Annotated in this window: 40 protein-coding genes and 2 pseudogenes; 23 read left to right on the forward strand and 19 right to left on the reverse strand. The window is 42.9% G+C overall.

What is annotated here, in order from left to right; genetic code table 11:
* Positions 1-307: 307 nt before the first annotated feature.
* The 13 genes from ACW6QF_RS16455 to ACW6QF_RS16515 form a co-directional block, all read right to left on the reverse strand.
* Positions 308-1,570: a type II toxin-antitoxin system HipA family toxin gene (locus ACW6QF_RS16455; RefSeq protein WP_456088603.1), complete on the reverse strand. Its 1,263-nt coding sequence runs from the start codon at positions 1,568-1,570 to the stop codon at positions 308-310.
* A gap of 3 nt (positions 1,571-1,573) precedes the next feature.
* Positions 1,574-1,894: a helix-turn-helix domain-containing protein gene (locus ACW6QF_RS16460; protein WP_456088604.1), complete on the reverse strand. Its 321-nt coding sequence runs from the start codon at positions 1,892-1,894 to the stop codon at positions 1,574-1,576.
* Positions 1,895-2,104: 210 nt separating this feature from the next.
* Positions 2,105-3,418 carry a hypothetical protein gene (locus tag ACW6QF_RS16465; RefSeq protein ID WP_456088634.1) on the reverse strand — a complete coding sequence of 438 codons (1,314 nt, stop codon included), beginning with the start codon at positions 3,416-3,418 and terminating at the stop codon, positions 2,105-2,107.
* Between the two features lie 13 nt (positions 3,419-3,431).
* Positions 3,432-4,199: a metallophosphoesterase gene (locus ACW6QF_RS16470; RefSeq protein WP_456088605.1), complete on the reverse strand. Its 768-nt coding sequence runs from the start codon at positions 4,197-4,199 to the stop codon at positions 3,432-3,434.
* Positions 4,199-4,783: a metallophosphoesterase gene (locus ACW6QF_RS16475; RefSeq protein ID WP_456088606.1), complete on the reverse strand. Its 585-nt coding sequence runs from the start codon at positions 4,781-4,783 to the stop codon at positions 4,199-4,201. Before ACW6QF_RS16475 ends, ACW6QF_RS16470 begins: the two co-directional genes overlap by 1 nt.
* Before the next feature lie 493 nt (positions 4,784-5,276).
* The gene (locus ACW6QF_RS16480; protein WP_373100743.1) at positions 5,277-5,552 is read right to left on the reverse strand and encodes a hypothetical protein; all 276 of its coding nucleotides are present in this window, start codon (positions 5,550-5,552) and stop codon (positions 5,277-5,279) included.
* 235 nt (positions 5,553-5,787) lie between these two features.
* A complete protein-coding gene (locus ACW6QF_RS16485; RefSeq protein WP_456088607.1) occupies positions 5,788-7,620 on the reverse strand; it encodes a DUF262 domain-containing protein in 1,833 nt (610 codons plus the stop codon).
* Between the two features lie 76 nt (positions 7,621-7,696).
* Positions 7,697-8,308 carry a hypothetical protein gene (locus ACW6QF_RS16490; RefSeq protein ID WP_456088608.1) on the reverse strand — a complete coding sequence of 204 codons (612 nt, stop codon included), beginning with the start codon at positions 8,306-8,308 and terminating at the stop codon, positions 7,697-7,699.
* A gap of 11 nt (positions 8,309-8,319) precedes the next feature.
* A complete protein-coding gene (locus tag ACW6QF_RS16495) occupies positions 8,320-9,603 on the reverse strand; it encodes an ATP-binding protein (protein WP_456088635.1) in 1,284 nt (427 codons plus the stop codon).
* Positions 9,604-10,553: 950 nt separating this feature from the next.
* On the reverse strand, positions 10,554-11,558 hold the full coding sequence (locus tag ACW6QF_RS16500; RefSeq protein ID WP_456088609.1) for a type II toxin-antitoxin system HipA family toxin: 1,005 nt from the start codon (positions 11,556-11,558) through the stop codon (positions 10,554-10,556).
* Positions 11,555-11,881, reverse strand: a complete 327-nt coding sequence (locus ACW6QF_RS16505) for a HipA N-terminal domain-containing protein (protein WP_225665740.1) — start codon at positions 11,879-11,881, stop codon at positions 11,555-11,557. The genes ACW6QF_RS16500 and ACW6QF_RS16505 overlap by 4 nt, the downstream gene beginning before the upstream one ends.
* A gap of 3 nt (positions 11,882-11,884) precedes the next feature.
* Positions 11,885-12,115 carry a helix-turn-helix domain-containing protein gene (locus tag ACW6QF_RS16510; RefSeq protein ID WP_456088610.1) on the reverse strand — a complete coding sequence of 77 codons (231 nt, stop codon included), beginning with the start codon at positions 12,113-12,115 and terminating at the stop codon, positions 11,885-11,887.
* 499 nt (positions 12,116-12,614) lie between these two features.
* Positions 12,615-12,923, reverse strand: a complete 309-nt coding sequence (locus ACW6QF_RS16515) for a hypothetical protein (RefSeq protein ID WP_456088611.1) — start codon at positions 12,921-12,923, stop codon at positions 12,615-12,617.
* A 286-nt stretch (positions 12,924-13,209) separates the two neighbouring features.
* Here ACW6QF_RS16515 and ACW6QF_RS16520 point away from each other — a divergent pair, with 286 nt between their 5' ends.
* Positions 13,210-14,880, forward strand: coding sequence for a putative transporter (locus tag ACW6QF_RS16520; RefSeq protein WP_456088612.1), 1,671 nt, complete (start codon positions 13,210-13,212; stop codon positions 14,878-14,880).
* On the opposite strand, the gene ACW6QF_RS16525 is transcribed toward ACW6QF_RS16520, so the two are convergent.
* Both ACW6QF_RS16525 and ACW6QF_RS16530 read right to left on the reverse strand, forming a co-directional pair.
* Positions 14,881-16,065: a class I SAM-dependent methyltransferase gene (locus ACW6QF_RS16525; RefSeq protein WP_456088613.1), complete on the reverse strand. Its 1,185-nt coding sequence runs from the start codon at positions 16,063-16,065 to the stop codon at positions 14,881-14,883. It lies immediately after the preceding gene.
* Positions 16,066-16,190: 125 nt separating this feature from the next.
* On the reverse strand, positions 16,191-18,353 hold the full coding sequence (locus ACW6QF_RS16530) for a hypothetical protein (RefSeq protein WP_456088614.1): 2,163 nt from the start codon (positions 18,351-18,353) through the stop codon (positions 16,191-16,193).
* A gap of 189 nt (positions 18,354-18,542) precedes the next feature.
* Here ACW6QF_RS16530 and ACW6QF_RS16535 point away from each other — a divergent pair, with 189 nt between their 5' ends.
* The 14 genes and pseudogenes from ACW6QF_RS16535 (at position 18,543) to ACW6QF_RS16600 (ending at position 31,510) form a co-directional block, all read left to right on the forward strand.
* Positions 18,543-19,937, forward strand: a complete 1,395-nt coding sequence (locus ACW6QF_RS16535) for an Mfa1 family fimbria major subunit (RefSeq protein WP_456088615.1) — start codon at positions 18,543-18,545, stop codon at positions 19,935-19,937.
* Between the two features lie 36 nt (positions 19,938-19,973).
* The gene (locus ACW6QF_RS16540; RefSeq protein WP_456088616.1) at positions 19,974-20,873 is read left to right on the forward strand and encodes a FimB/Mfa2 family fimbrial subunit; all 900 of its coding nucleotides are present in this window, start codon (positions 19,974-19,976) and stop codon (positions 20,871-20,873) included.
* Between the two features lie 311 nt (positions 20,874-21,184).
* On the forward strand, positions 21,185-22,027 hold the full coding sequence (locus ACW6QF_RS16545) for an AraC family transcriptional regulator (protein ID WP_456088636.1): 843 nt from the start codon (positions 21,185-21,187) through the stop codon (positions 22,025-22,027).
* 133 nt (positions 22,028-22,160) lie between these two features.
* A complete protein-coding gene (locus ACW6QF_RS16550; protein WP_456088617.1) occupies positions 22,161-22,922 on the forward strand; it encodes an SDR family NAD(P)-dependent oxidoreductase in 762 nt (253 codons plus the stop codon).
* 8 nt (positions 22,923-22,930) lie between these two features.
* On the forward strand, positions 22,931-23,497 hold the full coding sequence (locus tag ACW6QF_RS16555) for a DapH/DapD/GlmU-related protein (RefSeq protein ID WP_456088618.1): 567 nt from the start codon (positions 22,931-22,933) through the stop codon (positions 23,495-23,497).
* Positions 23,498-23,535: 38 nt separating this feature from the next.
* Positions 23,536-23,919 (forward strand): annotated as a pseudogene (locus tag ACW6QF_RS16560) (alpha/beta hydrolase); the annotation flags it as partial.
* Between the two features lie 532 nt (positions 23,920-24,451).
* The gene (locus ACW6QF_RS16565) at positions 24,452-25,273 is read left to right on the forward strand and encodes a DUF6597 domain-containing transcriptional factor (RefSeq protein WP_456088619.1); all 822 of its coding nucleotides are present in this window, start codon (positions 24,452-24,454) and stop codon (positions 25,271-25,273) included.
* An 80-nt stretch (positions 25,274-25,353) separates the two neighbouring features.
* Positions 25,354-25,974, forward strand: a complete 621-nt coding sequence (locus ACW6QF_RS16570) for a CatA-like O-acetyltransferase, family 2 (protein WP_456088620.1) — start codon at positions 25,354-25,356, stop codon at positions 25,972-25,974.
* A gap of 252 nt (positions 25,975-26,226) precedes the next feature.
* A complete protein-coding gene (locus ACW6QF_RS16575) occupies positions 26,227-26,862 on the forward strand; it encodes a CatB-related O-acetyltransferase (protein ID WP_456088621.1) in 636 nt (211 codons plus the stop codon).
* Between the two features lie 8 nt (positions 26,863-26,870).
* Complete coding sequence (locus tag ACW6QF_RS16580) at positions 26,871-27,716, forward strand: RteC domain-containing protein (protein WP_413643050.1); 846 nt, start codon at positions 26,871-26,873, stop codon at positions 27,714-27,716.
* A 216-nt stretch (positions 27,717-27,932) separates the two neighbouring features.
* Positions 27,933-28,292, forward strand: coding sequence for a helix-turn-helix domain-containing protein (locus tag ACW6QF_RS16585; protein WP_004325475.1), 360 nt, complete (start codon positions 27,933-27,935; stop codon positions 28,290-28,292).
* Positions 28,255-30,300: an AAA family ATPase gene (locus ACW6QF_RS16590; protein ID WP_456088622.1), complete on the forward strand. Its 2,046-nt coding sequence runs from the start codon at positions 28,255-28,257 to the stop codon at positions 30,298-30,300. Before ACW6QF_RS16585 ends, ACW6QF_RS16590 begins: the two co-directional genes overlap by 38 nt.
* Positions 30,301-30,312: 12 nt before the next feature.
* Entirely contained in the window at positions 30,313-30,591 is a 279-nt protein-coding gene (locus tag ACW6QF_RS16595) for a helix-turn-helix domain-containing protein (protein ID WP_135952764.1), read from the forward strand.
* Positions 30,592-30,991: 400 nt separating this feature from the next.
* Positions 30,992-31,510 (forward strand): dihydrofolate reductase family protein, encoded by a 519-nt coding sequence (locus ACW6QF_RS16600; protein ID WP_456088623.1) that lies wholly within the window; start codon positions 30,992-30,994, stop codon positions 31,508-31,510.
* A gap of 96 nt (positions 31,511-31,606) precedes the next feature.
* On the opposite strand, the gene ACW6QF_RS16605 is transcribed toward ACW6QF_RS16600, so the two are convergent.
* Genes ACW6QF_RS16605 through ACW6QF_RS16615 form a run of 3 tightly spaced genes read right to left on the reverse strand, consistent with a single transcriptional unit; the run spans position 31,607 to position 35,213 of the window.
* Positions 31,607-33,694: a DNA topoisomerase 3 gene (locus ACW6QF_RS16605; RefSeq protein ID WP_456088624.1), complete on the reverse strand. Its 2,088-nt coding sequence runs from the start codon at positions 33,692-33,694 to the stop codon at positions 31,607-31,609.
* Positions 33,691-33,885 carry a hypothetical protein gene (locus ACW6QF_RS16610; protein ID WP_456088625.1) on the reverse strand — a complete coding sequence of 65 codons (195 nt, stop codon included), beginning with the start codon at positions 33,883-33,885 and terminating at the stop codon, positions 33,691-33,693. The genes ACW6QF_RS16605 and ACW6QF_RS16610 overlap by 4 nt, the downstream gene beginning before the upstream one ends.
* 5 nt (positions 33,886-33,890) lie before the next feature.
* Positions 33,891-35,213: a DUF4099 domain-containing protein gene (locus ACW6QF_RS16615; RefSeq protein WP_456088626.1), complete on the reverse strand. Its 1,323-nt coding sequence runs from the start codon at positions 35,211-35,213 to the stop codon at positions 33,891-33,893.
* A 262-nt stretch (positions 35,214-35,475) separates the two neighbouring features.
* Here ACW6QF_RS16615 and ACW6QF_RS16620 point away from each other — a divergent pair, with 262 nt between their 5' ends.
* The 3 genes from ACW6QF_RS16620 to ACW6QF_RS16630 are packed head-to-tail and all read left to right on the forward strand — an operon-like array spanning position 35,476 to position 37,398.
* Entirely contained in the window at positions 35,476-36,186 is a 711-nt protein-coding gene (locus tag ACW6QF_RS16620; RefSeq protein ID WP_456088627.1) for a hypothetical protein, read from the forward strand.
* The gene (locus ACW6QF_RS16625; RefSeq protein ID WP_456088628.1) at positions 36,179-36,892 is read left to right on the forward strand and encodes a hypothetical protein; all 714 of its coding nucleotides are present in this window, start codon (positions 36,179-36,181) and stop codon (positions 36,890-36,892) included. Before ACW6QF_RS16620 ends, ACW6QF_RS16625 begins: the two co-directional genes overlap by 8 nt.
* Positions 36,871-37,398, forward strand: coding sequence for a hypothetical protein (locus ACW6QF_RS16630; RefSeq protein ID WP_456088629.1), 528 nt, complete (start codon positions 36,871-36,873; stop codon positions 37,396-37,398). The genes ACW6QF_RS16625 and ACW6QF_RS16630 overlap by 22 nt, the downstream gene beginning before the upstream one ends.
* A 94-nt stretch (positions 37,399-37,492) precedes the next feature.
* On the opposite strand, the pseudogene ACW6QF_RS16635 reads toward ACW6QF_RS16630, so the two are convergent.
* Positions 37,493-37,786: pseudogene (locus tag ACW6QF_RS16635) on the reverse strand (conjugal transfer protein TraG); the annotation flags it as partial.
* 484 nt (positions 37,787-38,270) lie between these two features.
* Between ACW6QF_RS16635 and ACW6QF_RS16640 the strand changes: the two are divergent.
* From ACW6QF_RS16640 to ACW6QF_RS16660, 5 genes are all read left to right on the forward strand, one after another.
* Positions 38,271-38,864: a TetR/AcrR family transcriptional regulator gene (locus ACW6QF_RS16640; protein WP_456088630.1), complete on the forward strand. Its 594-nt coding sequence runs from the start codon at positions 38,271-38,273 to the stop codon at positions 38,862-38,864.
* An 85-nt stretch (positions 38,865-38,949) separates the two neighbouring features.
* Positions 38,950-39,660, forward strand: a complete 711-nt coding sequence (locus tag ACW6QF_RS16645; RefSeq protein WP_456088637.1) for a hypothetical protein — start codon at positions 38,950-38,952, stop codon at positions 39,658-39,660.
* A gap of 41 nt (positions 39,661-39,701) precedes the next feature.
* Positions 39,702-40,184 (forward strand): hypothetical protein, encoded by a 483-nt coding sequence (locus ACW6QF_RS16650; RefSeq protein WP_456088631.1) that lies wholly within the window; start codon positions 39,702-39,704, stop codon positions 40,182-40,184.
* Positions 40,185-40,296: 112 nt separating this feature from the next.
* The gene (locus ACW6QF_RS16655) at positions 40,297-41,556 is read left to right on the forward strand and encodes a sigma-54-dependent transcriptional regulator (RefSeq protein ID WP_456088632.1); all 1,260 of its coding nucleotides are present in this window, start codon (positions 40,297-40,299) and stop codon (positions 41,554-41,556) included.
* Positions 41,557-42,035: 479 nt separating this feature from the next.
* Positions 42,036-42,590, forward strand: coding sequence for an RteC domain-containing protein (locus tag ACW6QF_RS16660; RefSeq protein WP_456088633.1), 555 nt, complete (start codon positions 42,036-42,038; stop codon positions 42,588-42,590).
* Positions 42,591-42,710 lie beyond the last annotated feature (120 nt).

The raw sequence follows: 42,710 nt of genomic DNA on the forward strand, positions 1-42,710 counted from the left end.
CGTGAAAGAAACACAAAAAATGTTGAAATCCAATGAAAAATAACTATATTTGAACCGTCTAATCAGACGCACTTAGTGGTATACTTTTCAATTACTAAGTGGAGTACTTTTCAGTTATTATCTACAGTTATGGAATGAGCTAAAGCTATCTTTCTCATAAATTACCCAATAATCCATATGCTCCTTCTCTGGCTTTGGCTGTAAAGCTCTCGCAATATCACGCTCCATAGTATCTGTAATTTCACGCATTGCATATGTGCTCCTATCGAAATATCCTCCACTCATAGTTATTTTCCTCCTTATCAAATTAAATACTATCATATCGTTTATCCAACACTCCAGCAAACATATCCATCTCTCGCTTGGAAATTCCTAATCGTGTTGCCAATTCTCGCCATCCTTTTACAGTTTCAATCACTTCCGAAATAATCTTTTCTGCCGTTTTTCGGTTAAGCATATAATCTTCGCAAGCATCCAGCAAAATACTCAGCTCTGCTTTATTAGAGGTTGACGAAACAAGCAGACTTTGATACTCATTCAGAGTGGGGTTCATGTCGTATGCAGGAGATAGTGTCCAACCTTTTGCTGTCAAAAGAAAATCGTGATTACGGAAATGGTCATCGCTATTGCCAATGCAGATATTGAAAGCCACACGGCGATAAAGTTCCTCCAGATTGTTTTCCACATTCGTACAATTCTGGATTATGAAATCGACTATATCCAAATAACCGTGTCCTGTAGTTGCGTTGTCACCGTCATTGAGCCCCAATAAGGTCATGGCAGAAGCAAAATGAATCCGTTTCCCCTCTTGGGTTCTATCGAAGCGTTGCGAAAGTAAGGTGTGATATTTTTCTCCGGTAGCCAGCACTTTGGTTTTCGCAGCATTTATACCTGCTTTTGCAGCAAGAAGGTGACTGAAATGCTCCCAAAGTCCGGCATCATAATCATCCTTGCGAGAAGGGAACTTGGCTATATAAAGCGTTTTATCCGTGTCTATCACACTGGCTTTAGGTCTTGCACCTCCCAATGAAGAACCCGGCTGCACAAGTTGAGCAACCCATTTCTTGTCAGGAAGAACATTCCCCTCTTCGCTTTTCTCAATTTCCGCACTGGCTGCAATCAGCTCCCTTATATCAGTCAGAGGTGGAATTTTCAACGACTCACTTACATTTATAAATCCTCCGTCTTTTGACTCCTTGAAACGGAAAGCACCCATTCGAGAAAAGTCATCGATACCAGTCAAAAAGTCGAAAGAAGACCGTCTCCGCACCGGTCGCTTCTCTTCCATCGCAGCAATCTGCTCACGTCGCAACAACAGCGTTCGACCCCAACGATCCGGCAGGGCATCCGAGAAACATCCGAATATATCTTTCTCCGGTTGCGTATATTGCTGTCCCGGATAATTATTCAGGTCATCACTTAGGAACAAATCGCCGTGTTTCTTCAGCCATTCATCGTTGAATGTAAAACAATAGCTGTCCGAACCACGAAGAGATTCATAGCCTAACTCGCCAACGAATTCTGTTTCCTTTAGCCAATCAAAATCGGCATAAACATATAGCGTCTTCATCGTTTACTCCTTTTTTGAGGCACGTTCCCTTGTCTTCAAACTCAAATCCTGCAAGGCTTTTCCCAATTTGTCTTCTTTGGCTATCCACAGAATATCATCGTCAAGCTGTAAAGCATACAGCACACGTAAATAGATTCCGATTGCTACTGTCGGTGCGCCTTTCTCTATTCGGGACACAGTCAATGGAGAGCAGGTGGCACGTTCAGCCACTTGAGCCACACTAAAATTCCTGCGCAAGCGAGCCAGTTTAATCTGTTCTCCTACAACCAACATCTTCTGCTCCAATTTTCGGGGCAACTTGGTTCCCATTGTATTTTTAGTCATAATCAACCTATCATATAATATGCAAAGATAATGTTTTTTGTTTATTTAATGATGTATTATAGGTAAAAATCGCAAGATTAAAAGACATGGCTATATTAATACTGACCTTCTTACCTCCAAAATTATTGTAAAGATCGTTTTAAAGAAGCCGACTTCTACCTTTGTCTATGATTATTTGCAAGATAAAAGCCAGCCTCCTCAATTTAAGTATCAAGCGATGGGCTTCACCAATTCTTCATCCTGCCATTCCGCAATAGAAACAATCGCATTGTATTGTTCCAAAGTCAAATCCGATTCACCATCGTCTGAACATTCATATTCCCACGGCAATTCGTAAACAGAACCTTCTTCCTGATACCCCATATAGTTATGGTACGAATTATGAATCAACCGCACATAATCTTCTTCACGCAGAATCCTCAGGAGTTTTTCGGCATCCCGAATCAGCAGTGATACTCCAGCCTCATATAAAGCAGTAGCAACCTCAATGGCCAGCTCGACATTTGCCGAATAGCTATTAGAAATAACTATCACCCATCCTTGCTGCGACACCTTCGATGCAATGACATTCAGGCGTGAAAGTCCCAACTCGCCATAGTGGTCTGTTGTAAACTGGATAAAATCCTTTGGACTATCAATATCGTACAGCTTATCTACATCTACGAACTTCACTCGTTTGTAGTAGGTTACATCTCGCAGTTCTTCCGGAATATTCGGCTGTTCTTCGTATATACGGTTTCCAACACCTCGTTTCCGGTAGTATGCCTCATAAGCCTCGTTAGCGATGCGATAATACGTGCAATATTGCCGAATGGTCATAGTCTTCAGATGAGATGCGTAATGTTCCTTCACTGAATCCTCCAAAGCCTTTATCGCTGTTTCCCGATCTTCCACCTCAATCTTGAACTTCGGTGCTATCCGGTTGAGTTCCTTTCGTACAATCCGCCCAGTTCGTTGCTGGTACGGCAGATTGTGCGCCACATAGTCGTTGAATCCATCAGGATTTGCAACAATAACATCAACCAGCCTCTGCAAATAGTCGAAAAGTCGGGCAAGGGAATCCTGATACCATGCGTTATCTGATTCTCCGTCGGCACAAGAGGAGCGATTCGTTATGACGAAATGCGTATGTTTTCGGTTTGTAATGCGAATCGACCGGAACTCTGCATATCTATAAGAGGCAATATGAAACCACTGCGTTTCCGTTGGATTGAATGCGAGCCAGTCCGCAAGGAACGCTTCCTTGCTTTGATACTCTCCCGAAGCAATCAGTTCCTCGACATCACCCCATTCCTCTGGAGTAAGTCGCGGCATCTCAATGTAAGAGCCACGGTATTCATCATCCCCCATTATGGCAAGTCGCTCGAACTGAGGCTGAATTTCAGCCAAACGTTCCAACATATCGCCACTAACGGTGATTTCACAATGGCGCATTTCACCCATTGTTTCTATATGTGAAGCGTTCAAGCCAACCTCCTTCGCCAAATCGACAAAGAGTTTTCTATCTATTATTCTTTCATTCATTGCTTTATGCTCATTAAGGTTCAACATATTTTTCCGGATCAAATCCATTCACAAGGTGCTCATTCGCAAAAATATATCCCATCTGGTTACAGATTACTTTGGTGCTACCAATCTCTGTGTCAATATTGGTATGCGAATGTCCATAAATCCAAGCACCTATCCGACTGTTGGCAATCCAATCACTATATTCGTTGGCAAATGCACTGTTCAGTACGGAGTTCTTGTGTTGCGGTGCAACCACTTCAAGAGTCGGCAAATGATGAGTAACCGCCACAATATGATTCGCCGTGCTCTCTTCGACACTTTTCCGGATAAAATCTATGCAGGTATCATGCATCCGATTGAACTCCTCCACCTGTAGCAATTTTCCGTCAAACTTAATTTGACGGAAGTCGTTCATGCCTTTCCACACGAAATACTCGTCATTCGGGTTAATCCGTGACCATAGCGTACTCAGGACAAAATCGGTATCATCAATGCGGACTACCTGATTCTGATAGTACCCTACATTCTTCCGGAACATCCACCTCCATTGCAGTCCTCGTTCCATCACGTCCGAATAATTATAGTATTCGTGATTGCCGGGAACAATCAGAACCTGCCTGTAATTATCCGAAGCCCATTTCCAGAATCTCATCAAAGGAGCCATCCTATCACTAAGATAGAATATATCTCCAGCCAAAACCAACACATCACCGGTAACAGGCAATTCATTCTGCTTTAAATATCTGCTGTTCTCCCCGAACTCCAGATGTAAATCGCTCATATATTGTATCTTCATTACTCTGCCATTTTTGATTGTTCAACCTGTCTTTCAATAATTGTCTTCACTTGTGCAAATGAAACCGGCATAAAGTTGTTGTTATCAACATCTACGTCATATTGTGTCGGATAGAGGTACTGAAGCCGTGTGGCATCAATCCCAGTGTTATTCTTCCTCGTATATACATGACCGAACAGTTGCCATACATCTTTATAGCCGCCATCAAAGCACAGAAACGGATAGTGATTCAAATATATCTTCTGTTTATCCACTTCTATATGCATCTGCATAGCCACATGCTCAAATCTATCGACATAACCCTGCCTCAAGTTCTTCAAATCATGGTTACCGAGAATCAGATATATCTTGCCATTCAATCTATCAAGTATTTTGGTCCATTCAGCGGAACCGCCAAGACAAAAATCACCCAAGTGAAACACAATATCATTTAAGCCAACTGTACTATTCCAATTGGAGATGATAGTCTCATTCATCATTTCCACATCCTTAAAAGGTCTGTTGCAGAAACGAATGACATTTCCGTGATAAAAGTGGGTATCAGATGTAAAGAATACCTTGCTACCTTCAAATTTATAATTCATTTCTTCTCAATTTATGTGCATCACTGCACGTTAATAATCTGTTTGTCAATCACCCATCAGACGGAAATGACAGAAAAGCATCGTAAGGTAACTGTCACAAATGGGTATAAAAACAAAATAGTTGGAAAGTTCGGTAAAGACTCTCCAACTATTCAGTTTATATTTTCAATCAAGGGTAGAATAAACTACACCATGCTATGTTCTTCGTTGGAAAGTATTTATAATACAAGGTTCAATGCCAAAGACATGAACACACGACATAGATTCAGGGCGTTTGTTACCCCAAATTGTGACTTTCGATAATATGTTCATTCTATTTCTCTGCATTGTTAGTTTTTATATCGTTTCAGAATTGGTGCAAAATTAGCAATTAAATTCAATATCACATATTACTTTCTGAAAAAATACACGTAACTTCTTTGCCTATATGCTGCACATAATAAAAACCGAACCCATGCAATTAATGCACAGATTCAGTTCCTTATCATTTAGCTCATTCCATTGATTCCCGAATAATCCGCCTAGTCTCTTCCTTATACTCCTTGCGATCATATTCAAATCCCCTGCACATCCAACAGCTACACGGAGTACCTGTAGTTTTGTAAACTTGCGCCCATTTTTCTTTTGCTAATTCAAACCAATGAGGATGTTCATAATAGCTTCCATCCTCTCTAATGATGCAATGACCATAAGCGGCATAAAGAATCATGCGAGCCTTAAACACACGAGCCATTTGTTGGCGTCTCCAAAATTTGTTTCTTTTGTCCATCGTCTCTTTCTATTAAAGTTAGGATGAACAACGATGTTACTTTGGTGAGACTTAATATATCCATAGAATTTTATACTTTTAAATGTTATTCAACTTGATGCATCTTTTCTTATCACAAGGATGGTACAAATATTCGATATTATATTCGGTATGAGTGTGGATACTGTTTGAAAACTGCACCAAACTTTATTTTACGCTACCGTACATTCAATGATATTTTACAACTATGAGGAGCCTATTTCCCTGGAAATTCATAGATTTCTATCAACTTATTTACCAAGTCAGTGGTACGAACCTTGATATCCTCAATCGTCCATACATCTTTAGTAGCTATCTCACGATTTATTTCAAGCCCGTTTTTATAACCTATAAAGCGTTTGCCGTCCTTACTCTTTCGGTCGCGCTTTTCTTCAAACGACTTGTTGCCAAGTGTGCTATTATAACCCGTAATGGTAAGGTTTCCAATCTTGTGGGTGTATTCCTCCAGATACTTTTGGGCTAAATTCTTATCGCCATCAGCAATCATATCTATCCAACATTGTGGAATATTTTCCCCTTCGGGGAAGATATGTTCAATAGTCCATACGAACACTTTTTTATCAGTGCGCATCCATAAATCAGTCCATGTCTCCTGTGTCATGGCAGACTCTGCGAGTTTACAAAGTATGTAGCGCGTTGCACCTACATTGTCTTTATATATATCGCCCTCCAGACTGCGGCGGAATTGTTCATCTGAAGCACAATTGGCAGGTGTACTCAGTATGTCTACAATCAGTGCCATTATATCATTTCCAACAGAGTTTGACTCTTCTATTTTACTGATAATATCCATAAAAATCCGCGTCAAATCACGTGTATTCGGATAGTCCGTGATATTTCTGCGAACAAAATACTTGGCAAGTAATCTGGTGAACTGGTTGATTTGATTCTCCGTAATAGCAAGTTTTTTCTTATTCCTCATCAAGTACATGAGAAGAAGGTAAGAAGGTGCGCCTTGGATATGGTCGAGGTCTTCCAGAGCTTTACGATAGGTTGTTTCCGTGGAATCTTGTAGAATGAGCCAAGAATAAATTTGTCCACAACTCAAAATATCATCAAGAAAAGATGGCAGATCTTTATTGATAAGGTTCTCGAATATATTTAGCAAATTAGAGCGAGTGGCCACGACACCCAATGGGTCTTTCTTGCGGTCGTTATCACTTTGAAAAGGCTCATTCAAACGATGTTTGAAGGCATTATAATAGTGCCGAAAAAAACGTTCCTGTATCCCATAGTCATCGGATAGATTGCCGAGCAACATCTGCCAACGGTTGAAGCAGTCATCAATAGTCAGATTGTTACTTTCCGCCCGTGCCATAATAAGGTTCTTCATTAAATCAATCGCAGTCAATGGTGTTCCTCGGTTGTTCAGTGATTCGAACAACACGTATGCGTCTGAATGAGTAGAAACCTCTATCTTAACCAGCATAGCTTGCTTCACTTTATTATACTTGCCCAACAAGAAATTGACTACATTATCTCCATCCATATCCTCCATCTCTTTATCGAGACGCTTTAAAAAATAGGTGTAGCAACGAGCTATCTTTCTCATAGGGTAATAAGCGTGCTTTGGTGCAGTAGCTTTTCGCAAGCCCACCTCGTTTAATAGGTAATCATAGTCATCCTTATTGAAGTTCTGCACCTGTGGCACCAGTTTCATTTCGTTCGGAGAGTTTTTGCTTTTCAGCGACTTCCTTAATGACGGTAGCACGTCGCCATCATCCTCACTCAAATAGTCTGCATGTTCCTTCAAGCGAGTGTAAATAGCAGTTAGGAATAGGCTTATGGTGGTCAGTCGCTGCTGACCATCTATCACCTCCAAATAAGGATTGATGGCATCTCCTAAAGGAATACATATGATAGATCCTATGAAATATTCATCGTTGTTTTCACTGATGTCATCGTAAAGAGCTTCCCATTCACGATAACTCCACGTGTATTCACGTTGATACTTTGGAATGGTATAGTAGAAATTACCATCCGATGAAAGAATCTCGTAGATATGATATTTATTAACGCTTTGTATCATGATGCTATACTTTATTTTATCTCAATAGTGATTGTATATATTGAAATTTTTCATTCATGTTTAATTTTTCTATTACTCATTCTTCCTCGAATCCTTCTGATGCATTTGCTATCAGTGCCTTCCCTATCTCCAATTGTAGGTATTTCGGAAGACGAAGCAATTTTGCCATAAGATGGCTATAAGTGAAGTCTACTTTAGTGTCTAGTATTGGTTCTTCTTCAATGCTCGTATCAATATTCTCAACGGTTTCAGAATCCTCTATAAAATCGGAAAAGTCCGGCTTCTCTATCCAATTTTCTATCATACCGTCAGGCTTGATTCTTAAACGGATATAATCCCCACAATCATCCGCCTCCGGAATTAAGCCATTGGGTACATAATCGGCAATTTTACATATTACCTTTTTGTCTTTGTCAAGCAAGAAATAGGTTCCGCGATCACATACCTTGGCTTGAAGATATAAAGTTCCATATTCCGGTTTCCAATCAAGAAGTTTATGAGTTTTTAAGTCAATTACGCCAGACCACATCCCTTTAGAAACCAAAGGATACTTGTTTTCATATAGCTCACCAAGCCAATCAGCTGTATAGCTACACATTTCCTCATTATATGGGAAGTATATCACCAGATAGTGAGCCACCTCATTCAAATTCTGTTCTTTGATTCCAACTAATATCTGTTTTGCCATAATCACAATTTTTAAATCGTAGTCAATAGACTCACATCAACATCAGGAATGATAACGTCCGCAAGTTTGTCTTCGATAAGGAATCCCATATATAGCGGAATGGTGAGTATATCCCCCTCACGTCCTACATTATATTGACCCAACTTGATTGCATTCTTGATATGATACACATCCTGGTTTCTAAGAATTGTTGTCATACTTTTTGCCTTACCTGTCTTAGCCTTGACTTCAAGGATAACGCATTCGCCTTTGAACCTTACCAAGAAGTCCAGTTCAAGCCCACTGTCCTTATGGAAATAGTATAGCTTCTGTCTGGACTTGCACAGGAAATCCTCCATGAGGTTCTCAAAGATGGCTCCCTTGTATCCAAGAAGATTGCCCTTTAAAATATCTGCCTGAGTACCATAGTCGAGCATTGCCACAAGGACACCTATGTCGGTAGTGTACACTTTGAAACAATCTTTGATGGAATTGCCCTCTAACGGCAGCTCCGTAATCTGCGTGTTATAGCACCTACGGACTATTCCGGCATCCTCCAGCCATTGAATGCTACCGATGTATTGAGAAGACCTTCCGCCCTTTTTGACTATGGAATACTGGAATTTCTTGTTCTCCTTGGCTAATTGCTTCGGAATGGATTCAAAACATTCACGGATATTAGGTTTGTCTGCATCATCTGCATATTTAACCATATCCTCTTCGTATTCGGCAATAAGATTACGTTGCTTCTTATATATGAGTTCGATATTCTTGGTTTCAAGGAAGCAATTCACTACTTCCGGCAAACCTCCGACAATGACATATCTGTACAACATTTTCATCATTGCCTTGTGAATCCCATCAGGAACAGCCTTTTCTTTCTCAAAGCATGACTTCACAGAATCAATAACCGCCTCACCGATTCCGTTTGCCCATAAAAATTCCTCAAAATCCAATGGGTACATATCAATCACGGTTTCATATCCGACAGGGACAGAATCTTGTCCTACATCCTTTTTCTTGCTTTGACCATAACCTTTCACTCCTAAAAGAGAAGCTGTGGCAATAACATCAAAGCGTCCGTCTATATGGAATGACTTCAAGGCTGTCCTTGCTTCCTTGCATTCTTGAATCTCGTCAAGGATAATACAAGTTTTCCCTTCAATGAAACGACTGCCTTGAATCAGAGCTGAGAGGTTGAGAATTATGGTATCGACATCTATATTGCCAGTAAAGGCAGACTTCCTGTCAGGTTCAAGAATGAAGTTCATATAGACCACATTTTCATAATTCTCCCTTGCGAATTTCTGAACAATGTATGTCTTTCAACACTTGCGGATACTTTTTATCACAAGGGGCTTTCTGCCCTCAGTCTGTTTCCAATTGGCTAAATATGTCTCTATTTTTCTCTTAAGCATGGCACAATCTTATTTTCTTTTCTGCAAAATTACACTTTTTCGAGCGAATAAACCAAGATTGAAGATATTTTTTCAAATGAATAAATCGAATTCTCCACACTTTTTCAAACGAATCATCCCCATTACACGACATTTTTTCAAGCGAATCACAATATAAATTGTACCAACTTTACTTTAACCTCGTATTTATATATACGTGTATTAAAATAAGCCTAACAGAGGGAGAAAAAGAGATGGCTTCGCCAAGACTAAGCCGAACCATATCTGTAGACTTTCTCTTTTGGCTCCAAAAAATCCAAAGTCCTACCCAAAAGAAAAGTAAAGTAAAGTAAGATTCGCTCCTTATCAAGCCATAAAAAACCAACCAAAAAATCCGTTGAAGAATCCGTGAACCCATCTCTTATTTTGCAGCCTGAACCAGCGAAATTATCCCCGATATGCCTTATCTTTGCGAAGCAGAGGTTTCGGGGCGAAAGAGAGCGATTTTCCCATTTTCCCTCTGTTTTGAGATAGGCAACGAAGAAAAGTGTTAAATCTTCGATTTTTGACGAAAAAACAAGTAATTTTTTGAGCAGTCTATCTTTTAAGCCATAAACTACTGATAATCAACTAGCATAATATGCTGCGTCGTAAAATGAGTATTTTTACGCAATGCAAATATAATCAATGGCTTTGAGTTATACTATAACTTTACGATGCTCGCAAGAAAGAAAAAGAGTATCTGGGGTTTTACCTCAACCCTAACGAGGATGGGAAGCCTGAAAAAACAAAAGAATCGCCCGAGAATCAGCAATCCTCACTCATCAGGCAGACAATCATCAAAAACGCCGAATGGAATTTCTAAATTCTCACTTCATATCTTTGAGCCTATTTCTACGTTGATGGTAATCTGCCAAATAGGTTTTCTTGGTGCTGGGTAATAGGAATGAGGCTTCTATAAGTTGTTCGATTAGTGGATATTGAGTAGTGAATTGAGTTATTATCTCAACCACCCGTTTTTCATTGATTCCGATACGCTTTCCAAACTCTTTGAAAGATCGCCCATTCGCCTTACCGTTAAACTTCAAGAATTCCGATTTATCTCCCTCGCGAAACAAACCGCGGCTCAAAGCGAAATCACTATCATCAATATGCAGGTGCGTATTCAACAAGTCATAAGCCGGAGCCAATCGAAAATCACCTCTTGAAGTTTCGAGCACAGAGAAATTCTTCAAATGAGCATCGCCGTTTGAAAATAAAAAGTTGAAAAGTATAACTTTAAAATACTTCTCAATTTCAATACGCCAAGCAGGGATATATCGCTGTATTAGCTCGGCCAGTTCTTCGTAGCTGTATTCATACTTATAGTTACTTCCACCGTTTGTGGGCATCAAACCAGCCAACGAAGAAAAGTCTTCTTTGCGCAGCTTTACGCCTCCTACTCCAACATCAAAGCGTTTTGTGATATAAGCTGACTCACCGGTTTGGAAAAAACACAATCCATTGGCAGCCGTCTCAATTCCGTAAACCTGTGAAGCAATTTGCATCGTCAGATTTTCGTTCGCGGGAATCTCCTTCACTCGTCGCAAACGGCTGAGTGGGATCGGCTTTAAGATATGTGTACTTTGCTCTCCCTTTTGCGACAGACGTATCTTGCCTTTTTCAACAAGGCAAACCTCCTTATCTTGTACTCCTGAAATTGAGATATGTTCTATATTCTCTATAAACTTCTCATTATCCTCTTCGTTCTTCTCCGGAGAATCATAAGGAAGGATATGCGATACCTTTTTGCCTGCAAAAAGATTTCTTAGGGCAACAGGAGAATAGGTTTCATATCCTTCCGCAAGAGTTGACGGGCAATGTGTTAGTTTCATAAATCAATCGGTTTTAGTGTTACTGCTCCTATTGTGTCGTGTGATGTGGTGGCAAGAAGAAGTCCGAAATAGTCTTTCTCATCAATTTTCAACAATCGGCATTGGGCCTCTTTGTTTGCTCCTTCAGATAGTAAACTAAAGAAGAACGGAAATAGATAATCGCTCGTAAACTTTATCTCCGTTTTGGGCAATGTCAAGCTCACCTCCGGCATCAAGGTGTTGGCAAAATATTCCGATTCATACTCAAACGAATAACTCCCATTGTCGTTCTCGGTTAGAGTTCCGGCTTCAATACCCTTCATATAGACTTTTGCACTTCGCATCGCTTATCGTTTTAGTTGTTTGACACCCACAGTAATTTCCAGTCCCAGCACATCTAATATCTTTCCCAGTACCTCAATGGTTGGGTTTGCTTGTCCACGCTCAATTTTGTATAGCGTATTAATACTGATACCTGCAATATCTGCCAAGTCGGGCTGCGTAATCATAAGTTCTTTTCTACGGAGACGTATCTGTTCGCCAATAGAGACCCGTAATGAGTTTATCTGATTATCCATATTCACACTATATTGTGATTTATACTGCAAAGATAGTGTGTTTTTCTAAAAATAACGATTAAATCACATTTTATTATGATTTTAAAGATACCATGATACTATAAGGCGACAAGTAGGACTATAATCACATTATAATGTGATATACCTGATAATATAAAAATAATGCGTATATTTGCCTCAGCAAACCATTTGTAACCCCAATGCGGTAACACCCACCAAATCAACCCTCTAAAATTGATTGGAGACTTCCGCAAAAGGGCTGAAAAACCGCGGTACAACACGTATATCGAAAACTCTGAGAACCAACACTGAATTTCCCGGTACTTTCAATATAATTGTAAAAATGAACTTTGTACCGTTTAAAAGAGCAAAACGCTAACGCTCAATAGTGTAAATATGCTGCATCGAGAGGAAAAAGATTTAGATTTATAGACATATACTTACTTGATGAAGAAAGATTTTAGCGGTTATAAGAGCGTCGTAACCACATTTGTCAGATTTAAACCGTAAAAAAGTAGGGGGTTATTGTATAATATTGTTTTGTTAACAATAAAGCACATTCTTTGCAAATAGCTGTAAATTCAAGTACTTCATAGTGGATAAAGGGCTTTTCGCCATGAAGTGCGCGGTTTTTTACCACGAAGACGGTCGCCATCGCCGTGAACTGCCGGGACCATGTGCCACGAAGACGGTCGTCATGGCAACAAAGACGGTCATCGCCACGATGAAGACGGTCGTCATGCCGGTAAAAAGGCAAATTTCTTTTGGGATATTCAGGCCTGCGGTAAGATTCGTTTGCTACAGACAACTCTCCGGGAGTTTAGTTTTTCCACAATGTCAGGATTTTCTGCTTTTCGGTAACAAAGGAACTTTGTTTTTCGACTTCCTGCCGTACTTGTTTTACAGGCTGATTATTAATTCCAATCTGAAGAAGGAAAACGTCAAACATGGATCATCCGGAATTACATCTCAAATAGAAAAACGTCCTAATAAGGGTTATTGTATTTTAGCACGGTCTTCCTGTGGAACGTGTAAAATGAATGACGAATCGAATTATTGTCCTATCTTTGTGCCGTCAATAAACAGGGATACTTATGAATTGGTTACAAGAGGCTTTTTTAGAGCCTACGATGGTTCAGGCAGTTATCATTATCTCGCTGGTCTCAGCACTCGGATTGTATTTGGGACGGATCAAGATATTCGGTATATCACTGGGTATAACATTCGTATTCTTTGCCGGCATCTTAGCGGGGCATTTAGGAATCGTCGTGAATAAGGATATGCTTTATTTTGCGCAAAGTTTCGGCCTGATCCTTTTCGTCTATGCACTGGGGTTGCAGGTAGGTCCCGGTTTTTTCTCTTCGTTGAAGAAGGGAGGCGTAGAAATGAATATGATGGGGGTGGGCGTTATCCTGCTCGGACTGATAATGACGGTCGGACTGCACTGGACAACAGGAGTTTCCCTTTCCAATATGGTCGGTTTGCTTTGCGGGGCCGTCACCAACACGCCTGCTTTGGGAGCTGCCCAACAGGCTCTATTGCAGATAGACCCGGCCAATACCAAAGGGGTGACGGACATGGCTTTGGCGTGCGCTGTCGCTTATCCGCTCGGTGTGGTGGGCGTGATCTTAGCGATTATTGTCCTAAGGGCCTTGTTTGCCGACAAGAAACAGGCGGACCGGAATGAACAACGCGATACGACTACCTACGTCGCCGAGTTTCACGTCAGTAATCCGGGTATTTATGAGAAGAGTATCAAGGACGTAATGAAGCTGACGGAAAAACATTTCGTCATTTCACGCGTGTGGAGGAACGGAAAGGTGAGCATCCCGACTTCGGATACCTTACTGCACGAGCATGACCATCTTTTGATTATCTCCGTCAAATCGGATGTCGAAAATATCAAAGTCCTCTTCGGCGAACAGGAGAATGTAGACTGGAACAAGGAGGATATCGATTGGAACGCTATCGACAGCCAATTGATTTCGCGCCGCATCGCGGTGACCCGCAACCGGGTGAACGGTGTGAAACTGGGTTCCCTCCGCCTCCGCAATCTCTACGGCATCAATATCACACGCGTGAACCGTGCCGGCATAGATCTGCTGGCCTCTCCCGACCTGCGCCTGCAAATCGGCGACCGGCTGACAATCGTGGGAGAAGCGAATGCGGTGAACACGGTCGGAAAGATTTTAGGAGACGAGATCAAACGGCTCAATAATCCGAACCTCCTGGCGGTCTTTATCGGTATCTCGCTGGGGATGCTGTTGGGGGCGTTGCCGGTCACGCTACCGGGGATGAGTACGCCGGTCAAGTTGGGGATCGCCGGAGGGCCGATCATCGTCGGGATCCTGATGGGCGCATTCGGCCCGCGTTTCCACCTGACAACCTACACGACAATGAGCGCCAACCTGATGCTCCGCCAATTGGGAATTATCATTTACTTAGCAGGATTGGGAATCGATTCGGGGGCGCATTTCTTCGAGACGGTTTTCCGTGCCGAGGGATTGCTCTGGATCGGGCTTGGATTCCTGCTGACGATCGTACCGGTGCTAATCGTCGGTTTCACGGCTTCGCGATTCTTCAAGCTCGACTATGCACACAATGTGGGGATGCTTTGCGGGAGCATGGCAAACCCGATGGCTTTGAACTATGCCAACACGACTGTCGAAGGTGACGAGCCTTCCGTTTCATACGCCACCGTCTATCCTCTTTCGATGTTTATCCGCGTGATTTCGGCACAGTTGGTGCTGATGCTGTTCACCTGATCAGGCTTTGGAGCATCTGACCAGTACCTTTTCGCTATCTGCCAAGGTGGTTGCAAAGAGGTAGACGGAGCCACCGTCAGCGATCTTCGTCCGCTTGCGCAGTTCTTCGACTGAGAGAGGGAAATTGCGTACGGTCATATTCGCTTGAGGGATTGTTTTTGAAAGTCCTTTACAGAGTTTTCCTGTAAAAGGCAATACTTCGTCTACCCGGAACCTGCGGCCTGGAAAATCGGAGACGAATCGATCCGATGTATATAAATGACTGCTCGCCTGCAGCTTCTCGACTCCCGTCCGGAGGGCTATCTGCTTGAATGCGCCGGCTTTTAGAACCGAAGCATTCGGTTCATATAAATAAGCGCCGACCTGACCGGCCGGAACCAATACAGCGTTGCGTTCCTCTTCCAATGTAAAAAAGAAAGATTGCATTCCGTCCGGTCCGAAATTGATGCACCGGATCGACGGTTCCGCACCATGCGCCCCGCGCTCCATCACGAAAAGCAGTTCCTTGCATTCGTTCCTGACGGAAAGGACATGTACGGATGTCGTCCCCGGCAACAGGTCCAAAGTCATTTGTATATCCGCCATCGGCGAGAGTTTTGCGATGACGCGCGGAGAGCGTTTCAGGAGTTCCGGCAGGAGTCCGGGCAAATCCGGTTCGCAATCCTGCAAGGCAAAAACCCGCTTGTTTGATTCTCCCCGGCGAGCCGGGTCGATATAAAAGGCATCGACCACCGGAAGGGTATCGACTGATTGGGCGGCATCGGCATTCACGACCGTTATGTTGTTGGCTTCCAAGATGGAAAAATTGTGTTTCGCTGCTTCACAATAAACCGGGAAACGTTCTATGTAAGTCAAATGTTTCGCCTTGCGGGAAAGGAAATAGCTATCGATTCCCAGACCTCCCGTCAAGTCGCAGATTGTCCAGCTTTCACCGATCAGTTCCTGCTTATAGGCAGCCGTCTGTTCGGAAGAACATTGTTCCGCCGCAATTTTAGCCGGAAAAACTAACTGTCTGTTCTCATACCATGATGGCAATTTCTCCCGGATCTGCCTCCGGGCGGCGATCTGATCGACCAAAAAAGGGATATCCATTCCGGGATACTTGGCGGCGGAAAGTAGCAGGCGGGCCAGATCGTCGGCGGCATGTTCCTTAATAAACTGTATCTCTGAGGTTGTTAAAAGCATATAGACGACAACTATAAGATTAAAAGACCATACGAATAAGAATATGATGATTTAAAGATACCATTTACTTTCCAATTAGCAAATCTTTCGGCAAAGCAAACAGACGGTGGCAGGGCGCTTTTCCACTATTCTCCGTATAACACAGTATTGGTAATCCATGCAAAAACATTGGCTATCAGCTTGGAAGCATCATTATTAATTATTCCCGAAGTATTGTTTATCCGATTATTATTTGTACTTTCGAGATTTGATGAAGTGCTACCCAAATCTAAATCTCCTATATAGACGATCCGCCTCGAATAGTCTACTCCCAACACGATGCCGCCAGCCTTTCCGATGAGGATCGGCGTGATTCCTTTTGCCGACTCTGTGTTCAAAAGTATTTCACCGTGATAGGCATCGTAGTTTCGGAATGAGAAATCCGATGCAATCGGAGTGTACGTACCGGTTGTAAAAGGGCCTGTGGCAGTGAAATAGTTATTGTCCGCACTTGAAGGGGCTAAGGAAAACTCTTTATTATTGGTGACCAGATACTGTATATTGCTACTTCCGCCTAATAATTCATTTACCAGATATTTGCTTACATCCGCCGCATCATAGGAAGCGATCAGGACACGGTTTTTCCTTGCTTTTAACCAATTATGCACCTTCAACGCGTCTTCATTACCAAACGAGCCATTAGACATATAATGAACATAGATGACATCAAATGCTGCAAAAAGAGCGTCTGTCAATTTATTGTTGTTCACATTCGTCCGTATCAGATTATAACCAGCGCATTCGACGGTCCCGTTCGGTCCAAAATTATCCGGATTGTCCAAAATCCCTCTCAAACCGTCTGAACGACTTTCCGGATTGACAGAAGCGATGATGTTTGAACCCAGATTGCCCAAGCCGGCATTAAACGTAAGAAGATTGATCACTCGGTAAGCCGCTACGTCATACTTTTGCTTTATGACGATTGCAACTTTCCACCGGTTGGCGGTAATGACAAAGTTCTGGATACGGCCGTCATGGCCCGACGGATTATTTTGCAGCGCCTTGATGATCAGTTGACTGCCATCCGGGTTCTTCTCCACGGTAAAATAGTCATTCGCCAATGACTGGCTTTCGGGGCCTGACGGCATGCCGTCTGTATCCGCCCACTGCAATGTGTAGTCGGGCAGGTCGGTGGACACATTGATTGTGCTTTTGGAACCGGCTTTGTTCTTCAGCATGATTTCGCGGGTGGAAACACCGAAATGATGTTCGCCGTCAAAAGACATATCGATCGTGTTGTCATCCCATTGCTGCACTTCCGCCACGATATGGGCGGACCGGTTGTTCGCCGCATCGTCCGGGTTATCCCAGCCGGGTGCGGAAATTTTCTTTACATTAAATATATATTTATGGTTGCGCAAGATTTGCCCGAAAGAGTTTGTCAGGTTATCAGGATCAAAATCCATGCGGTAATAACTCATCTTGGCACTTCCGCCATAGTAACCGCCAACAACGATGCAGGTCGCACCGCTTATCCGGTCGCTCTCGGCCGGCGAATTTGCCTCAGGCAAATAAAGCCGTGCGGAAAATTCATTCGAATCTTCCTCTGCCACAGGATACATCGGGCTGTTTACATTTGCCGCACTTCCGCCGGGAACACTTGGCATCGTTACTTTCATGTTGCCTGCTTCATCGGGAATGACTTGCAGGGAATGATTGGCACGATAGGCTTTTACTCCCGCCAGTTTGAAATTTGCGACTTCGGTGGCCATGACATCCACACGGGCGATGGAACGCAACATCTTTATTCCGGTAATTTCCTGCTTTCCGGTAGCCGGTAGTCCGGATGGGAACTCATATTCACCGTACATCGGGAAGTTGGAGACCAAATTATCAAACTCGAGGTTCACCTTCTTTTTCACAGCCTCCTTGCTATCGCCCGGCGATAGCTCATTTGAAACGACGGCTTCGTTGGCATTTGCCAGAATGAGCAATTCGACAGGCGAGCGAGTCGATTCCAGAAGGGCTGCGAATGTAGTTTGAGACGGGTTGCTGCTAATGGATATGCCGGGTACCCGATATCGATATTTCCGGTCTTCGAATACCAATACCTGGATTTCACTGATCAAGGATTCATGGGCGGGTTGGCCGATCGCAGCTTTCGTCCCGGAATAAAGGGCAGAAGAGGGAACGGTTATGACTAATCTCATTGTTACGCCATCTACGCCATTTCCGGCCGGTATTTCTGTTTCGTCGTTGCAAGACAGGAGTAAGAGGGAAACTATCAAGATGGATATGAACTGTCTCATGATGTATTTTTCAGATAGAACACGAATCGTCTTACATTTGTTTCATGAATGCGAACGAACTGTTTTTTAATAGATTCCATTTTTCAAAAAAATATAACTATTTGATCCGGAAAGTTGTTATGTAGGACAACCCTGTCAAATCAGACGAAATAAAAAATCAATATAAATATTCACTTAAAAAATAAACGTATGAAAACAAGAAATTTGTGTATAATACTATTTGCGGCATTAGCTGTCACGGCATGCAGTAAAGATAACGAACTTCCGAAAGGATCTACCGATGACCCGAATGCCGGTGCGCCGGATGCCTATGCCTCTATCGCTATCACGATTCCCCACACGACTATGACGAAGGCCGCTTCGAGCCGTGCCGTAGATCCGGGAACTCCGAATGAAAACAAGGTCAAGACCTTGCATGTTTTTATTTATGATGCCGATTCCCCAAATACTCCGACAGTTGCCGAATTTACAGTAGACGACGGCTCTCTTGCCCCAAAATCTTCCGGCAGCTCCACATGGGTGACAAACAAACCCATCAAAACCAAGAAAGCCGATAAATATATTTTTGCCGCCGTGAACTTAAATACGGATATGGCAAACTATATCACAGCAAACGGATTTGGGGCATTCAGCTATCATGAATTTGCCCAGGAAATCTCGCAACTGGCAGACCAAGCAAATGGCTTCGTCATGTTCAACGCGAATTACCCGGAAAATACACCCGCCGCAAACTTGTACGACAATGAGAGTCTTGCGCAGGCAAACCACATGTCCATTCCCGTTTCCCGCGTCGTGGCAAAAGCAGCGGTATTCAGAGCGAACGATTTCAAAGTCAACGGGGGAGGCAATATGGAAGATATAAAATTCGGTTGGAGAAACCTGAATAAAAAGTTCTATTTCATACAGGATGGAAGGGATGAGTTTATCAAAGACTATAACTGGTCAAGTTTTTCCGCATCGGATTTCAACAGGGGAGCGGATGCCATAAATACTTATAATTCGACCGATGTCCCGATCTCTTTTTCTTATGCGCCGGAAAACTCATTCCAATACGGCTTAGGCCAATCAGAAGTAAACGGAGCCACTTTTATCAGCGTCAGCGGGGTGTTTACACCTGATAAAGTGATATCGACTTCTAATTCGTCTCCTTCAGGGTCAGGAGACTTTACAATCATCGATAATCCTAATAACCCCGACAAAACGTTCTATGTAGTCAGAACGGCCGACGGCATCGCTAACTATTTCGTAAACGGTACCATAGCGCAACAATATGCTGATCTTTGCATAAACGGTACTCCCGGAATGCCTTCCTATAGCGACGGGACGTATATTTTGGATAAAAACACGTTTACAAACGGAATCTGTTACTTCCATATTTTCGTCAATGCCAATGCCGCCTCTCCGCAAGCTCCTTATAATGTCTATCGGAATCAGTATTTCAAGGTAAACATCCATAGCATTCAGGCTCCGGGTAATCCTTCAGACAATTTCGATACGGGAGAGGCGATCAAACCTGATACATGGATAAGTACAGACATAGAAATAAATCCGTGGGAGGTCTATGAAGAAGATTATGATCTGTAGTTTGCCATCTATAAATGCTTGAAATTCTCCTGTAAAATGAAAACCTGCCTAAAATGGATAATATTAATCGCGTGGCCGTTCATAACGACGAATTGTATAAAAGAAGGTTTGCCTGAATGCACCCCGGATGATACAGGCATTGTCCTTAAATTCCGGTATTCAACCGGTACGGATACAAAAAGTAACGGAAACGGAGTCGACCGGTTGTCTGTATTCATTTTTGATGATAAAGGTCTCTTTATTTCACAAGTAAACGACTCCCTGATATGGATCGATGATAATTACGAATTGGAACTTCCTTATAAACAAGGGAGTTACCAATTTGTGACATGGGCAGGTTATGACGAGACGACATATGGGACAACAACATGCATACCGGGCAAAACACAGATGGAAGATTTTTTCTTATTCTTGAAACGTGATACGGATCACCGAATTACCAATCAACCCAAGTTGCTCTATCATGGGATGCACAAGACGCTCACATTGGATGAACACAAAAAAACGATTACCTGGATAAACCTAAAACAGATAACCAACCATATCCGTGTCATTGTCTACTTGGATAAGTCCGGATCCCATAACGTCCATATTGAAGATAACAACGGTAAATACGGATACTCGTCTTTGTTTGCCGATGACGACCGGATTACTTATACGCCTGTTTATGTGAAACAGGCAAAGGAGAACGATACGTTAACCGCCGACTTCAATGTAATGAAACTTGATAAAAACCGGATGCCGCGCCTCCTGATCCTGGATGAGGCAAATACAGTCCGTTACAATGGGAACCTTATCGGAGAACTGCTTGGAAAGAATCCCGGAATCGATTTAGAAAATGAACATGACTTTACGATTGAAATATCATTCGATGGTTATAGTCCGATCAACATAAAAATTAACGGGTGGGAAATAAAAGAGAGCGACGAGATGTAATGATCCCTGTTCTCTGCGGAAGGACAGGGTACTGAGCCCAAATGCCTAACCACATATAAACCAGTATTTTGTTTTCCAAAATTTCAAATAGGTAACGAAACAGTAACGATTTTTGCAGGGCTGTTTGTCTCCCTGTCTCACAGATTCAAAGATACAACACATTTTTGCATTACGCAAATGTCTGAATATAAATGTTTCAGCTTATCCGATACAAACAAAAAAATGAGGCGAGGTATTTAACTTTTGAGCCATACAACAAAATGATTTCTTTTGAAAAGAGTTACCTTTGCAAAAGAAATCATAATAAAGAAATGACAGACAGAATTAATACCCTACGTTATGCGGACATCTTTTTTGCGATGTATTTTGACGGAGGAATGAGCTGCACGCACCGAAATCATTCACACGTGTTAGTCTATATTTATTCCGGTGAAATGGTAATTGAAGAAAAAGGTAAAAATACCAAACTGCATAGAGGCGATTGTGCCTTTATTCGCAAGGATTTTAGCGTCCGCATGACAAAGCAAGCGTGGAATGGAGAGCAGTTCAAGGCTATTTTTCTAATGTTTACACCGAAGTTCTTACGTAACTTCTACAACAAGTTAGAGACAAATTCAATCCCCAAGGATGCCAAAAGGGAGAAAGTAAGCCTCTATAAGTTGCCGTTTAACCGTCCCGATATTACAAGCCTGTTCGAATCAATGACACCTTATTTCGATTCGGATATCCAGCCGACAGAAGAGTTATTGCACCTGAAAATGGTCGAGGGAATGTATGTGCTACTCAATACGAACAAAAATCTGTACGCATCGGTTTTCGATTTTACCGACCCATGGAAAATTGATATTCTGAATTTCTTGGAAAATAATTATATGAATGATATATCAATGGAAGAAATAGCCAATTATACGGGACGCAGCCTTTCCACATTCAAACGGGATTTCAAAAAATGCAGTCCTCTTTCCCCACGTGAATGGCTAATATGTCGTCGCCTCGAAGCCGCCCACGAATTAATACAAAAAGGCGAACGCAAGGTGTCGGAGATTTGCTTTGAGGTCGGTTTCAAGAATCTCTCGCACTTTTCGAAGATTTATAAAGAAAAATACGGTATTCCTCCTACAAGGAATCTGCAACATGAAATGAGTCTCGCATAGATTGCGGGACTTTTTTATTCATGGACTTCCCAACAAAGCACTTTGAACCACACAACAAAGCCATAATATCATAGACCTCTTACCTTTGCATCAGAAAACAATTAGAACTTATAACAAATAAAATTAGATAATTATGGCAGAAACAAAAACAATGGAAGAAAAAGTGGCTTTGGTGACTGGTGCAGGAATGGGAATCGGTCTTGCTTGTGCGGAAGCGTTTGCCCGTGCAGGTTATATTACCGTTTTGTCAGATATTAACGACCCGAAAGTACAGGCGGAAAGATTGATTGCTAAAGGGTATAAAGCGACAGCTTATCGTCTTAATGTGTCCGACACACAGGCGGTGAAAGAAATGATTGATTGGATTATGTCAACTTATGGGCGTTTGGATGCGGCTCTTAACAATGCCGGAATACAAACTCCGCAACGCCCTATGGCAGAGATTACCGATGACGAGTTCGACCGCACAGTGGCTGTAGACCTGAAAGGAGTATGGAATTGTATGCGTTATGAAATTCTTTTGATGCTAAAACAAGGAAGCGGAACTATCGTCAATACCGCATCAGCAGGAGGAGTGGTCGGCTTTCCGGGACAAGCAGCCTATATAGCCTGCAAACACGCTGTTCTCGGATTGACAAAAACAGCCTCAATTGATTATGCGGCAAAAGGTATTCGCATCAATGCCATATGTCCGGGAGTTATTCAAACTGCAATGGTAGATGAGTTAATAAGCCGCAATCCCCAGTTAGAAAGTGCCTTTACAAAGGATATTCCGAGCGGACGTTTGGGCAAGCCAGAAGAAATCGCCGATGCCGTACTGTGGTTGTGCAGTCCGCAAGCAACTTATATGAACGGGCATGGTTTAATTGTAGATGGAGGTATCACTATTAAATAAAGAACAACATGAAAGATATTTTTGAAAAAGATTTGTCAGGCGAAATGGTTTCGCCCAACGAACCGGGTTACGAGGCGTTGATTGCCGACATCTTCGCAACCATCAAGACTGCGACAGAGATGAATACGGGTTATCGCACTTCCAAAGAAGTCCACGACTATATGGAACGGATTCTTGGCAAACCACTTGAAGAGAGTACAACAGTACTACCGCCGCTCTATATTGATTATGGCAAGCCGATTACTATCGGAAAGGGATGCTTCATTCAGCAGTGCTGCACTTTTTTCGGTCGTGGCGGTATTACAATCGGCAACGATGTATTCATCGGTCCGAAAGTCAATCTGATAACAATCAACCACGACCTGAATCCGGAAAACCGCAGTGCAACCTATGGTCGTCCGATAGTCATAGAAGATAAGGCATGGATTGGTATCAACTCAACAATTCTGCCGGGAGTACATATCGGTTACGGTGCGATTGTCGGAGCAGGTAGTGTTGTAACCAAAGATGTGCCGGCTATGACGGTTGTAGCAGGTAATCCCGCTCGGTTTATTAAGGAAATTGAAGTCAAATAAATTAAAAAAACAACAGTTGAAATTACAAGAACGGAGATTATGAGCGTGATGGTGGTGTCATAGACCCCGTACCCAACGATGCTCCACTTTTCGTGCGTCAGTATCACGACTACTATAAGACGAAACGGGGCTATCACCGCCGTTCACCTAATTCCAACGAGGGGATTAACAAAACGGCAACATTGTCGTTCGTCAATATGCCGATTCTCACGTATATAGACGAAATCCGCAGTGCCGTACTGTTGATACATGGCGAAAAGGCACATTCCCGTTATTTCAGCGAGGATGCCTTTAAGAAACTGAAAGGCGACAACAAAGAACTGTTGATTATTCCTAATGCGAACCACACGGATTTATATGATAATCTGACCATAATTCCTTTCGACAAGATAGAGATATTTTTCAAAAACGCTTTTAGGTAAAATAATCTCACAGTAAGTCTTAGTAGCCCATTTATCTATTTGACTTTTGGGCTATTGTTTATATAACGGTAGGGAATAGGTAACGATTTAGTAACGAAACTATGTCTTTTCAAGTCCTTTTGTTGTCTTGGGAACAAGACTTATAGGCAATAAAAAAACCACAAATCACTGATTTGTAGTTTTTTGCCCGCTTACTATCCTGTTTTGTCCAGTAGGTTCAGCGGAAAGACAGGTTTATGAACCTACTCCCCAATATCCTTGAAATTCAATTTCTTATCATCATGTCAAAGCCTTAGGGGGTACAACTTAGGTTACAAGAATAACGCTTTTCTGTCACCTTTTGGCTGTTCGTTGTCTGCCTAAAACTACGGTTCAAAGATACGGCTTTCTTTTGATATATGCAAATCATTGAAAATAAATCTTATGCGGTTAGTGCAAGGTGCAAGCTATATATAAAGATATATACTTGCACCTTGCACTAAAAACTATCTTGTAATAAACAAGATACTACTAAAATAAGTACCTTTGTAAAATGATTCAAGAGAAGTTCAAATTTTACAAGCCATGTAAGTTGCTGCAACCTTATATAAGATATTATTGGGTATTCAAGAGCAATCGACAGCTGGATGCTTTTACTTATCCTATCGGTTGCCCTCAAATCATTTTCCATAAACAAGCACCGTTATATATCCCTGAACTGAATGTTACACAAGACAAACTGACTATCAGCGGACAAGTTAATTTCTCGTCACACCTATATGCAGACGGAAATATAGAAATGATAGTGGTTGTATTCCACCCTCACGCTATGAGTATGTTTCTGAACATGCCGACTTCACTCTTTTATAATCAAGAAGTGTCCGGTTACAGCCTTGAAAACAAGAGTTTGAATGAACTGGCTACACGAATATTCGACTGTGAGAATAATTCTATTTGCATAAGCTATATAGAAAAATGGCTGGTGTCACAAATTGCCGATAATTTAGCTAATACCACATCCCAAATTAAAAGAATAGATGCCGCCATACAGCGAATATATATCACTCCGCAAATCTCTGTAAACGAATTATCTTCCATTGCCTGCCTAAGTAAAAAACAGTTTGAGCGGTTGTTTCATTCATTTGTAGGCATCAATCCCAAAGAATATACCCGTATCGTCCGCTTCCAAAAGGCTTTGGCGCAGATGCAGCATCAAGCGGGCAAAGAAATCAATCAGGCACAAATAGCATACGCCAGCGGTTATGCCGACCAGTCGCACTTTATCCGGGAATTTAAGAAATTCTGCGGATATACGCCCATGTCTTTGCTGAAAATATCAAATCCATATTCCGATTTGTTCACCAATCCCGTATAAATGTCCCGTTTGTTCTATCCGGGGTCAAACGCTTCTCCTACTTTTGCTACCTGATTCATTAAATGAAAATAGCATTAAGTATGAAAGAAGTAAATCCCCAAGAAACCAGCCGGGCATACGCCTTTGAAATGTGGATGAACGCACCTATGCCAATGGTGACGTTCTTTAAGACACTCAACGTGTCACGCCTTGTGAAAATCAGCCGGAAATCGGGCATGAAGTTTAACATGTTGATGTGCTGGTGCATCGGCAAAGCCGCAAGGAACGTGAAAGAATTTTATCTGCTGCCCGTTGGCGGTAAACTGATGCAGTACGATACCATTGCAGTAAACACCATTGTCGCTAACAGAGAGGGCGAGGTAAGTTCGTGTGATATTCCTTTCTGCGATGATTTATCTGTGTTTAATCAACACTATCTGCGACTTACCAAACAAGTGGCTGAAAGTTGCGTCAATCACGACTTGACGGAAAGCATGGTTATCGGAACTTCCGCATTGGCACAATATGAAATAGACGGTGCTGTCGGGATGTATAGCGGCATTTTTAATAATCCGTTCCTTATTTGGGGCAAATACAAACGCCGACTGCTGAAAACGACACTTACCGTTTCTTTCCAGTTCCACCACACGCAAATGGACGGGGCGCACGCTTCTCGCTTTTTGGACGAGGTTCAGAAAGAAATTGATAATCTGAGAATATAAGTTCAGGGAAAAACGCTATCTTTGCAGAACTAACAGAAAAAGAAATAGTTGTTCAACAATATGAAATGGCAGTTGTGCATATAGCTACGCCCAACGAATAGCACTTCCAGTTATTGCTATTCAGCAATAGACAGGCTTATGTTTTAGGTTTGCCTGTTATTGTTTTGTCATTATCCCTAACATGAAATTATTAAAAGGTTGTACTACTCAAAGTAGTATGACTTATTGTGTTGTATTGAATTGAACAATTATATGATAAATAAAATATATCCTCGTACCGGAGATACACAGACCGTCTATCTTAATGCCGTAGTCAAAGACCCGTCAATAAAAGTAGGCGACTATACCATTTACAATGATTTTGTTTCAGACCCTCGCCTGTTTGAGCAAAACAACGTATTGTATCATTATCCCATTAACCATGAACGGCTGATAATCGGAAAATTTTGTTCTATTGCCTGTGGAGCAAAGTTTCTGTTCAACTGCGCCAATCATACCCTGAAATCACTATCGACATACACGTTTCCGCTGTTTTATGAAGATTGGGAATTGGATAAGGCAGATGTGGCTTCCGCTTGGGACAACAAAGGCGACATCGTGATAGGCAATGATGTGTGGATAGGTTATGAAGCCGTAATTATGGCTGGTGTCCATATCGGTGATGGGGCTATTGTTGGCACAAGGGCGGTTGTGACAAAAGATGTGCCACCCTATACTATTGTGGGTGGTGTCCCGGCTAAGGAGATACGAAAGCGGTTCAGTCCTGATATAATAGAACAGATGCAGGCTTTGAAATGGTGGGACTGGTCGGTAGATAAGATACGGGAGTTTTTGCCTTATCTGATGAATGGCAATTTAGAAAAAGTCGTGTCAATGAACAATAGGTAGCCGTAGCTATGAGAACGATAGCGGAAAAAATGTTGTCCCGGATAAATGCTGAAATAAAATTGCTCAATTATGACAATGATATTACAGCAGATGATGCTTTGCACATGGTAAAGTTCATCACTCCGCTATACAGTCAATTAAGAAAACTTGTATCAGACTATGTATTTCCAACAAATGAGGAAGAAGTTCACTTTTTCAAGGAAATCAAGCCTAATATCCTTGACAAATATCTGTATTTTAGTAAGGTTTATAGTATCGAAATGAAATGTCCCATTGGTAACAATGAGATTATCAAAGAATATTTGAACCAAGAATTAGAGGAATTAACCCGTTTCTTCCGTGACAATTTGGATTTTTATCAATACTATCGGTCAAAATCCACTTATATGGATAGTCTGTATTTCGTCCGCAAGAAAACGGATATTCAGTTATTGCTTGACAGTTTCCAATATGACCGTGACCCGTTGTTTTCAACGGAATACGATTATAAGGTCGCAAAGATATTATGTAACGAAATGTTGCGTATATATTTAAATCAACGGTTGGTAAAACTTGGAAACACTAATCAGGTAGAACACCACCTGCAACAACTGGATAAGTATATTTTTCGCTTTACAGGTAAAAAGGCATATCTTATTGAACTGGGATATTCTCTTGTATCTTCGGGTGACATCAATAATGGCAACGTGGAGATAAAAGAAATAATGAATTTCCTTAGCACGATATTTCATATTGATTTAGGGGATTATTACGCTTCATACATAGCCATGAAAGAGAGAAAAGACCGGACGGCATATCTTCATCATCTGATAGAGAGCCTTGTTAAGCGGATGAATGAAGATGATATGAAATAATCCTCTGTATTTCAATAAACAGAAGTACCATGTTTACCCCAACATGGTACTTTCTTTTTATAGTGAAATGTACGTTGAGAAATGGCATTTTTTCAGAGATTTCACACCGATTTCACTCTAAAATAGTTTGAAAAAAAGTAATACCATGATAGATATAACCATGACTTTTAGGTTATTTCTTCTCCCGAACTTTGCGGCAAATCAATAAGTTACAATATGGAGATTATAACATTTGAGTCAAAAGCCTATAAGGAACTTGACAACAAGATTACCGCCATAGCAGACTACATCTTCAATCACTTGGACGAAAACAAGACTGATGAAGATGAAATTTGGGTGGATAGTTACGAAGTCTGCACGTTCCTGAAAATCAGTGACCGTACTTTACAACGCCTAAGGGCGGCAGGAATGATTTCTTACTCCGACATCAAGGGGCATTACTTTTACAAAATTAAGGAAGTAAAGCGAATGTTGGAAGAACGCCTGATTAAGCGTGATAAGGAGTGTATAAATGAACTGATAACCAATCATCAGAAATATGTTAAGGAAAGAAGAAATTCTAAGCAGAACAAATAACGGTCTGCTTGTTTTTAAACATTACTTACCCGGTGACTGGCGTATTGGCAGGCACTTTCTTAATCCTCTTTATCAGGATAAGAAAGCATCCTGTAATATCTACTTCGACCGCCATAGCGGTATGTACAAGATGAAAGACTTCGGTAACGACAATTATAGCGGCGATTGTTTCTTCTTCGTGGGGCAGTTAAAGGGGCTGGACTGCAATAGGGCGGCTGACTTCGTTGAGATACTGGAAATCATAGACCGGGATTTGGGCTTGGGGCTGGCTTCCGGTACTCCGGTTTCCATTCCCCCGACAACCGTCTGCCGGGCAGTGCCAGACAAACCCGAAGAAATGCCCGAAAAGCCAGTCAAGCCCTACCAGTTCCGGGAACAAAAGTTCCCGCTTGCCGAATTAGTGTACTGGCAACAGTACGGCATCACGCCCGAACTGCTGGAACGTTACAAGGTCTGCTCGCTTCGGGAATACAACAGCGAAACGGCAGAGGGCAAGCCGTACACCTACACTTCATCGTTGGCAGAACCCATGTACGGCTACAAGGGCAAACAGCACATCAAGCTGTACCGCCCGTTCTCCACACCCCGCTTCCTCTACGGCGGCAGTTTCGGCGAAAACTATTGTTTCGGACTGGAGCAACTGCCCGCCAAAGGCGATACGCTCTTTATCACGGGTGGCGAGAAAGACGTACTTTCACTGGCGGCGCATGGTTTTCACGCTATCTGTTTCAACAGCGAAACGGTGACTATCCCGCCCACGCTGGTTTATCGGCTAACATTCCGTTTCAAACACATCATCCTGCTTTTCGATATGGATAAAACGGGCAAGGAAAGCTCACGCAAGCAGGAAAAACTATTGGAAGAATTTGGAGTAAAACGCCTGCTGCTACCGCTTCCGGGAACGAAAGAGGAAAAGGACATATCCGACTACTTCAAAGCCGGGAACACCCGTGAAGATTTCCTGAAACTGTTTATCGAATTTTTAGACAACCTGTATAGTGACACTTTGATTATGCTTAAATCATGCGAGATAGATTTCAACAACCCGCCTGCCAAAGCACAAGAGATTATTTCGGCGGGTGACGTTCCGTTAGGGACGCAAGGCAACTTGTTCGGCATCACCGGGGGCGAGGGAACGGGCAAGAGCAATTATGTAGCCGCAATCGTGGCGGGCTGTATATGTCCGACTGGTGCGGAAGTAGATACGCTGGGCATACAGATAACCGCCAACGGCAGGCACAAGGCGGTGTTGCTTTACGATACCGAGCAGTCGGAAGTGCAACTGTTCAAGAATGTAAGCAACCTGCTGGCACGTGCCAAACAGCCGGACAAACCCGATGAACTGAAAGCGTTTTGCCTGACGGGGATGTCACGCAAAGAACGCCTGAACGCCATTGTGCAGAGCATGGATAAATTCTACTACCAGTATGGCGGCATCCAGTTGGTCGTCATTGACGGCATCGCCGACCTTGTTAAGAGTGCCAACGATGAAGCGGAAAGCGTGGCGGTAATAGATGAACTTTATCGGTTGGCGGGTATCTACAACACCTGTATTCTTTGTGTGCTGCACTTTGTACCGAACGGTTTGAAGCTGCGGGGACATTTAGGTAGTGAGTTGCAGCGCAAGGCGGCTACTATTCTGTCGATAGAGAAAGACGATGAACCCGCCCAGTCAGTGGTAAAAGCACTGAAAGTAAGGGACGGAAGCCCGCTGGACGTGCCGCTGATGCTCTTTGCATGGGACAAGGAAGCCGGGATGCACGTGTACAAGGGCGAGAAGCCCCGTGAGGAAAAGGAGAAGCGCAAGGAAAGGGAACTGGTAGGCGTTGCCCGTGACATTTTCGGGCGACAGACACACATCACTTATATAGACCTTTGCGAACAGTTGCAGCAGGTCTTGGATGTTAAGGAACGCACCGCAAAAAGTTATATTCGCTTTATGCGTGAACGGGAGATTATCATTAAAGACCCGGTGAACCAAAGCTATTTTATGATAGGTCTTATTTAATCCGGTAGCCTTATGTATATAGATAAAGAAAATTTCGTGGTTTGGATGGAGCGTATTATGGATAGGCTCGATATGCAGGACAAAAAGATAGACCGTCTTTTAAGCGGTCACAATTTTCTGAACGGTGAAAAACTCCTTGACAATCAGGATTTGTGCTTTATGCTGAAAGTGAGTACCAAAACCTTGCAACGTTACCGGAAGAAAGGAATACTGCCTTACTTGACGTTAGACGGGAAATATTTCTACCGTGCAAGTGACATACACAAGTTAATCCGTGAACGCATGGATTGAGTGATAATCAATATCATATATTTTCTTCTTGAATCCTGTCTTGTTATGATAATAAGGCAGGATTTCATTTATTTATAAGGTTATTCCGGTGATTTTCGCTACTTTTGCAAAAGTAACATAAGAGAATAACGGCGGTTGAACAGTTTCGGCTGTGATTTCGTCTTTATATATAACAAACATAAGCGTTCCGCTGAACGTCCTGATACGAAAACTGGCAAATTTTCAAATTGAGGGGATATTCAGTGCAGGATACGTTATGCAATCGCATAGCGTGGTCTTGCCTGTTTCCTCAAAAGGTATTGCCAGTACCACGTATCGAAGCAGTGTAAGAACCACGCTTCTTTTTTAGGTACTGGCGGACAGTTAAGAATGAATTACAAACTGTTTAATACCTGATAGGATGAAACAAATTAAAGCGCATATCGCCGTATCTCTTGACGGACATACAGCCACCTTAAATAAGGAACTGGATTGGTTACCCGATGAAGTAAAAACTATCGTTGGCAAATACTATTTGGATGCAGATTGCCTGCTTATGGGGGCGAACACTTACAACTACATCTTTGAACACTGGGGCGGGTGGCCGCACAAAAGCAAACGGTCTTTTGTAGTATCACACTATGACACCAACGTAACGCCGGACTGCGGCGTGGAGTTCCTGACAGAAGAACCGCTGCAAAGGATTTATGAACTGAAACAGGAAACCGACATGCTGGTGGTAGGCGGCGGCAAGCTGCTTACTTCATTGATTAAAGCCGGACTGCTGGACAGCCTGACAATATACACCGTCCCGGTCATGGCGGGCAAAGGCATCGGCTTTATCGGGGAAACATCCGGCTCGCTGTGGAAGCTCTCGGAAAGCAGGGTGCTGGATAACGGGGTGGTCTGTTCGACCTACCTGTTTGGCGGGAGCGTATAAAAAATGCGCCCGGTTCCCGCCGGGCGCAACCACTAAAATTTCAATTATCATAAGTGGCAAAACCTATCACAATGAAATTCCAGCGGCAAAGATAGGCTATTTCTTCGGTTTCGCTTTCTTTTCGGGGAATGAAAAACCGACATTGAACTGTTCGTCCAGCACAAGCGAAGCATCGAAAGCCTTGCCGTTCTTGCCCTTGAAGCCCTTGATTAGCCCGGTCTTGCGTTTCGTCACCAGTTCGACAATCTGCTTGTCGGAAAGCTGCTTGTCGCACTTGTTGCGGAATATGGTAAGCGTGCAGTCCACGTTGGAACACTTCGCCACTTTCGGGTAGAACAGGATGCGCCCGTTATTGCATTTGGGGCAGGAACAGGTTTCACCGCCCGCAACAGATAACTGTACCGCAAGCAGTTCCGCCGTGATTTGGGCGGCGTACACCTCGATACCTTTTCGGAACGTGTCGGCATCCATGCTTCCCGCTTCTATCTTGGCAAGGGCGGTTTCCCACATGCCCGTCATTTCGACATCGGCAATCTTTTTGTCCTTGACAATCTTGTAAACGGCAAGCCCCTTGTCGGTGGGAACAAGGTTCTTCTTCTCACGCACGATATATTGGCGGGCGAACAGCGTTTCTATAATCGCCGCACGGGTGGCGGGTGTGCCTATCCCGGCATCTTTCAGGCTGGCTTTCAGTTCGGCATCTTCCAGTTCCTTTCCGGCGTTCTCCATTGCCGCAAGCAGGCTGCTTTCCGTGTGCAGCGGTTTCGGCTTGGTCTGCTTCTCCAACAGTTCCACGTTGGAAATCGGCAGGCTTTCGCCCTCTTGAAGCGGCGGCAGGCTGGCGGCTTCTTCATCCCCGCCCGTTTCCTGTTCGCCGAACACGGCACGCCAGCCTGCTACTTTCATCACAGACCCTTTTACCGTGAAGTCGGTATCTCCAGCCGACAATATGGCGGTGGTAACGTCTTTCACGCACTTGCCCGAAAAGGCTTCCAGCATACGCCCGGCTACCAGCTCGTAAACCGCCCGCTCGTCTTTGGTTAGTTCGCCGGGCAGGTTCTCGGTAATGATTAAGGCATGGTGGTCGGTCACTTTGCTGTCGTTTACGCTGCGGCGGTTCAGTGTTGCACCGTCCAGCCCGGCGGCATACCCGGCAAAGCGGGGGTATTGCCCTAACAGGGCGATGCGCTCCGGCATTTCATCGAAAACGTCCTCCGATATATAGCGGCTTCCGGTTCTCGGGTAGGACATCACTTTCTTTTCATACAGGCTTTGCGCTATGGAAAGCGTCTTGTCAGCCGAAAAGTTCAGCTTCGTGTTCGCTTCCTTTTGCAGCGTGGTAAGGTCGTACAAAAGCGGCGGTTCTTGGCTGGCTTCTTTCCTCTCGACGGATTTCACGGAAAGCCGCCCGGCATCCTTTACCCGTTGCAGGGCGGCTATCGCTTCGGGCTGTTGCTCCCACTTGGCAGTGGATTGGACGGTGAAAACTATTCCTCCGCTGGCGGTCGCCACTTTGAGTTGCCAAAACTTGGCGGGTACAAAATTCTTGTTCTCCAAATAGCGGCTGCATATCATCACGAGCGTGGGTGTCTGCACCCTGCCCAGCGAGAACACGCCCTGCCCGGCGGCTACGCTCAACGCTTGGGTGGCGTTTATCCCTACCAGCCAGTCCGCTTCGCTGCGGGACTTGGCAGAGAGGTAGAGGTTATCGTAACGCTCTCCCGGCTGCAAGTTATCCAGCCCCTCACGGATTGCCTTATCGGTAAGGCTGCTTATCCACAGGCGCACGAAAGGTTTCCGGCAGTTCAGGTAATGGAAGATATAGCGGAAGATTAGCTCACCCTCTCGCCCTGCATCGGTTGCGACAATAATCCTGTCGCATTGGTCGAACACTTCCTTTATCACTTTCAACTGTTTCAGCACGCCGGGGTCTGACTTGTAGCCTTTCTCGGCTTTCACCTGACGGGGGATTAGTTGGAAATCGGGCGGCAGTATGGGCAGGCTCTCCCTGCGGAAGTTCGCCACGCCGTAGGCTTCCGGCATGGCAAGCTGGATTAAGTGACCGAACGCCCATGTCACCATATACCCGTTGCCGGAAAGATAACCGTCATTACGCCCGGTCGCCCCGATGATGCGGGCGATGTCTTTTGCCACGCTGGGCTTCTCTGCTATCAATGCAATCATGTTGTTTCTTTTTTATGGTTTGTTACTGACTTGATTTTCCGTAAAATTTTACGGTCATAATAAATATGGTAACCGCCTACGTAATACTGGCGGTTGTGCCTGTCTATTTCTTTCCAGTCAGTTTTTAAAGAAAGGACTGTGAAGAAAATCAGGATGACAAGCGGAATAGCTATAATATAGATTAGCTGCATACCCTTTATAATTTCATTCCTTTGGACTTCTTGGGTTTGTCAGCTTTCAGGCTCTTGTCCTGCGCCTTATCCTGCTTCTCTTTCTGCTTGGCGGCGGGCTTGTCCTGACCCTGTTTCAACGGTTCTTTGCCCTGTTTGGTGGCTTCATTGGTTTTGCCCTCGGAATTGACTGCTACCTGCGTCCGGCTCTCGGCGGCGGGGGTAACGTCTTTCGGCTGTACCTTGTCGGGGGATTTGCCCAGTGCGCCGGGCTGCACATGACCGTTGAACTCAATGCCCTTGCCGTCCTTTAACCCGGCTACCTGCTGCTCTATGGGCTGTTGTCCCTGCTGCAAGAACTGGACGGCAGACCTCGGCAGGAACTCCAAGCCACGCTCCACCGCACTGACCTGCAAATAGGCACTGCGCTTCGTGCCGTCCCTGAATTGCAGGTTTTCCATTTTCACCGCTTGCCCGCCTTCAAAGGCGGCTTTCTGTTCCGGGCTGACTTTCACGCCGCAAATGGTGTCGGGGCATTTCCACTTGTCAGCCCGCATATACTCCAGTTCGTGCGTGTACCTGTCCCGGCTGACGAACACGGGGATTTGCTCGCCGCTTTTCGGGTCTTTGATTTCAGCGATGCCGCCCAAGTTGCCAGTGCCTTGCAAGTTACCCTGTTCCTGCTTGGTGAACCCGTGTTCATGGAACGGGCGTTGCAACAGTTTCTCGTCCTGCTGCACGCCGTGCAGCTTGGGTACTACCGTGCCGTCCTTTGCCTGATAGAAAGAGAGCTTGACATCGGTAGGTTTGAGGTAGAAGCCGCCCACCGTTCCCGAAACGGTGTAGGTGTTGCGGGACTTGTAGCCACGCATCACCCGGTCGAAGTCCTTCGTGTTTTTCAGTGTGTCGGCGGTGATGCCGACTTTTTTCAGGTTCTCCCAGTCGATTTTTGCCGGGTCGAAGCGGTAGCCCTGCTTGAACTCGTGGAAGTCGGGCTTCGGAACTCGTAACATTTCAACCCGATTGTTGCCCCCCAGCGTGGGATTGCGGTGGTTGTCCTCGATTGCCTTTGCTTCCCGTTCCGCTTCGGAAGCCTTGACGCTGAACAGTTCCAGCCCAGAAGTGTCCTGATACTTGCGGAAGAAATTGGAAATGAAGTTGCTGAACACATCGCTGTTCTTGTCCACCTGCATGAACTCGCCGCCGTGTCCGGTATTGGGTGGCACGGTCTGCAAATTGCCGTCCTTGTCGATACCTTTAACGACACTGACTTTTCCCTGCTGTTTATCCAAGACCAGCAGCACGTCTTTTTCCTGCCCCTCTGCGGGCAGGGTCATTCTGTTTGCCATAAATAATTGGAATTTTAGTGGTTATAGGAATAGTCCCGCCCAAAGGTAGCGACTAAATATGCTATATTTGGACGGGCAGCAAGGACTGTCCGAATTTGTCCAGTGGTGTCCTGATTTGTCTGAAATTACTCTTTAATTATGCAATATTGACATGGTTTACGCATTTGTGTTAAAACAAAAACCATAAATATCCTCAAAAAAAGTATACCTAATATCTATTCTCAATTATTTTTTCTATTTTTGAAAGAAAAATAATAGGAATATGGAAGTAAGTATATTAAATCGGCGTGCTACTCTTTTTGTAGTTCCACCAATAGAAGCAATAACAGAAGACAATTTGCAAAAATATATAAGTGCCTTTTCGGATTTAAAATTATTGCCATCCGTAAATAAGGGACTTGCTTTGAAAATCACTCCACAAGGTGTTATTCAAGAAACGGTTGTTTCTATTGAGATGAAATTAATAGATGATTCATTCAAAGTAACAACAGGACCAGATAGATTTGATATTTTCTCTAACCAAAAAGGACAAGATTTTAAATCTTTTTTAGAGAAACTTCATGAAACGATAAGTGCAATCAAACAAGTTTATACGGGACCAATAACTCGTTTAGCGCTGTGCTCTACTTTTTTATTTAATATGGATTTAAAGGCATTGCATAACTCATATATAAAAATTACCCAAAACAAAGATGAATATCCTGTAGAATGGCAATTACGTAAAGTGTTACGGAGTGAATTGGGGACAGATAATAAAATAACGATAAATAATGTAAGTACCATATCGAGAAATATAGCACAAATAGAAACAAAAGCATCTGCAGATGTGGTTATTTTGGATGTTGATATAAATACGTTGGTAGGAACTGATGTGAATTTAATCAAAAATTTAGAAAGTGATTTTTGGCAATATTCAGCTGACAAAATACAAAAAGAACAAGAATACTATTCAACACTCCTTGCAAATGAATAATTTTCAAGATATCAATTTTTTTAGTCAAAAAATTGATTTAATAGATGTTATTGGCGATATAAAGTTCCCAAAATTAGAAGAAAATACCTTTTTGAATGTGCTTTCTAGTGAGAAGCATATGCCTTTTTTTTGGATAATAGATAATGAGGAGGAACTAAAAAAAACAGATAGCTATTTTATAAATGAGGATATATTTTGTGAAGAATCGAATAATTCTATTCCGAATGTATTAAAATCAACCTACGAATCAACAGACAAATTTAAAAAAGAATATAAAGTTAAATTTTTATCTGTTATAAACTCTACAATATTTGAAAGTGGAGAAGATAATGATGCCACAATTCTTATGTCAAATCTTTTAGCAATAAATCATGATGCGACTTTAACTTTACTACAGGAGTACTTTATCAGTGCATTAGAAGATGAGTCTCTAAATGAGAATCTTATGGTTAAGATTTTAATAATGTTAGGTGATTATAGCTATGAAAATTTATATCCATATTCACAAGCTATGGCTATGGTAGCTTATAATGTTAAATCCATAAGAGTTATATCTGCTGTGTTTAATTTATTTGGACATTGGGGTAATAAAGCCAGTTTAAATATGTTGCTTAAATTCAATGCTCCCAAAGAACCATGGCTTTTAATTAAATATAATTCTTTAATTAAATCTTTGAAAGAAAGATGCTCTATGCTAGAAAGATAAGTGAAACTCCGTGGTTTATAAAACCATTATTAGATGCAGATGCTATATCAGAATTAGGAACAGATAATCATGATTTATCTGTGTGGGAAGTTCAAGATGATTTAAGCAATATGGATGATATTGCTTTAGCTTTAGCAATGTCAAGGTCTAAAATAGAAGAAATGTATATTGCATTATTGGATATTAATGAAATAAGTAGTCAATACGGTTGGGAAATGCAATTCAATAAGTTGGCTGGTAATTCATATTATTCGTTAATTAATAGTGCACATACTAATTTTATTGTTGAAACATTTTGGCAACAAGGTTTTTTAGCAGAATATATAAAGGAACATATATTGATTGATTGTAAGAAATTCAAATATTATAATGTTTTAGACTTGGAAAACATTCTTTATAAATCAGTAAAAGCAGGAACGCTAACTATAGATGAAATAAAATCAAGGGGAGGAGACTGGAAAAAAGTCTTATCAAAAATGGAAAGCACTTATGGTGTAATATCTTAAATAAAAAAGATGTATATATCAAATATAGGAAAGTGAACGATTAGCATTTATTTGCCAACTGTTCACTTTGATTTTTCACTAATCTGCATTTGATTTATTCCCTAATCAAATGGCATAGCTTCGGGTCGTTCTTTATCCGAGTTATCTCGTCCTCGACAATCTGCCGGATTTCCTGACGGATGTGGTCATAGTTGGCTTGTATCTCCTCCTGCATCCGGTCGTTGCCGTCCTTGTCGGTGAAGTCGATTATCTGCGGCAACTTCACGTAACGGGCGGTTTCCCGCTTCACCTTTTCATTGTCCACCACGATTTCACAGTGGAAAATCTTCTGCTCTATCCGTTCATCGAAGTTGTCCGCCACAGCACCCACGAACATACCTTGAATTAGGATATTGTGCAATAACTACTGATATTCAATTAGTTACATTTTGCAATGTGTACGAAAGGTGTACGCAATGAGAGATTATAGGAAAACGCATACAACTGATTTATGGAATTTTTACAGCTGTTTGGAATTTTTAATTGGGTTGGTTTTCGTTGTTTCTCCCGATTTTGGAGGTTTGCTCGGCCGATTCTGATATAATAAATGGCTGGGGAAAAGAGAAAGGGTTAGCGTTGGTTGTGACGGTTAACAATTCAAAGTCTTTCTCTTTTCCCCAGCGATGATATTTGAGGGTTTAAATAATAGTATAGATAGTTATGGCTATATATCATAGGGCTATACTATACTTTCGCATTATCCCATCAATTGAAGTGGCAGCCAACCCAGCAATAGCCTATTTCTCATCGATTCCTATAAGATTTTCACCCGAAAATTTGGTTGTTACCAAAAAGTAACGTAATTTTGTGACCGTAAAGTAACATATCGTATCATGGTTCTTGAACGAAACAGAGAGGAAACCGAAAAGAAAATACTTGAGGCTGTCGGGCGGATTATAGCTGCCAATGGCTTTGAGAAAGTTGGTGTTAATGCAGTCGCAGCCGAATCAGGGTTGTCTAAAATGCTTATATATAGATACTTTGACTCCCTTGACGGATTGCTTGCCGCCTATATCAAACGGAATGATTATTGGCTGAACATTGATTTGGAAGTCCCTTCCAATAAAGAAGAGGTAATCCCTTTTGTTATCGGCATATACCAATCCCAAGTGGAACAGCTTAGGTCAAACATCATCATGCGTAGGCTGCTGAGGTGGGAATTGACTGCACATAATGATATGATAGTAAGAATTCGAGAGAAAAGGGAAGAGAGAGGAACTGAGCTTATACGGATTGTTAGCGGTCTATCCGGGAAACCGGAAAATGAGATTGCTCCTATGGCATCTTTAATATCAGCCTCCATAACATATCTGGTCTTGTTGTCTGACTGTTGTGACATATATAACGGAATAGCTATCAATTCTGACAAAGGCTGGGAAACAATTTTGCACAGTATAGAAGAAATCGTGAACAAGTATATAGGTTAATTTAAAGGACACTAAAAACAGAATTCATTATATAGGTATTGTTACCTATGGGTAACATAAAAGAGAACAACAAATGAAGAGATTTATGATAGTATTATTTTTGTCGTGGCTACTGTGCCTTTCTTCATGCAACGAAGAAATGGTTGAATACCGCTCAAACGACCTTAAAGTAGCCATTGAACCCGGAGAGGAATATCTGCATGATTTTCCGTTGTTCATGGGTATCAAGAAAAAGAATCCGCCTCAGATTGCCATTTGGGTGGAAGATATGGAGGGAAAGTATCTCTCCACAATTTATGTGTCGCATAAGATTGCCACACAATCTTGGCAGGCAGCAGGAGGAAACCGACGCAAGGAGGCATTGCCGCACTGGTGTCACCAGCATGGAATAAAATATAGCGACGGATTATATCTGCCGACTAAGGAAGAACCTGTGGCCGATGGAATATCCGGCGCAACACCCCGTAGTGGATTTGATGTGAAAATGACTCCATACGGAGGGCTGAAAAAATTTGTCTTGAAAGTTGAAGTGAACCATTCGACCGACTTTAATGACAATTGGCCCAAATCAGCAAAAGAAGGAGATGCCAACTATTCAGGAGGGAAAGAAGGGAGCGGACAACCAGCGGTAATATACGCTGCAATAGTTGACTTGACAAGTAACAACCATATATTTGAGGCTGAACTTATAGGCCATAGCAGTCCGGATGGCAGTGATGGCAACATAGATACTGACATTTCATCACTCACCACAGCATTGCATATCGTGAAACGAATAACAGTAGAGATACAATGAGAACCGTAATGATATTCATGATTCTATTTTTGTCGTGCCTTGTGACAAAAGCAGAGATAACGGAGAAATTAAATTATTCAACATCAATCGGATGTGGAATGGATTTCTCCCAACCTATCCAAAATCCCTTTGAATGGAAAATCGGAGTTCGGTACGGGTTTAACAATCGGTTTGAGGCTGGAATTGGAACTGGTTTACTTACATATGAGAAACTCATGCTTCCCTTATATGGCGATTTGAAATTTCGAATAATTCGTCCTCGGAAAATTACACCATACATTCAAATTCAAGGTGGTTATGGTTTTGCTTTATGTAGGCAATCAAATGGAGGAGTACATCTCAACCCAAATGTCGGAGTGGAATATTCTCTGAAATACAGACTAAAAATATTCCTATCTCTTGGATATTCGTTGCAAAAACTTGAAAGATTGAAAACCCATGAAGATGGATTTTTTCACAAGGAGTTCAATGAAAAACTATCGCATAACACATTTAACATAAGTTTTGGAGTGATATTCCAATAATACCACTTGGAGCAATTAATCATACAATATAGGAATGAAGAAGGCAAATTGTTTTCTTCATTTTTATATATGGCAAAAAATATTAATTAACCGAATTAAAACCATTTTCGCAATGAACAGAGTTTTGATTTTGGATGCCAATTCTTCTGACACAAGGTTCATGTCAGGCTTGCTTACGAAAGCAGGATATGAGCCGATAGTGGCAGAGAATATGGACATCGGAAAGAAGGAAGTGGCGAAACTGCCACTCGGAGCTGTCGTTGTCACGGCGATGAGGTTCCACCGTGGCACGGCACGAGAGTTGATAAAGTGGCTTAAAGCGGAGGGATACCGATTCCCCGTGATAGCCGTAGTGGATAACCTTAACGGTCTTGACGCAATCGAGGTGATGCAGGATCACGGTGCTGTCGCCGTTGTCCAGCGTCCAGCCCTTGACAAGCAACTGACTGAAACGGTGGGGAAATATGTACGACCTGCTGATTCGGTGGGATTGACCGGGGACGCTCTGATTCCACGACCAAGTGATGAGTTCAGGGCAATTGAGCGTGAGGTAAGCCGCATCGCCGCATCCAAAGCCAATGTCATAATCTTCGGCGAGAGCGGCATGGGCAAGGAACACATAGCACGGGAGATTTACCGCCGTAGCAACCGTACCGACAAACCTTTGACGGTACTTGAGGCCGGGGGTGCTGCTCTTGTCGGGAAACATGACCCGGCATCGGGGAACAGCGAGATGTATAACCGCATCAAGGGCTACTTCAATAATGCCGCCGGAGGCACAATCATCATCAAGAACATCCACCTATTGAATTTCGACAAGCAATCGGTGTTCCTGCATATCCTATCAACGGAACATCCCGATGTGAGGGTTATATGCACCGCAGAGCCGGAACTGTTGGAGATGGTCACCGAAAAGACTTTCCGACCGACGCTGTTCTTTCATCTGAGGGAGGTCGATATTACCGTGCCTCCATTGAGAAAAACATCCGGGGACATCGTGCCGATTGCCGAGTTCTTCCTCTACTGTCACGCTGACGGGAACAAAGGACAGGTCAAACGTCTTGATGCATCGGCTGTGAAAGCGTTGAAGGTGCATATATGGCCGGGCAATATCCGTGAGTTGAGGAATGTCATTCTTCTCGCCGCAGATAATGTCGATGGAGACGTTATCACCGCCACGGATTTGCCGATAAGCCACTCGTCGCCCGAAACAAGGGACAGCCTGAGACTCCGTAACCCGAACACCGAGAGACAGATGATAGCCGACGCATTGACGCAGACCGACGGTAATCTGACCCAAGCAGCCAAACTGTTGGGCATCGGTCGTTCCACAATGACCTACAAGGTCAAGCAGTACGGACTGAAACAATAAGGACGTGTGAACGCCTGTTAATTCGCCGAAAATGATTAACTTTGTGGCGAATTTAGAAATAAATGGCGGTTGGAGAGCCAACCGCATCGAACTGATAACATAACGTAAGACGCTTATAGCCTTATCTGAAGATCTGGACAATTTTCATTACCAAAAGCTATAGGTCGGTGCTTGCGCTATGCGATTGCATAGCGTACATCCGCCTATTTTGGTAAAGCCAGTCCAGAGGCTCAGAGAGTATGGTGGATGTGCGCTTTTTTGCTGCCCATAACTCTGACAAATGTTGAACACACTGACAAGGTTCAAAAAATATCGGCTTTAACACTCCTGAAATCCGAAAAGCCTTTAAGATTATAACCCGCTGAAAGCACACGACTTCCGAATTAACATTTTATTCTCCAATCCATTTCCGATGCGGCACGGTTTATCATTGCGAAAATTCTAAACGTAATGTATAACACTAAAAACAGCCCCGATAAATGGATGTATTTTCACTTACCGAGACCGAGTTCTTCCGAAAGCTGACAGAAGGAAAGAACGACAACCTGCACATAGCCTACAAGGACTTTGTGTTACAGGTCAGCGAGTTGTGCAACAAGGAAACACACAAGGGATGCGTCATCACCGCATTGCTCTATGTGGAGGTGGAAATCAGCCACCTGCAAACCTCGGCACAACGCCAAGAGGTCAACAACACCCTCACATCGTTCATCACCAAAGCCTTGAACTTCGTAAGGCACACGATTACCCACTACAAGGAACTGTCGGCACACGCTGTCACCGAGGAAAACATCATTGACGGCATCAACTTAAAATGGACTGAAAAGAAGGTGGCTCTTGTTGAATTGGGCTATGCCTTCAAGGTCGCCAAATGCTTCGGCGATAATATCTCCGTGAGGGAGATTGTGACCAAGCTCGCCAGACTGTTCCATGTCGATATGAGCGACAACTACATCTACAAGAAATACAGCGAGATTCGTGTCCGAGGCCGAAACAGCCGCACATATTTCATCGACACTCTCACCGAAATGTAGATAATAACTGAAAAGTACTCCACTTAGTAATTGAAAAGTATACCACTAAGTGCGTCTGATTAGACGGTTCAAATATAGTTATTTTTCATTGGATTTCAACATTTTTTGTGTTTCTTTCAC

Source organism: Parabacteroides sp., assembly GCF_977054455.1.

Excerpts from the sequence above, each read along its gene's own strand:
- ACW6QF_RS16455 (WP_456088603.1), bottom strand. The coding sequence starts at position 1,570 with ATGAAGACGCTATATGTTTATGCCGATTTTGATTGGCTAAAGGAAACA.
- ACW6QF_RS16460 (WP_456088604.1), bottom strand. The coding sequence starts at position 1,894 with ATGACTAAAAATACAATGGGAACCAAGTTGCCCCGAAAATTGGAGCAG.
- ACW6QF_RS16465 (WP_456088634.1), bottom strand. The coding sequence starts at position 3,418 with ATGAATGAAAGAATAATAGATAGAAAACTCTTTGTCGATTTGGCGAAG.
- ACW6QF_RS16470 (WP_456088605.1), bottom strand. The coding sequence starts at position 4,199 with ATGAAGATACAATATATGAGCGATTTACATCTGGAGTTCGGGGAGAAC.
- ACW6QF_RS16475 (WP_456088606.1), bottom strand. The coding sequence starts at position 4,783 with ATGAATTATAAATTTGAAGGTAGCAAGGTATTCTTTACATCTGATACC.
- ACW6QF_RS16480 (WP_373100743.1), bottom strand. The coding sequence starts at position 5,552 with ATGGACAAAAGAAACAAATTTTGGAGACGCCAACAAATGGCTCGTGTG.
- ACW6QF_RS16485 (WP_456088607.1), bottom strand. The coding sequence starts at position 7,620 with ATGATACAAAGCGTTAATAAATATCATATCTACGAGATTCTTTCATCG.
- ACW6QF_RS16490 (WP_456088608.1), bottom strand. The coding sequence starts at position 8,308 with ATGGCAAAACAGATATTAGTTGGAATCAAAGAACAGAATTTGAATGAG.
- ACW6QF_RS16500 (WP_456088609.1), bottom strand. The coding sequence starts at position 11,558 with ATGAAACTAACACATTGCCCGTCAACTCTTGCGGAAGGATATGAAACC.
- ACW6QF_RS16505 (WP_225665740.1), bottom strand. The coding sequence starts at position 11,881 with ATGCGAAGTGCAAAAGTCTATATGAAGGGTATTGAAGCCGGAACTCTA.
- ACW6QF_RS16510 (WP_456088610.1), bottom strand. The coding sequence starts at position 12,115 with ATGGATAATCAGATAAACTCATTACGGGTCTCTATTGGCGAACAGATA.
- ACW6QF_RS16520 (WP_456088612.1), top strand. The coding sequence starts at position 13,210 with ATGAATTGGTTACAAGAGGCTTTTTTAGAGCCTACGATGGTTCAGGCA.
- ACW6QF_RS16525 (WP_456088613.1), bottom strand. The coding sequence starts at position 16,065 with ATGCTTTTAACAACCTCAGAGATACAGTTTATTAAGGAACATGCCGCC.
- ACW6QF_RS16530 (WP_456088614.1), bottom strand. The coding sequence starts at position 18,353 with ATGAGACAGTTCATATCCATCTTGATAGTTTCCCTCTTACTCCTGTCT.
- ACW6QF_RS16535 (WP_456088615.1), top strand. The coding sequence starts at position 18,543 with ATGAAAACAAGAAATTTGTGTATAATACTATTTGCGGCATTAGCTGTC.
- ACW6QF_RS16540 (WP_456088616.1), top strand. The coding sequence starts at position 19,974 with ATGAAAACCTGCCTAAAATGGATAATATTAATCGCGTGGCCGTTCATA.
- ACW6QF_RS16545 (WP_456088636.1), top strand. The coding sequence starts at position 21,185 with ATGACAGACAGAATTAATACCCTACGTTATGCGGACATCTTTTTTGCG.
- ACW6QF_RS16550 (WP_456088617.1), top strand. The coding sequence starts at position 22,161 with ATGGCAGAAACAAAAACAATGGAAGAAAAAGTGGCTTTGGTGACTGGT.
- ACW6QF_RS16555 (WP_456088618.1), top strand. The coding sequence starts at position 22,931 with ATGAAAGATATTTTTGAAAAAGATTTGTCAGGCGAAATGGTTTCGCCC.
- ACW6QF_RS16565 (WP_456088619.1), top strand. The coding sequence starts at position 24,452 with ATGATTCAAGAGAAGTTCAAATTTTACAAGCCATGTAAGTTGCTGCAA.
- ACW6QF_RS16570 (WP_456088620.1), top strand. The coding sequence starts at position 25,354 with ATGAAAGAAGTAAATCCCCAAGAAACCAGCCGGGCATACGCCTTTGAA.
- ACW6QF_RS16575 (WP_456088621.1), top strand. The coding sequence starts at position 26,227 with ATGATAAATAAAATATATCCTCGTACCGGAGATACACAGACCGTCTAT.
- ACW6QF_RS16580 (WP_413643050.1), top strand. The coding sequence starts at position 26,871 with ATGAGAACGATAGCGGAAAAAATGTTGTCCCGGATAAATGCTGAAATA.
- ACW6QF_RS16585 (WP_004325475.1), top strand. The coding sequence starts at position 27,933 with ATGGAGATTATAACATTTGAGTCAAAAGCCTATAAGGAACTTGACAAC.
- ACW6QF_RS16590 (WP_456088622.1), top strand. The coding sequence starts at position 28,255 with ATGTTAAGGAAAGAAGAAATTCTAAGCAGAACAAATAACGGTCTGCTT.
- ACW6QF_RS16595 (WP_135952764.1), top strand. The coding sequence starts at position 30,313 with ATGTATATAGATAAAGAAAATTTCGTGGTTTGGATGGAGCGTATTATG.
- ACW6QF_RS16600 (WP_456088623.1), top strand. The coding sequence starts at position 30,992 with ATGAAACAAATTAAAGCGCATATCGCCGTATCTCTTGACGGACATACA.
- ACW6QF_RS16605 (WP_456088624.1), bottom strand. The coding sequence starts at position 33,694 with ATGATTGCATTGATAGCAGAGAAGCCCAGCGTGGCAAAAGACATCGCC.
- ACW6QF_RS16610 (WP_456088625.1), bottom strand. The coding sequence starts at position 33,885 with ATGCAGCTAATCTATATTATAGCTATTCCGCTTGTCATCCTGATTTTC.
- ACW6QF_RS16615 (WP_456088626.1), bottom strand. The coding sequence starts at position 35,213 with ATGGCAAACAGAATGACCCTGCCCGCAGAGGGGCAGGAAAAAGACGTG.
- ACW6QF_RS16620 (WP_456088627.1), top strand. The coding sequence starts at position 35,476 with ATGGAAGTAAGTATATTAAATCGGCGTGCTACTCTTTTTGTAGTTCCA.
- ACW6QF_RS16625 (WP_456088628.1), top strand. The coding sequence starts at position 36,179 with ATGAATAATTTTCAAGATATCAATTTTTTTAGTCAAAAAATTGATTTA.
- ACW6QF_RS16630 (WP_456088629.1), top strand. The coding sequence starts at position 36,871 with ATGCTCTATGCTAGAAAGATAAGTGAAACTCCGTGGTTTATAAAACCA.
- ACW6QF_RS16640 (WP_456088630.1), top strand. The coding sequence starts at position 38,271 with ATGGTTCTTGAACGAAACAGAGAGGAAACCGAAAAGAAAATACTTGAG.
- ACW6QF_RS16645 (WP_456088637.1), top strand. The coding sequence starts at position 38,950 with ATGATAGTATTATTTTTGTCGTGGCTACTGTGCCTTTCTTCATGCAAC.
- ACW6QF_RS16655 (WP_456088632.1), top strand. The coding sequence starts at position 40,297 with ATGAACAGAGTTTTGATTTTGGATGCCAATTCTTCTGACACAAGGTTC.
- ACW6QF_RS16660 (WP_456088633.1), top strand. The coding sequence starts at position 42,036 with ATGGATGTATTTTCACTTACCGAGACCGAGTTCTTCCGAAAGCTGACA.